The sequence below is a fragment of the Allocatenococcus thiocycli genome, from assembly GCF_921292965.1.
In the GTDB taxonomy this organism is placed as follows: domain Bacteria; phylum Pseudomonadota; class Gammaproteobacteria; order Enterobacterales; family Vibrionaceae; genus Vibrio; species Vibrio natriegens.
The window spans coordinates 1-57,671 of sequence record NZ_CAKLCK010000039.1; the positions used below are offsets into that span (position 1 = coordinate 1).

The window sequence follows — 57,671 nt, forward strand, 5'->3', positions numbered from 1 at the left end:
CTTAGGCGCACTTTTAGGTAACTCGCCTCATCACGGTTTAAACAAACACGACGACGTCTGGGACTTTCCCCAAAAGCTTGGAAGTATTGCGGGTACGGTCCCTATCGGGGCTCGTCCTCTGCTTATTCGCGGTGATAATACCATGTCAGACGGCACGGTAACGGTGGACGAAACCCGTTTGGAAGGCATGCAAGATCATATTGAGGCAAAACAAACACATACTAGCCTGATCTACAACACCTTTGTCCCTGAGCAAATTGATCACTTTATTCGCACCGACTTTTTTCGTCGATAGCACATTTTTATGTAATAAAAGCGCAATCTGCTTCCCAAAATATCGTTAAATCAGTACTATCCCTTGGTCAGTCTTAGTTAAAAAAGACTTGGCTAAATTTTAATTGTTCTCAGGGCGGGGCGAAATTCCCCACCGGCGGTATACTCTTTTGAGTGAGCCCGCGAGCGCTCGATTCGTCGAGGTCAGCAGATCTGGTGAGATGCCAGAGCCGACGGTTATAGTCCGGATGAAAGAGAATAAGAATACACCAGTACGCTTGCTAGATTCGTTGAGAGGAACTGGTGCACTTCTTTTTGATCGCATTTTACAGCGAGCTCTCATACCGCCCTGATTCTGGTCATATTTAGGAGTTAACCATGAATCAGTCATCGCTACTTGCCGAATTCGGCGACCCAATTACTCGCGTTGAAAACGCACTTACCGCACTGCAGGAAGGCCGTGGTGTGCTTCTGCTTGATGATGAAGACCGTGAAAATGAAGGCGACATCATCTACTCAGTTGAACACCTGACTAACGAACAAATGGCACTAATGATCCGTGAGTGCAGTGGTATCGTGTGTCTTTGTCTGACCGATACTCAAGCAGACAAGCTGGAACTTCCACCAATGGTTGTGGACAACAACAGCGCAAACCAAACCGCATTTACCGTTTCGATTGAAGCGAAAGTTGGCGTAACGACAGGTGTCTCTGCGGCAGACCGTGTTACCACTATCAAGACAGCGGCAAATCCACATGCGAAGCCTGAAGATCTTGCCCGTCCTGGCCACGTCTTTCCTTTGCGCGCTCGCCCAGGTGGCGTGATGACTCGCCGCGGACATACAGAAGGCACGATTGATCTGATGCAAATGGCAGGGTTACAGCCTGCGGGCGTATTGTGCGAAGTGACCAATCCAGATGGCACGATGGCGAAAACACCAGAGCTCGTTGCATTTGGGCGTCTTCATAACATGCCGGTGCTTACCATTGAAGATATGGTCGCATACCGTAATCAGTTTGATTTGAAGCTGGCATAACGCTCGTCCCCAACTTATTTGAAAGCCGTGCAATTGCGCGGCTTTTTTGATCGATCTCTAACCTGCAGAGTAACACTATACTGACTAAGGTAAACAAATAAGGATATCGGAGCATGAAAGGAAGAATAAAGAACTTGGTCTTACTCGGGCTACTCAGTCTGAGTTCTACAGCCTTTGCTGCTAGCTGCCCGGATATTCTTCAGGGCAAACAAAGGTTACTCAACTCCACTGATGAAATTGATTTATGTGAGCAATTTAAAGGGAAGACATTGCTCGTCGTCAACACCGCCAGTCAATGCGGATTTACGCCGCAGTTCGAACAGTTAGAATCGCTTTACCAAACGTACAAAGATAAAAATTTCGCGGTTATAGGCTTTCCAAGCAATGACTTTAACCAAGATAAAGGCAGCGAAGAGAATTCCGCAAAAATTTGCTACCTCGATTACGGGGTTACCTTTCCGATGATGGCTCGAAGCTCAGTGATGGGCAGCGATGCAAATCCAGTATTCAGCGAAATCAGCCAACAAGCCGGTATCACGCCAAGATGGAACTTCTATAAGTTTCTGATTAGTAAAGAAGGCAAAGTCATTGCGACATTCCCAAGTTCGACATCTCCTACAAGTACTACGCTTACTAATATGATTGAACAACAACTGTAGGACAGCAATCATGACCACCACACGCTCTACCATGTTACGGCTGGGCTATTTAGGACTCATTCCATTCTTACTTAGTTTGCTGCTCATTATTACTGACACCACTTTGTTTAATTTAAGTGGCCATCAATTCTTTATTGCCTACAGTGCGGTTATCTTAAGCTTCTTGTCTGGCGTGCTATGGGGTAACGGAATCGACCATTACTACCACCGATTGAGTCGCAATATTTTGGTGCTGAGTAACCTGTTTGTTTTACTCGCATGGGGTGCCCTGCTACAGGGACACACTCACTACGTCACAGCCATTCTTCTCCTGGCCGCAGGCTACATTGCCGTTTGGTTCTCTGAAAAATTGATTAGGAAGGTAGAACAGGAAATCGACCCAAAAGGTTATCAGGGAATGCGTGGAAAACTCACCTGCGGGGTCTTGTTGATGCATGGCATCGTGCTGTTTGCTTGACGGTTAAGAAAAATGGCGACCATTAAGTCGCCATTTTTGCGTTTTATATTTAAAGGGTCAGTAAGTAGTTAACTAGCTGGTTATACTCATCGTAAGAACTGATTTCATTGGGAATAACAATGTACTTGTTGTTCACAATCACACCCGGCACTCCTGTCAACGTGCTTGCTTTGAACTCTTGGTCGAAACGCTTTTGCATCGAGTTCACAGCAAAGCTGTTGTACGCTGCGTCAAACTTTTTACCGTCTACACCATAATCAGTGAAGACTTGTTTTAGTTCAGCTTCGTCTTTAGGAGCCGCACGCTTTTGGTGGATCTGCGCAAACATCACCGGAATCATCTTATCTTCAACTCCGAGAGATACCATCGTTGCGTAAGACTTCGCCATAGGAACCGCCATATTCCCACCCATAAATGAAACATGGATTTTCTCAAATCGCGCGTCTTCAGGTAAGGCTGGTTTCAAGTTCTCAACCAAGCTTTCAAATTTATAACAGTGCGGGCAGTAAAAAGAGAAAAACTCTGTCACTGTCGGTTTAGCTGCTTTCTCTGCCTCCAGCACTTTGTAGTGTTTTCCCTCTTCAAACTGGGCTGCATGAGCCGTAAACGCAAGTAAAAGGGTGCTGCATAGCGCAAGTAATTTCTTCATTGTTTGTTTCCTTTAGACAGCAGTCTGCCGTCTTACTTAAATCAATTAGTCGTTGTATTTAGATTAGAAGAAAATCAAACAATGGGAGGTCGATACGGCTGGTAGATCACCGATACCGCTTTTACGGCAGGAGATTTACCAATAAGCGCAAGCCGGTGAGGAAAGCGCATCAGACTATTGTGCGGCAAGGTTACAGGCACCTTCACAATACATGAAGAACTGCAACTGGTGTGTTGGTCTTTCCCTGAAGTGAGCACTCGTTCATTCTCTGAGGACTCAATACAGTCAGTATTAACCCCAAGCTGAGCCTGAAGCTCTTTCAATGGAACCTGATTACTGTGATTCTGACTTGGTATGGTCTCTGCTTGTACATTAGGCGCAAGGCTCGTTAGCAGCATGGCTACCAAGCAAGTTAATGTCATCATCAATGTACGGTTAAAGGTACGCATACCAACATCTTCAAAAGTAGGATAATTTTCATCATACAGAAACGTTCTGTTCATACAAGCGTCAACACTAACCCATTACTTATACAACTGATTATTTTTCCTTTTTTACCGTCTTGTAGCTGATAAAACTTGAATTCAGTATGAAACCTTAGTAATAGTTAGGGTAGTTTTTGTACAAACAAGGAAAAAATTAATGCTTAAAAAAAGATTTTTTAAAACCAAAGATGAAGTTGAAGTCACCTTTGAACTTGATAAAGAGCAGCGTGAATCCGTAAAAATTGCGGGAGACTTTAACAACTGGCAGCCAGAACCAATGAAACTGGTTAAAACCAGCGGCCAGTTTAAGTTTAAGACTCGCTTACCAAAGGAACAAAACATTCAATTCCGCTACCTGCTAAATGAAGCTGAATGGGAAAACGACCCACAAGCCGATGCCTACGTTCCGAATGGTTTTGGCAGTGACAACAGCGTCGTTTGCACCAGCGAGCAAACCGCTTAACGTTAACATCAATCATCATTTTTCAGGCGCACTTGTTGCGCCTTTTTTATTTGAAACTCAATTGTCACTGGTTATCGCCACAAAAGATCATACTCGCCCATCTAAATTCTGTTCTTGCTATTCACAAATGTTTCACGCCTGACCTATTAATCTCGCCACTAGCTTGGGGCACGTCGAAACCAGGCATGCATTTATCAATAAGCAGTATTGGAACTCTATTTTGAAACCAGGAAAAACAGGCATTCGCCGAGTCATGGACGCGACCGGATATTCATTACAAGGATTGAAAGCCGCTTGGATTAATGAAGCTGCGTTTAGACAAGAATTACTCCTTTCCGTCATTCTCTCGATCAGCGCATTCTTCTTGCCCGTCACAACCTTAGAACGAGTGCTGATGATCGGCAGTTTATTTTTGGTCTTAATCGTCGAATTAATTAATTCCGCCGTAGAAGCGGTTGTTGACCGTGTCAGCGACGAATGGCACGTACTAAGTGGCCGTGCCAAAGACATTGGCTCTGCCGCCGTATTTGTTGCACTACTACTCGTCCTGTTTGTCTGGGCGTCATTTTTGCTTTAGTTTTTTGTAAGGCAGTTATTTATGAAGACAGTTGATTTACAACGAGAAGGGATCTCTTACGTTACCTTTTCTTTTTTATTAGCGTTTTACTTTGCGCTTGTTGTCAATATCCCGATTTACAAAGAGCTCATTGGGATTCTATCTAGCCTCGATAACGTTAAAGTCGGGTTTGTTGTTACCATCCCAATTTTCTTTATCGCTGCACTTAACTTCCTTTTCAATTTGTTCAGTTGGCCGTGGATAGGGAAACCGTTTTTTATCCTACTGCTCATTCTATCGAGCATGGTGAGCTACGCGAGTTACAACTATGGCACACTGTTCGACTACGGCATGATCGCCAATATTGTTGAAACAGATACCAGCGAAGCCAGCTCCTACTTCAGTGCGTATTCCGCTTTGTGGGTGCTATTAATGGGTATCGTACCTGCGCTGGTAGTAGCCAACACCAAATTGCGTCCGTTGAGCGGCCAATGTTTGCACTTTTCTATCACCAAGTTGGTGTCTATGATCGCCTCTCTTGCTGTTATTGCGGGCATTGCAGCGTTGTATTATCAAGACTATGCATCGGTAGGCAGAAACAACAGTTATCTGAAAAAGATGATCATCCCGACTCAGTTCGTCTATAGCGCAGCCGGATACGTGAAAAAAACTTACCTTACCGAACCAGAGCCTTATCGCGAGATTGGTACCGAGGCCAAACAATCCGCAGCAGCTTTAACAAAAGCACAGAAAAAGCCAACGCTGTTAGTCTTTGTTGTCGGTGAAACTGCTCGCTCTCAAAATTATCAACTCAATGGATATGAGCGAAAAACGAACCCCTACACCAGTAAGCTAGACGTGATTTCCTTTCAGGATTTTGCTTCCTGCGGCACCGCAACAGCGGTATCGCTTCCGTGTATGTTTTCCCAACTGACACACCATAACTTCGACCGCAGCAAAGCAGATAACCAAGACAATGTGTTAGATATTATGCAACGAGCGGGCATAGACGTGATGTGGAAAGAAAACGATGGCGGTGATAAGCACGTTGCACATAAAGTAAAAAAGATCGCGGTAGACAGAACGAAGACAGATCAATGGTGTAATGGCACGACTTGCTATGATATGGCGCTTCTCGACAACTTTGAGCAAGAAATAGATAGTATGGAGGGTAACCGAGTCGTCACGCTGCACCTTATCGGTAGTCATGGTCCAACCTACTTCCAGCGATATCCGAAAGACAAAGCGTTCTTCCAGCCAGATTGCCCTCGCGCTGATATCGAAAACTGTAGTGTCGAACAAATAGTCAATAGCTATGACAACACCATCCGCTACACAGACTATGTACTAGAACAGACCATCGATAAACTCACGACATTGGAAGACAAATACAACACGGCTTTGGTTTACATCTCTGACCATGGAGAATCTCTGGGTGAAAGCGGTATGTTCCTGCATGGCATGCCTTACAGCCTCGCACCAGACACCCAAAAGCGTGTGCCTTTTATGATGTGGATGTCACCAAACTTTAAGCAGGCCAAACAGATTAATACCGACTGTTTGAGCCAAGAAGCGCAAAGCGTGGGTAAATACTCTCAGGATAATGTCTTCCACTCATTGTTAGGCATTATGGATGTTAAAACCAGCGCGTACGACGGTGCACTGGACATTTTCAAAACATGTCGCACGCCAAATGTCTAAGGGATAAGTCATTACAGCTGGATAATTAAACCTGAACATTAAGCCTGACCACAAATTGTGAGTCAGGCTTTTTTATAACATAGCACTGCAGCAAATTAACCTTCACCCTTGCTATACTCGGCTGCTAGTCACGACAAAGAGAAGAATCCAGATGAAAATTGGCATCATCGGCTTAGGAGATATTGCGCAAAAAGCTTATCTTCCTGTTATCACTCAGCTCCCCGATATTGACTTGGTATTTTGTACCAGAAATACCGCAACTCTGAGCGCTCTGGCTCAACAGTATAGAATCGCAGAAACCTGTCATGACTATCAGCAACTTATGAACTTCGGCGTCGATGCCGTCATGATACACGCCGCTACCAGTGTCCACTTTCAAATCGCTGAATACTTTTTAAAGCAGGGTATTCCGACCTTTGTAGATAAACCTCTGGCTGACAACGCCGCAGAGGTCGAAAAACTGTATGAGATTTCGGCTCAGACGAATCAGCCTCTTTATGTTGGCTTCAATCGCCGCCATATCCCGCTCTACAATCAACACATGCATGGCGTCCAAAAGGGCGAACTCACTGGATTGAAGTCACTTCGCTGGGAAAAGAATCGACATAACTTGCCAGGTGACGTTCGTACTTTTATTTTTGACGACTTCATTCATCCGTTAGACAGTGTGAACATTGTGGCTAAAGCCAACCTGCAGGACGTTTACGTCACGCATCAGTTTGATGGAGCTGAGTTAGCACGGCTGGATGTGCAATGGCAACATGGTGAGACACTTCTGCACGCTTCTATGAATCGCCATTTTGGCATCACAACCGAACGAGTACAGGCGTGTTACGCCAACCAAGCGGTCGAGTTCGACTCTTTTATGGAGGGCAAACTTTGGCAAGAAAACCAAGAGCAAAAATTAAGCTTGAAGGATTGGACGCCAATGCTAACCAGTAAAGGCTTCCATGCCATGCTATTAGATTGGTTTAGCGTCATAGAAAGCGGAAAACTGGGGAATACAGTTGTCGATCGCAATATCGCCAGCCACCAATTAGCGGAAGCAATATGCCAACAAATTGAGAAAGCCATTTTACGTTAAGCGCCGTCAATACGGTATCCACGTTCATTTGCTTTAGTTCAAGTGAAGAAGCATGGTGGCGTGGATATTCTTCCTGCCTTACAACTAGTTACTTCCCCTCCATAGCTCAGATTAATGTTATTCATACTCTGTTAAGATTCCTGTGACATACTTAAAATCATGTCCAGCTTGGATTCAATGACGTCACTTTACATCGGTGGCATGAACTCGATTTAAAATCGACGATTAGAAATAGGAAATAGAATGAGAACTCTTGGCAACATCATCTGGTTTGTGTTGGGTGGCGTATTTATGGGACTGCTGTGGTGGTTTTTCGGCATCCTAGCCTTTATCAGCATTATAGGTATCCCGTGGGGGCGCGCCTGTTTCGTCATGGGTAACTTTTCGTTCTTCCCGTTCGGAAAGGAAGCCATTTCACGTGATGAACTGACCAAGGAGATGGACATCGGAACCAGTCCACTTGGCGTTATTGGCAATATTGTGTGGTTTGTGTTTGCAGGTATCTGGCTGGCAATCGGTCATGTCATTTCCGCGGTTGCTTGCTTCGTTACCATCATTGGTATTCCGTTTGCACTTCAGCACCTGAAACTGGCGATGATCTCTCTTGCGCCAATTGGTAAAACTGTCGTATCGAAAGAAGAAGCTGCAATGGCACGCTTCAATATTAATCGATAGAACTCTCTGCCCTCTGGGAGATTATTCTCAGAGGGCAACGCCTGTCAAAAGTAAGCCAATGATTGCCACTGCGTACTCAATTAAGGTTGGTTGTGTGTTCATAGCGTCACCTAACAATGAAGATTAATACCTAGCTCACGAGCCTGCGTTTCTTCTCAAAGCAGAACTACAAGCATAGTAAAGATCCTCTTGATAGGAGGAGATTCAGGCGACAATAACGAGAGATATGATGTCGGCGTCGAGTATTGTCAGCAAAGATAATGACTTACAAACTCGAAATTTTGGTAGGGAGTCGATGAAAAGAACTGAGCAAAAAGCAAAAGAGTAGCAGTCGTTATTAGCAGGTTAAATAAACCATAAAACAGAGCGCAATGAGCACTCTGCTATTGAGTAAAGAGAACTATTCAAAAAGGTTAGAACTCGCGATTCATTCTTTCCAGACATGTCAGAAAAATGGATTGTTGCTCAGGCTCGATATGTCGGGTTAAGTCACGAACTAAATCCAGGTGTAGCTGGTTATGATGACGATGGATAATCTCACCTTCTGGCGTTAATTTAACCACAATCGCCCGGCGATCTTCAGGATGAGCGCAACGCTCTATCAAATTCGCATTGACCAGTTTTTCAATCTGAACGGTTAGCGTTCCCGTCGTGATGCCCAGTTTTTCTGCCAGTTCTTTCATGCGTAACGCGCCATGCCCACCAAGCACTTCAATCGTGTGGACCTGAGCCAGTGAATAACCCGTTTCTTTCACCACTGACTGTTCCCACGACGACATTTTATCGTAGAATTCGGTCAGCATCTGATTCAATTTTTCTAGTTCGCTCATCGTTTAGTCGTTTTGTACTTCGAGAGTAAGATGGTGAATCTTATCAAATTTACCCAACAGTTGCTTAAAATCACTGAGTGATTTATTACTTCGGTTCTTTATCGCGATAGCAGCGGAATAATGGTGCCCACTGACTTTCCAGACATGCAGGTCTACAACATCGGCATAAGGCGCAAGCTCTGCACGCATATCTTGTCGATACTGTTCATCAATGCTTTCATCTAATAAAACCGGGGCTGTTTGTCGCATTAAGCCAATCGTCCATTTACCAATAACTAGCGCACCGACCATACCCATGATCGCATCCAGCCAAATCCAACCATAAAACTTCCCTATGATGAGTGCCACAATCGCAAGCAATGACGTTAACGTGTCAGCCAGTACATGGAAATACGCGGCAGCTAAGTTATGATCGTGATGGTGATCACCATGATGATGATCATGGTGGTGGTGATCCTTTAGCAACAACATACTCGCCAGATTTACTACTAAACCAATGACCGCCACCGTAATGGCTTCGTTGAACTTTATCGATTCTGGGTTAAATAACCGATGCGCAGACTCGATCATCATCATCAAGGCAACAATGCCAAGTGCGATAGCGCTGGTGAACCCTCCTAAGACACTGACTTTGCCTGTCCCAAAAGAAAACCGTTCACTGTTTGCGTGCTGTTTAGCATAGCGATAAGCAAACAAGGTGATACAAAATGCAGCCGCATGGGTCCCCATATGCCAGCCATCGGCCAGTAACGCCATAGAGCCAAACAGCGTACCCGCGCTAATCTCGACTATCATAGTGAAAAGGGTAAGCACGAGTACGTAAAAAGTTCGTCTCTCACCTGTATGGTTGTGCGACACAAAATCGTGTCTATGCTGCGAAACTGCCATTGCGCTACCTTTCATCCTGAATGCTCATTTGTTTGATAGTCAAAATATTTGATACAAACTTAGTTTGATTGTCAAACATTGTCAATGTGTAATCTCATATCCTTTTTGGGGAAAGCTTTTAAGACTATCTGTTTTGTTTTCTGAAATGAAAAAAGCCACACCCTAAGGCGTGGCGAATGCAAATTCGATGGCAGTGGATTATCGTATTTGCTTTTTAATAAGCCCAATAATCAGGCTCCAATTCTCTTGTGCTCGTCGCGTGGCTCGTGGCCCAGAAGACTAATAAGTTTTAAACAGTCCCGCATTGTAGTCTTGAATTGCTTGTTCGATTTCTTCAATGCTGTTCATCACAAATGGACCATAGTGAACCACAGGCTCGTTAATCGGCTCGCCAATGAAAACTAATACTCCACTTTCGTCGTTTGCCGTCAGCTCAACCAACTCTCCTTGAGACAAGAGCGCCATTTCGCCTTGTTTTATCACGCGTTGCTGAGTTTCAACGTTACCTTGGTAGACATAAACCATCATGTTGTGGTTCGACTCGGTGACAAGCTGGAGCGTTGCGCCTGCATGTGGTCGCCAATCAGCAACCGTTGCATCAACGCCCGTTTTCGTTAGTGGTCCGCTACTTCGGTTCCCATTGATATTAAGTTCCCCAGCAATAATACGAACCAAGCCGACATTTTCGTCATTCACTTCGGTGATGGTTTCAGGCTGGAAATCATGATACTGAGCAGGGTGCATTTTATTTTTTGCTGGCTGATTAATCCAAATCTGGAAACCATGCAGTTCGCCATCTTGCATAATTGGCATTTCACTATGAATAACACCACGGCCAGCAGCCATCCATTGAGCGCCACCAGAACGAAGTTCACCGACATTATCCATGTGATCACGATGCTGAAAGTGCCCTTTCAACATATAGGTCAGGGTTTCAATGCCTCGGTGAGGGTGCGGAGGAAAACCGCCGATATAGTCAGCGCGGTTATCAGATTTCAACTCATCCACCATCAAAAATGGTGAAAAACTGGCATTATTGAATCCAGCTACTCGGCGAATTTTAACGCCATCGCCATCCGCAGTAGGCTGGGAAGGAATTATCTGACGGACTTCTCTTGTTTTACTCATAACCTTTCTCCTCAAAAGCCTTGCTCGCCGTTTTAAAATGGCTAGCAATACTCGGCTAACGGTATGTCCCTATTGTAGGTTGACGGAAAATAATCATGACCATATGCAGTTGAGCTAATTGTTCAACTTTTTCGAACTACAACAATTTTCCCTCCGCTGTTGTGTAAATAGAGGCAAATTATCTGCTCGCTCACTGTTGGAACATTGGCTAACACCAACCAAAAAATAAATGTGGCTATTTTCTAAACTCGGTGTATAGTGGGCGTTGGCTCTTAAAGAAGAGCTGTTAATGCAACATTTAGTTTAAGTTCCTTCTCAGTAAAATCTTGAATCACCCATTCAGACACCTGCGTACAACTTCCTCTTGATTGAACATTCAATAGCTTAAAAAAGATCCACACGAAAATTCGTAATTAAAATGTTTATTTCAAAGGTGTTTTTATGTCTAAAGTAACGGGTTCAGTAAAATGGTTTAACGAAACAAAAGGTTTCGGTTTCCTATCTCAAGACAACGGCGGCCAAGATGTATTCGTGCATTTCAACGCGATTGTTGCTGACGGTTTCAAAACTTTGACTGAAGGTCAGAAAGTAAGCTTTAACGTAGAGCAAGGTAAAAAAGGTCCTCAAGCGACTGAAGTTACTCCTCTATAAGACTGCTTTTCTTGGTGTAGCATATCCATGCTGCACCAAACTTCTCTCCTTTCAAAAAATCCTTCACATTTTATAGCCATTTAATGGCTTAGCTTAGTGCTGTCTAAAATAAAATTTGGCAGTACCATTTTATATTTTATTAATAAAAGGAAAGTAATATGTCCTCTAGAAGAACAGGCCGTCAAAGGCATTGGTACCAACTACTTAACAAAGAGAAAATCGTAAAGAAACAGGAGAATAAATGTTAGAAATTGAGTTTAATTTAAAACAACCACAAACCACTTGGAATGCCAGAATACATCAACTTAACAGCGATATATTAATGCGACATGTATTGCCAAAACTTCAAACCAACAGTGTTTCTATTGACTTCCAATATAATGAAAACAACGGTGAAGGTGCAATTCTGTGTGACGAAGGTTCAAAGATAGGAAGTTTTATTGTCAAATAAAACATTTTTCAGGCATTGATAGTATTCACGTTCAAGTTGGAGGCCTTTTTATGGCTAAGAAAAGTAACAAACAATTAGAAAAAGAAAAGAAAGAATCTGAGCAAAATAATGCAGCGATTAAGCAAAAAACTCGACGCCGTATTGAAGACATTATGGAACAAAGAGAGTTTGATAAATTATTTGATCTCTAAAATGTACTAATTCAGACCTGATCTGACAGTTACCCGTTTTTCGACTTGGTGCCTGTCAGATTATATCTGGGCTAGATTCTTTTTAGCCCAGATTGATTTTCCATCCTCTAATGTTTCTATCGGCGTTCTGCCACAGCACATTTTTCCTTGATGAGTACGGTGATTGTTGTAGTAGTCCATCCATTCGTCCAGATCTTTCTGCAACTCTTCGATAGAACCATACAGTTTCTTTCTGAATGTCACTTGGTAGAACTCATTCAATATGGTCTTGTGGAAGCGTTCGCAGATACCATTTGTTTGTGGTGACATCGCTTTAGTTTTCGTGTGGTCGATATCATTAATGGCTAGGTAGAGCTGGTAATCGTGCTGCTCAACACGACCACAGTATTCAGTGCCTCGGTCAGTCAAGATTCGCAACATTGGCAGCTCATGAGTCTCGAAGAACGGCAGAACCTTATCATTCAACATATCTGCTGCGGTGATTGGTGTTTTTGTCGTGTAGAGCTTAGCGAAGGCAACTTTGCTGTAGGTATCAACGAACGTCTGCTGATAGATGCGTCCAACACCTTTAAGGTTGCCAACATAAAACGTGTCTTGAGAGCCAAGATAACCTGGGTGCGCTGTTTCTATCTCACCACAAGCTTCGTCATCATGCTTTTTGCGCTCAAGGGCAGCAACTTGCTCGTCTGTTAGGATAATACCGCTCTCTGCGACCTGTTTCTCCAGTGCGATAAGACGTTTCTTGAAGTTCTCTAGGTCATTGCGAAGCCAGATTGAGCGTACGCCACTTGGAGAGATAAATACCCCCAGTTTACGTAATTCATTACTCGTTCTAACTTGTCCATGAGCTGGGAAGTCGATGGCGTATTTGATAACGGCTTGCTCAGTTTCACTATCAACACGGTTCTTTAAGTTCGGTGCTCTTCGGCTCTGGTTAATCAGAGCATCAATACCCCCCGTCTCAACCAACTCTTGATAACGGTAGAAAGTATCTCTTGATACCCCCATAACCTTACAGGCTCTAGATACATTACCGAGTTCTTCTGCAAGATTGAGAAGGCCCGCTTTGTGTTTGATGATTGGATTGCTAGTATGAAGCATGAGAGTTACCTCTTTTTGTCTTTGATTAGTGATTAAGCACCTTTAATCAAAGTGGGTAACTCTCTTCTTTTCAAATTGAAGTGTCAGATCTAGTCGGAACTAATACATCTAAAAGATTAACATCGTTTTCTTTCTTCATGTTAAGTGTAAGGTAACGCCGCCTGCCTTTCACTCACATGAACAGTGCCTTTTCTATCCAAATCCTCTTCTATACAGCCTAACTGAATATCCTCCGATTATTTCACTCGTTCAGTGACACCAATAAACCCCTAGTCAAATTGATAATTTTGCGTATAATCGCAACCGTTTGCTTCGTATAACCCCAATGATATGGTTTGGGGGTCTCTACCAGCTCCCGCAAAGTGCTGATTACGAAGAGTTGAGATCACGATGTATCTTACTCTTTGTAATAGCGTTCGACTTATTTCTATCAATACCTATTCTTAGAGTAACTGCATCCACAATACACGAAAGGTGGAATATGAACGCATTTATTCAAGGTCTTCCAAAAGTAGAGTTACACTTACATATTGAAGGTTCACTTGAGCCAGAGTTGCTGTTCAAGCTTGCTAAACGCAACAATATTGAAATCCCGTACTCGACCCCTAGTGAATTACGCGAAGCTTACCAGTTTGAAGATTTACAATCTTTTCTCGATCTTTACTACCAGGGCGCGAACGCTTTACGTACGGAGCAAGATTTTTATGACCTAACCTGGGAGTACTTAGAACATTGCAAGGCCGATAACGTCATTCATACGGAAATCTTTTTTGATCCTCAAACTCATACCGAACGCGGTATTGATTTTGATACAGTGATCAACGGAATTAGTCGCGCTTTAAAAGATGGTCAGGAACAACTTGGCATTACTTCTCAAGTCATTGCCTGCTTCCTTCGTCACCTATCTGAAGAGAGCGCAATCGAAACGCTACAATCCATTCTCAAACATCGAGACAAAATCATTGGTGTCGGCTTAGATTCATCAGAAAAAGGCCATCCACCAGCAAAATTTGAGCGCGTGTTCCAACAAGCAAAAGCGGCGGGTCTATTAACGGTTGCTCACGCAGGTGAAGAAGGCCCAGCGCAAAATATCTCTGACGCGATTGAAATGTTGGAAGTCAGCCGCGTTGACCACGGCGTTCGCTGCGTAGAAGACAAAACCTTGGTTGCCTCACTTATCGAAAGCAAAATGCCCCTTACGGTCTGTCCACTATCGAACATTAAACTGTGTGTCTTTGATGACATGAAGCAGCACAACATTGTCGATCTTCTCCGACAAGGTGTAGCGGTCACCATCAATTCAGATGACCCGGCTTATTTTGGTGGCTACATGACCGACAATTTCCTCGCCGTGAGTCAGGCACACCCAATGAGCAACGATGAGATCGCGCAGTTCACGCTTAACGCCATAGAAGCAAGTTTCATTGATGATCAACTAAAAGCTAACTATCGTTCTCAAGTAAAAAACTACGTTGAAAATCATTCTTCTTTATAGAAATTGAGACTCGCTAAATCGTTATAAATTGATGTGTATACTCAAATGACTTTCCGATTTAATTCAGAATGTTAATAATACTTGGGTATACCCCTACAAACCCTCAGTGGTTAATGTTCAACTTAAGCGCTAGACTGACTGAGACAAATAACGAATATCAAAAGGAAGACAATTATGATTCAACAAGGCCAAGCACTACCTTCTGCAACTGTCAGTGAACTAACAGCCGATGGCATGGCAAATCACGACGTAACTGAGCTGTTTGCGAATAAAAAAGTGGTGTTGTTTGCTGTCCCGGGCGCGTTCACTCCAACTTGTTCAGAAGCTCACTTGCCAGGCTATGTTGTTCTAGCAGACCAGCTAAAAGCAAAAGGCGTTGATCTTATCGCATGTATCGCAACAAATGACGCATTTGTTATGCACGCTTGGGGTGAAGCTCAAAATGCCTCTGAGATTATGATGCTGGGTGACGGTGATGCTAGCTTCACCAAAGCACTTGGTCTGGAAATGGATACCGGCAGTTTTGGTGGTATTCGTTCTCAACGTTATGCGATGATTGTTGATAATGGTGTCGTGACCAAACTTAATGTTGAAGAACCACAGAAGTTTGAAGTGAGCAACGCAGAAACAATTCTTGCAGCACTTTAATTAAAAAAAGAACGCCCCGACTTAACTCGGGGCGTTCTTTTTGTGTTTATCAGTACTAGCGATTAATAACTTTTCTTCTGCCTGCCACTAAAAGTAACATCAACGATAAGTACATGTAGCCCAACGATCCGCCACTACTGTCATCATCTTCATCGTCATCACAAAAAACAACGTATTGACCTTCAATAGAGGCCGTTCGCTAACATCAACTTAAGAGTATTCCGTTATTGGTAATTAGAAACGTGGGTGCGCCAAGTTGGCAAGGTTACAGACGATAGCGTTAACCAGAAAAATGAAGAGAGAATTGCCCGAGACTGCACTAGCAGCCATTAATACTGTAGCGAGCGAAGATAAAAAATCGTCCGCACTCAGGCGGGTTATAAGAAACACGTGTGCGGACATAACAACAACACAGTTCATGCTGGCGAACTGGAAAATAGGGGGCAATGAAAATCAACGAAACATGACTTTCAATAGCGATAGTATTGCGTCTCTTTGATTTTATATTGTTAGCTAAGGGTCAATAATATGGCTGGGGAAATAAAGTAGGATAGGCAAGAAAACCAATCAATTAATCGATTTAAAAAGCAAAATCAGAAGTATAGAAATGAAATATAAATGTCACTTATGTCAGATATTAATGACGTTTATGTATTCAAACTAGAATTAAATAGAAAAGTCTTTTCCGGTGTTGATACTAATATTACTAAACGTAACGCTTCGTTAATCCTTTTCAGTATTGACTAATAAATTCATCATTGATGGATTTAAGTATGCGAGTTGATCGTAGATCAGAATAGAAAACTGCGCACCAATTTCGTGAATGGTACGCAGGATAATAGGATTGAGCCTAAGGTTTTAGCTTTAACACGTCATCAATATCTTGTGCGCTATGTCGCTCCTCAAGATACTCGCCTTCTTCACCCCAAGTTCGGTTAACAATACGACCGCGTTTGACTGCTTCACGTTGATCGATGGCTTTTGCCCAACGGACTACGTGCTCGTAGCTATTTACGTCTAAAAATTCAGCCGCATCGTACGCTCGACCCAAAACTAGGTTGCCATACCAAGGCCAAGTGGCGATATCCGCGATACTGTATTCGTCGCCACCCAAAAACTCATTGTTCGCTAAGCGTTTGTCCAAAACATCTAATTGACGTTTCGCTTCCATGGTAAATCGGTTGATAGGATACTCAAACTTCTCTGGTGCATAGGCGTAGAAATGCCCGAAGCCACCACCAAGATATGGAGCAGACCCTTGTAGCCAGAACAACCAGTTCATTACTTCCGCTCGCTTTGCCCCTTCTTTAGGCAAGAACAGGCCAAATTTTTCCGCTAAGTAGAAAAGAATATTGCCAGATTCAAAAACATTGACCGGCTCTTCGCCAGAACGATCGACTAACGCAGGAATTTTTGAATTTGGGTTAACGGCAACAAACCCGGAACCAAACTGGTCACTATCACCGATTTTAATCAAATGTGCGTCGTATTCCGCTTCTTTCACACCAGCAGCCAACAGCTCTTCAAACATAATGGTGACTTTCTGGCCATTTGGTGTCCCCATGGAATATAGCTGGAATGGATGCTCACCAACGGGTAACTCTTGCTCATGACGTGCGCCTGAGTCCGGACGGTTGATGCTTGCCCATTGGCCGCCATTTTCACTGTCGTTTGTCCAAACTTTTGGTGGTATGTACTCGTTTGACATTGTTATTCCTTGTCGTGTTTGAATGCGCCTTTGGCTGATAGGATCAGTAGTGTGCCACTCAATCCCATGTCTTGAATTCATTTGGTCATAAACAGAATATTAGGTCGCAACCATAAATTTAAAGCCCTCAAGACGAGTTTGATTAGAACCTTTGGTTATGTTTTTTTCTTTAGCGCTATAAGATAAATCAAGCAGATATGGCTAGGGGCAGGAAAAAGCCGCCCCATGAAGGGACGGCGTGAAGAGACTACAAGACTAAGCCACCATCGATTTTTAACACTTGTCCTGTAATGAACTCACTCTTATCTGATGCTAAGAAGGCAACACCATTTGCGATATCTCGAACGGACCCCATCCGTCCTAGTGGAGTTTTACCTTCCATCATTTTGATCACTTTCTCAGGCAGGTCTTTGGTCATATCAGTAACAATGAATCCGGGAGCCACACAATTCACACGTATTTGTGCGCCTTTTCGAGCAAGCTCTTTCGCCCACCCTTTGCTCATAGAGATAACACCGCCTTTGCTGGCAGCATAATTACTCTGACCAATATTCCCATCAGTACCCACGATGGAAGAAATATTCACAATACTGCCAGTACCTTGGTTTAACATTACTGGAGCGACACTTTGCGTTAATAAAAATACCGCTTTTAGGTTTACATCAATGACACTGTCCCAATCTTTCTCCAGCATATCCTGGAGTAGAGCGTCTCGAGTAATACCTGCATTATTAACTAATACATCAATGCGATGATGTTGCTGAATGATGCTCTCTACGACTTCATTGACCCCTTTGGAGTCACATAGGTTAACTTGATAGCTGGTGAGCTGTGATGACTGGCTCCATTCGACCGGAGAGATATCTAACCCGATGACATAAAAGCCATCTTCTAATAGTTGCTCACAAATCGCTCGTCCAATACCGCGAGCGGCACCAGTGACAATGGCTACTTTGTCATGTTTCATCTTGGTGTTCCTATATTTTTGAGAATACACCCTGCGCTTCAGCACTTGTTCCTGTATCCTCTTTTGCTTCTCGTTCTAGCACGCCTTTGCGTCGCTAGTAAAACTATAGATAAATTCTAAGAGCGAGTTGTGAGCGATCCGATACAATTGGTCAGTATTTTTCCAGTACATCCGTTAGTCGGGGCTTTGGATTCGTCCTTTCCCAACAAATTTTCATACACTCTTGCTGTAGGTTTTAAGTCGGTTTAGGGTGTGATACGTATAGAATAAATACGGTCTGCTAAAAATAGGTCTCGGAATTTCAGCATGTTGAATATGAATTTCACTCAGAGAGTTGTGATTAACACAACTCAACAAGAATGGATTGCCAGCCCGGCCAAAGGCGTTTGGCGTAAACCATTAGAGCGTGAAGCGAAAGAATCAGGGCACACCACCAGTATTGTAAAATATGAAGCTGGATCACGCTTTGCGACGCACTACCACCCGTTCGGTGAGGAGATTTTAGTGCTTGAAGGCGTATTTTCTGATGAAAATGGCGATTACCCTGCTGGTACTTACATTCGCAACCCTCCAGGTAGCCATCATGCTCCGTTCAGTAACGAAGGGTGTGTCATTTTGGTAAAACTGAACCAATTTGATCCGCAAGATCTTTCGGAAGTACGCATCAATACCAATAAGGCAGAGTGGCTCCCCGGAATTGGCGGTCTGCAAGTGATGCCTTTGCATGAATTTGGTCATGAACGTGTTGCGCTGGTGAAATGGCCGAAAGGAGAACAGTTTCAAGCACACCAACACTTTGGTGGCGAAGAAATATTAGTTTTATCTGGCGAGTTTCAAGATGAGTTCGGCATCTATCCCAAGCATACCTGGATGCGAAATCCACATTTGAGTTCACACACGCCATTTGTCGGAGAAGAAACGGTGATTTGGGTCAAAACCGGGCATCTGCCAGTTCAAAAATAAAAAAGGCTCGTATGCCTAGATACGAGCCGATACTCATTAGCTGGCTATGCACCCATGATCCTGGAATGTAACCAATCTTTCAGTTCAGCACGATTATGTTTCAGTATATTCATCTCGTGATCATCAATGGGGTTACCTTGCAGTTCCAAAACACGTATTTCTTTATCCAAGGCGTTGTAGTTTCTCACGTTTTCAGCAAAGGATGCATCATTTGCTGACAGATGGGAGATGGTATCCAAATGTTCTGGAAATTCATGAGTTAATGAGTGATTTTCACCTAACATATAGACCTCTTGGTGGATGGTTGATGTATATGTTTGCTCATATTTTAAGCAGTGCATTAATAAACATAGCATTACATCGGGCAATATATCGTCGAATTGCCCACACTTTTGCTTACTCATTACCATAACGCAAACCAAAAGATTAAGCGTCGACTTTCTCTTAGTCTTCGTTGCTGGTGTCGTACGTTAAAAAGTTCCCTCGCAAGAATTTATTTTTTCTTTTAGATCAGTTTTCTACAGTAAGTCTCTGTTTTTATTCGCGCCTCAGTAATCGACGTGATTTCTCACCAGATCACACATTTGATGGTTGGAAAAGTTAGGACTATCTTTCAGACAAAGGCATCAACTTTGTAGCATTAATACTCTCTAATTCAGGCACTTTTGTCAGTATCGAATTAGAGGAATGCAAAGTGTCGAGGACATAACGAGAACGAACAAGGTAACCTGCTACTAAGAGTTGATTACAACCATTCTGAAAGCGCGAACCAATTAGGTTGACTGGGGGCAATACGTCAGCCTATCGCGCTAAGAGACAGAGGGGTTATCAGAATGAAAACTCGAATAACAAAAGTACTCGTCGTGACGGGCTTAGCGGTCCTAATTTCTTATTTTCCCGTTTACTACTCATACGCGGCAACATCGCCAAACTGCAACAACATACTTGCAACCAACCGAACGTCAGTCTCTCAAAAAATGGTAATGTTACTCGGTCAGGATATAACGAAGTCTAACCACATCACTACCGTCATTCCGACAGCAAAAAATCCGTTTGTAACGGAAGAACTGGTATCGGTTTCTAATGATGTTTCGCCCAATGGCCGCTATCCCAAACGCACCCTCAATGACATTCAAAGGATGAGATCGAATTTAAATCTGGCCGCGAAGGAAGCAGAGCGATTGAAAGGCACCTATGAGCTGGCATTGATCAGCCTTATCGATGGTTATTGCCAGTTTTCAAATAATAAACTGACCCAGCATGCGAAAATAGATTTTGACCATTTAGAAGGTCTTACCCTTTACTCCATCCCTGCACTCATCGCGATGGCAGATCAGTCTTACGCTATGTTCAAAAAGCAAAGCAATAAACAACCGAGCGAATCGAACGAACGCAATAACGACCAGCAAAACAACGAAGAAGAGGCAAGCGCAGTAGCTGCGGCAAGCTATCAAAATGATAACGTGCTAGTTAAAGTAGAAGACTTTGACGGTTCCAACGTAACTTTCTCCGTAACGAATATCGGCGCTCAGGGCGAGTTAGAGCCTCAATTCAATACGTTTAGCGCTTATCGTAATGAAAGCGGAAAACTTCTATATAGACCTGAATCTCTGCTCAGTATTGAAGATAATGATGGTAACAACATACCAACTATAGGCATTGCAGAGCTCTCTTCTCACGGGAGTAAACATCTATCTATTTCACCTGGGGAAACTCGCACCTTCGTCACGCAACTTGTGCAAAGAGCTCCCGAACATGCCCAATTAAGCATAGAGTTTCCGGCCAAGGCGTTGAACACAGAACAGCCTTTTTCATTGTCATTTACCGACTTAATCGCTATCGCAACGGCTGATATAAACTAGTCGAAGATAGAGATGAAACAAACTAAAGAGAACAAAGCAGGCTTAACCAGCCTGCTTTGACACTTCTTCTATGAGATAAGCAACCCAAACAATGAGATGCTAACTAGTATTCTTTTTGTATCTGCGATAAAACGAGTGGTGGTAATAAGTGAGGGATGATATTTGGCTGCAAAGAATAAACTGATCCGTTATGTCGCAACGGAAGTCTCTGATGTTTTTGATAAAGAAGATGAGCTAATCGCCCAGGTTCAATCTAATCAGCTTTCGCAAGTATTGCTTCTTTGGCAAGTCAAAAGCCCGACCTTAGTATTACCAGCAGGTAGGAAATGGCCAGTATCGGAAGAATTAAAAAACGCTCTGGACAACACCGGCTGGAAGTTATTCTCCCGCAAAACTGGTGGTGCTCCAGTTCCTCAAGTTCCGGGGATCATCAACCTATCTCACATCTATCATTGGCCAGAAGATCAACCCTACGACATAAAAAAAGCCTACCTCGATTTGTGCTCAATTTTAACGGTCTTTTTTAAACAACTTGGCGTTAAGGTCGACGTGCACGCGACACCATACTCGTACTGTGATGGTGAGTACAATTTGAATATTGGAGGGCAAAAAGTCGTCGGAACCGCACAACGTGTATTACTTAAAAAAGGCGGAGGAAAAGTCGTCTTGTCCCAGGCTTGCATCCTGATCGATGCCAATGTCGACAAAATTGTTGAGCCAGTGCGACTGTGTAACCAACTCTGCGGTCACAACGATAATATTCGTGGTGATGTACACACACCATTATTCGATCACATCACAGATAGGCCGACGGTTGACGCGTTATTTCAGCGACTAACCAGTGCTTTTTTAGAACAAGCCAACCGCACGTAGCTTAAAAAGGAGCAAGATGTGAATCCTGCTCCAAGCGTCTTAAATCAGTTAGTGAGAGTAATCATTTCTCTCACTATGCACATCAGAAAAATATTCAATAAATTCAAACTGCATGCCGTGATCTTCCATATAGTAGACGTTCTTTCTGAACGGGTGCTCATCACCTCTATGATCCAGTTCGTACCCTGCGAGCCTTAGACGCTCGATGAGCGCCTCTACATTAGGGACTACAATCCCAACATGTTTGACACCAGTAAATTGCGATGTCCAATGGTTCGCTTCTCCTTTCCCTCCTGAAGAGATCGCAATATAAGAATGGTCGTCGCCAACGTGAAACCATTCAATCGTTCGACCAAACCAGTTATCAATTTTTCCGCCGCCACGTACTGTCCACTCAGGAACTGCCGCAATTAAAAATTGAATGGTCTTTTGAGCATCGACTACTGAGATATTGGCGTGTTCAACGTAACTTTTCATTGGTGTTTTCCTTTTTTCTTCTCGCTTTCATGTCCTTACTACTCACTCTAGAACCTCAAGTTAAGTTGAGGTAAAGGGCGATTTTAGATGTGGCGATAAAAATGAGATGGCGATCAAATACGGAATTAGTTGAAGCTCGCGCATAAAAGCCTCAGAATGTCGCACTTTTCGCGGCGAAACTAATTTCGACGCGTTGTTATCTAACTCGACAATTGAGAATCATACATATGGGTTTTACCTCGTTAGGTCTATCTGCTCCAATCCTTAAAGCTATTCAGGAAAAAGGCTACGATACCCCTTCTCCAATTCAGGCTCAGGCAATTCCGGCAATATTGGAAGGGAAAGATGTCATGGCAGCAGCACAGACTGGTACAGGTAAAACAGCAGGCTTTACGCTGCCAATCCTGGAGCGTTTGTCCAATGGACCTCGTGTTCGTAGCAACCATATTCGCGCTTTAATCCTGACCCCTACCCGCGAGCTTGCGGCTCAGGTACAGGAAAACGTCTTCATGTACAGTCGCCACCTTCCGCTTACGAGCGCCGTGGTATTTGGTGGTGTAAAAATCAATCCGCAAATGCTGCGCCTGCGTAAAGGTGCGGATGTACTGGTTGCGACTCCAGGTCGTCTAATGGACCTTTACAGCCAGAACGCGATTAAGTTCGACCAACTGGAAGTTTTGGTGCTGGACGAAGCGGACCGTATGTTAGATATGGGCTTTATTCGCGATATTCGTAAGATTCTTGATTTACTACCTAAGCAGCGTCAGAACCTACTGTTCTCTGCGACCTTCTCAAATGAGATACGCGACCTTGCAAAAGGCTTGGTGAACAATCCTGTCGAGATTTCGGTGAACCCTGCAAACTCTACAGCACGAACCGTTGAACAAAGTATTTACCCATCAGACGTGAAGAAAAAAGCGCCGATGTTGGTGAAGCTGATTAATGATGGTGACTGGCGACAAGTACTGGTATTCATGCGTACAAAACATGGCGCAAACCGCTTGGCTAAGTTCCTGGTAGAGCAAAATCTACCAGCGGCAGCGATTCACGGTAATAAAAGCCAAGGAGCACGTACCAAAGCACTGGCTGATTTCAAATCGGGTGAGATTCGAGTACTGGTTGCGACTGACATCGCCGCTCGCGGTATTGATATTCCTCAGTTACCACAAGTCGTGAACTTTGAATTACCAAAAGTGGCTGAAGATTACGTTCACCGCATTGGTCGTACTGGTCGTGCGGGCGAAGTGGGCAAAGCGATCTCTCTGGTTTGTGCGATTGAAGCGCCAGAATTATTTGCGATTGAGCGTTTGATCCAAGAAGTGTTGCCACGTAAAGAGCTTGATGGCTTCGCGCCAACGAATGTCGTGCCAGAGTCAAAACTGGATACGCGTCCGATTAAGCCGAAAAAACCAAAGAAACCTAAAAAACCAAAAGCACCTCAAGCGGAAGGCAGCAACACGCAACCTGCCGATAAAAAAGCCTCTAACGGTGCGGGTAAACCTAAGCGCCGTTTCAATGGTAACGGCAAGGGTCATAACAGCGGCAACAAAAATGGCGCTAACCAAGCCGGAGCGGGTAAACCAAAAGGTAACCGTGAAGGCCAAGGGCGTTCAAACACCCAACCAAATGGCAACAAGCCAAATGGAAATAAAAGTGGTAATGGCGGGAAGCCAGCAGGTAATCGCAAGCCACAAGGCGCTAAACCAGCCGGCAATAAGCCATCGGGTCAGCGTCGCAAGGCTCGTCCACAACCAGCAAACTAACTCGGCCTCTGGCACGTTGACCTGATTGACAACCACAAAGCCGCTCATCACATGAGCGGCTTTGTTTTTATGCCAAGCGAGTCAATTATTTCAAAGGAGTAATACGAATATCCGCAATTTGAGCTTCATTGAGTTCACCTTCAATACCGCCCGCGTAAATGTACGTTTCATTCGATTTAAGATAACTCATATTGAAATGATCCTTCAGAGCAATCTGATAAGTCATACCTTGTTCAAGCGCGATTTCAACGGGTGTTGAGTAACGCATGCCCTGGTTTTCACCAATGTGCCCCATCTGCAAGTAACCTTGGCCAACGACGGTGCCTGACTCATTGGTCACTTCTAGCAGCTTAATGGCGTTAGTGATCCCCGTATTAAGCTGGCCCAAATTATTGCTGTACCAAGCATCAAACTGGTAAGTACCACTTGATGGTACTGAGAACGACTCCAGCCCATTCACTGTTCCACTGTCTTTGTTTACAGTGACAACGGAGACATCCTCTTTCAGAGGCTGATAATCCCCTTCCAGTTTGATACGAAGCTCCTCGCCGATACAAACAGGCTGACTTGGATTCGAACGGAAACCCTGATCATTGATGCTTTCCGCTATGTAGCAGGCAAAACCTTCTGGCACATCTGTGTATGTCTGTGCAGCCACGTTAGACTGAATTAAATCGCCATTGCGGTACAAGTTCACGTTGCATTTGCTCTCTACAGCAATGTTGACTGAATTGTCTGCGGATGTCGCGACCAAAGTAGGTTCTTGCGGCGAGTAAACACGGCTATCTTCGCTGGCGTATGGGGCAACGCCCGAGACCAGTTTTACTTCACTCTCAACATTGACCAATCCACCTAATGTCACGCGGTAGCTTCCATCTTCATCCAGAGTGACATTTTCTACCGGATAGTAGCCAGTTTCATCTTCGCTGACTTCAGGCAACGCAATCGTCACTGAGTAAGTTTTCCCTTTGAATGCAAAATTTTCCAGCGTGATTTCATCAGACTGAGCAAGTAAGTGATTGCGCACCCAACTGGTAATAAACGGTTTTATCTCAAGCTGACCCGTTTCGGTATGGATACCAAAAATGGTTTCCACCACCATATTCAGGTAACCACCCACAGACCAAAGTTGTCGCTGAGAGTTAATAACTGGCCCGTCGAGACTCGGGTCTTCACCGTGGTCACTGTGAATAATGAAAGATTTGCCTGATAGCCACTCTAGGTTTTCCATGTTCGACAAGTTGGTTGCCGTTCCACGGACCAGAGACTGAATTGCATTGTTCGCCGCTGCAACATTTTGAGTTTGATGAGCCGCGCGCAAGCTATACGCTGTCACAAATGGCCAGATTGCTCGGTTATGATAAACGGGAACATCCGGTTGTTGAGGGAAATAAACGGGTACACCAAACTCACTGTGCGGGTAATTCGCCATGATTTGCTTAGCTTGTGTGTCTGTCGCGATACCACTGATGATCGCAAGCGCCTCACCCAGCATGTCGTATTTATCGACGGCGATGTCTTTGCCGTTGTCAAACAGGTAACTTACATACATGCCGCGCTCTGCATTCCAGAATTGGGCATTAATGTCAGACTTCAATTGCTCTGCCCATTCACTGTATTTCACGGCATTAGTCGAGTCGTATTGCTCGGCCAATTTCGCGGCAAGTTTTAACGCGCGGTAGTGGACCACGTTAGTCGACAACGCTTTGCTACTGCCTATGGCATTCACGTCATCAGGCGTCCATGTGGAATAAGTTTGTTCACGCCAATCAAGGAAGGATTGTTCACCGGTATAAAGTCCTGATTTAGCGTCAAAAGCAGCAAGGCGATCGGCCTCTAACGTGTTGCTGATCGCTTTATAAGCGCGTTCAGTAAACTGGCTGTATTCTTCTCCATCCAGCGCCGAAAGTAATCGTTCAGCACCGAGTGCCCAAGTGGTTCGGTCGGTACTGATCGGCCAACTTCCGCCTGTACCAGTATCCTGTACAATTTGCTCACCATCGTACTGTTGTTCTGTCGTTTCGCGGAAAGCAGACAGTTTAAAGTTAAGACCATTTTGAACGCGAGTTGGGTTCATAAGAGCACGAGAAAGATCCGCAGCATAGGCGAGATCTCGCGTCCAGACATAGTGCCATTTTGCGCCCGTCTCAAAAACTTCGGCTTCAATTGGGTTGTTGTAGTTGTAATTACCATCTTGGATTTGTGAAACCGCAAGTTGATCCAGCTCTTTCATCGTCAATGCAAACAGCGCATCGAACGCCACGTCACCCGACAAAACTCGTGGCCCCGCTTGCTCATTAACAACCACGCCCTGATCCAGAGCATCTCTTAGCTCGGTGGTGGTTGAAATACCAAACTCACGCATCTCTGCACCAGGGTCTTTCACTGAGAAAGTAACGGTGTCGTTGGAGTCATCATAATTGGCAAACAGTTTTACCTCTGTGCTCTGATGCCCCTCATGCACCATTGCGGGATCTAAGATCGCATCAGAGTAGTATTTTTCCGCTTCTTCTTGGGTTGCTTTTGTCACTGTCATGGTCGCACGACTTTCATCGGCAAAGCTTACAGAAAACTTGTAGTAGCCTTTGTCTGCAAACGTGATCTCCGAGTTGCAATCATCGTTCATACACGCTTCATTGGTATCGGGTTTTGGCAAGTAGTCTTGAGCTTCATCAAACGCCGCGGGCTCCTCAAAATAGGTGTATTGAATCTGCCACCCCGGATCAGCAATCTTAAACTGATTACTACCTCGAGCGACGCGAAGTACGGTTTCGTACTCATTGTTACCCAGATAGTTTAGCTTGGCATGGTCAGCCGTGCCCCAATCCCCGTTTAATCCTCGCAAATATAAATCTGCTGAAATAATAGGTTTGTCGACAGATTCAGTCACCTCTGACGAATCAGAGCCGCATCCAGCCAGACCAATGCAAGACGCGACAGCAAATGCAATAAAGCTCGGTTTCATGTTCATTCCTTAGATTGTTATTTTGGGCGTTAGTCTAAGGAACGCATTCTTACGAGAAAAATAGGTATAAAACGCTTAGCTATAGATGACATCTATACCTCTACCCTCCAACGGTGATTTAGATCTATGAATCTCAGATTTTTCCTACAAATTTGAATGCCAAGTTTGTGATTCGTCCATGAAAGTGTGCAAAATACCCCGCGCTTAAAAAGGGGTAAGTAGAAATGGATAAATCTCTGCAGCAATTTTTACTGGTTGCTCGCTGTCAAAGCATCAGTGCCGCAGCAAAATTGGCGGGGCTTAGTCAACCGACCGTGACCAGTAATTTGAAGAAACTTGAAGAGAATCTTGGCGTAACACTGTTCGAACGTCGTCCCAATGGCATGGTTTTAACTGAATATGGCCGAATCCTTTATCGACACAGCAATGCGATGCAACACGAATACAACCAAATGATGCAGAGCATTGAAGAAAGAAGGCAATATCAAGTCGGCAAGATAAAGATGGGAACGGGCGATGCGTGGTGGCCGTTGTTTGTAAAACAAGCGCTTAATGATCACCTTTCTAAATTGCCATCCGCATCTACACATGTTGAGTTTGGTAATCACCTCGGGCTCATGGATTCTTTGATCAACAAACAAATTGAGTTTTTTATCGGTCATGAAATCGTCGGGTTGTCTTCTAAGTGTGATGTCACTTTTATTCCTTTATTTCAAACCGTGGATGCGTATTTCGTTTCTCCCGATCATCCTCTGTTAGGAAAAGTCGTCACAGACGAAATGCTGCATGAGTACCCTGCTCTCTCTGTCACTTATGATGCGAAAAAATTTAATCACGTTATCGATAATCCCATTCCAAAGCAGAATGAGCGCGAAAGACAACAATTGGACGACAGACCAACCTACGAGGTGGATTCGTTACTTGCTAGTATTGATATGTTGAAAGAGAGTGTCGCGGTCATGTCATATACCCGTCATTTGCAACCCTATCTCGAATCCTTTGGATTGCAATGTCTAAGAATGGCAAACGAACCGAAACCGGGAACGGTAGGAATTTATCGTCATCGGCGCGAAACATCCGAGCCACACCTTGATTTAATCTCAGGTATTACTCAGCGAGCTAAATTACTTAGATAAAAAAGCCCCAACACAAGTGTATGTTGGGGCGTGAGTAAGGTAAAAACCCTTATGCAATCAACTTAAATTAAACGACTTGTAACTCGCCATTTCGCCAAGGCTCAATGACAACTTTAATGTGGTCATTTGGTGTCATAAGTTGCTTAAATGCACCTTCAACGCCATCCATACCCACTTTCGCCGTCAGCATTTTCTGCCATGGCACTTTGCCTTCCGCGATGGCTTGAAGACATTGCTCAAACTCATGTGGCTGATAATAGTAAGAGAATCGTAGATCAAGCTCTTTAACGGTCGCGTAAGCATAGTTAATACTCGTAGGTGTGGTATGAATACCAGTCACCACAATGCGAGCGCCAGCTGGAGCACGGCGGATAAAGTCATCAATCAAGGTGTGTTTGCCCACACACTCAAAGATAACCAGACGCGAACCTGCTGCAACTTCGGCACCGACGACAACTTCATCTTCTTTGGTCGGATTTACCGTGCGCGTTGCACCAAACTCTTTTGCCAGTTCCAGCTTCTCATCTTGAATATCGACCGCCAGAATATTGGTAACACCACGCAGTTTAAGCGCCGTGATAGCCGCAAGACCAATAGGACCACAACCAACAACCAATGCCACTTCATCGTTCTGGATGTCACTGCGGTTCACCGCATGCAAACCAACCGCCAGAGGTTCTGTTAGCGCGGCAGCTTCTGAAGGTACATTCTCAGGAACAGGCAGAAGCAGTGCTTCATCAAGCAAGAAATATTCAGAGTAAGCACCATGAATACCCGGAGTCACACCAACACCCGCGCCATTTTGGCTCATGAGGATCGGCACAGAAGTCACGCGACTACCAACCGGCAGAGCTTGTTGTGTATCATCACCGTATTCGACGATTTCCGCACAAAACTCGTGCCCTAGCATGACTTGTGTATGGTCATCCATGCTTTCTGACATCACACCAAGCTTGCGGTAAACATCAAATACTTCGTCCGTATGACGTGCAATGTGTAAATCTGAACCACAAATACCACACGCTAAGCTACGAACAAGTACTTGGCCCGGTGCTGGTTTAGGCACATCCACCTGCTGCAGGTGAACACCGCCATCCTGCATTACGATACTGTTCATTGTTGTCATGGAATTACGCTCCAATCTCGTCGCTTACACCTGCGCCAGCGCCTGGTTTAATGTAGCGTGGCGTGATGCCTTGAGCTTTAGCCGTTGCGATAATAACTTGCTCAATCCAACTAGCGTCCATGATGTTCATGAAGTTGCCATCTTGATCAAAGTTGATGTTTGCACCTTGGATAACCATAAAGCCATCTGCGCCGCCTGACTCTTCTGGACAGTGGAAGGTATGGATAGAGCCGCCTGGCTCGTACAGGTAGCTACCAGCCGTTTGCTTTTGCTCTGGGTATTCTAGGTAATGCCACATACCGCTTAGCGTGTAAAAATGCACAACACCTGTGTGGTAGTGTTTCGGTAGCGTAATACCTGGTTTGAATACCGCACGAACGACCCAAGTACCATTCTCTGGATCAAGGAACAACGGGTAAACATCAACACCCGGTAGGGCATCTTTAACGACCGACTCTTCATTTGTGTTTAGAGTTAACAGAAAATCCTGATGATTAATAACTTCTGGTAATGACATAACTTGCTTCCTCGCTTTTGTTGTAATTAGACTTCCACGTCTTAGCCCAGTAGTGGGTATTTAAAATTCTCGAAACCGTCAGATGCACTGACTGTGCAACCGTTGATGCAATTCGCTTTTTCGCTGACCAAAAATGCAACCACGTTGGCGATTTCTTCTGTCTGAGTAAAGGTATCGCGCATCTGCTCTTTGCGGATGTGGTCCCAAAGGCCAATCGCTTCATATTGGCGCAACATTGGTGTATCCACGCGACCCGGTGCGATGGCGCAAACACGAACACCCAACGGTGCCAGCTCCAAAGCTGCGCATTTTGTCATCATGTCGACCGCGGCTTTGCTCACGTTGTAAGTGAACGTCATTTCCGCCGCCATTTGCGCATAAACAGAAGAAGTATTAAGGATGACTCCAGGTGTGCCTTGTGCCTGGAACTGACGTCCTGCCGCCAAAATGCCGTAGTAAACCCCATTTTGGTTGACCTTAGAAACGGGCTCAAAATCAGCAACCGGATCATGCTCTAGCAGCGGTTTGGCTAAACCAATGCCAGCGTTGTTGATCATGATATCTAGCTTGCCAAACTCCGCGACTGCGTAGTTGACCATGGCTTCAACTTGCTGATAATCCGTCACATCCGCCGAAAAGGTCTTTAATGACTTGGTATCGGCGTCTTTATAAACTTCAAGCGACTTTTGAGAAATGTCGACAGCCAGCACATTCGCTCCCTGCTCACGCAGCTTGCCTACGATCGCTTGACCAATTCCACCAGCGGCACCAGTAACGATGGCCGTTTTGTTCATCAGTTCCATTTAGCTTCCCTTCTGCCATATGTTATCAAAATGTAACTTAGATCAACTCATTGACACTCACTTGACCTTTTGCGAATAAAATTTGATATATTGCGATTCACAAACCATTAACATTTCAAAATCGAGATATGTATATCGTTAGAAGCGGTGCGGCAGACAAATTTGATAGTTTAGTTTCTGAGCACGGACAGAATCCGATAGAAATAATGAAACAGGCGGGACTTTCTGCTGCTCAGTTCCGCGATCCCGATACTTACATCGCCAATTCGAGGCTGGCTGAACTGCTGGAAGTCGCGGCGTTACGCTGTCAGGAACCGATGTTTGGCGTGTTATTGGCTCAACGGCAAAGCTTTAATGCCTTAGGTGACTTGCCTATGCTGGTTGCTCGTGCTGAAACGGTCAGAGAGGCATTAATACGCGCTAATGATTACCTCTATTTGCAATCTTCCGGTGTGAAGTTCTCGATGACACCCCAGGATGATTGGATGAAACTCGCTTTAACTATCGATACCCACAGTGAACAGGTGACAACGCAACTGATGCAGATAAGTGTCATGCAAATGGCAAGATTTGTAGCAAACTTGCTTAACATCGATATGAATAGCTTCACCCTATATTTGACCCAATTTGGCAGTTTGGAAAATAGAAGTGATACCTCAGCCAACCTGCCTAAGATTCGCTTTGGTGAAAAATTTAACGGCATCATGCTAAAAGCAAGTCTACTTGATACTCGAAACCATCAAGATGAAGACGCTCTAGATAGGCACTTTCAGGAGCATCTTAAATACCTGCAAAATCGCTATCCGGATAATCTGAGCGATCAAGCCAGAGATATGATTGGGCGGCTATTACCGACAGGAGAGTGCAGCGTTGAACAGGTCGCCAGAGCTTTAGACATGCACCCGAGAATGTTACAAATAAGATTAAAAGAGCGGGGGAAGAATTATAGCCTGCTCTTGAGACAAGTGAGGCAGAGCCTGGCGGAACGTCGCCTTAATGAAAATATCCAAAGTATTACCGATATCGCCCTACAACTTGGCTATGCCGAAACGGCGGTCTTTAGCCGTCACTTTCGTCAATGGACGGGCAAGTCACCGAGTCAGTGGCGAAAAGATCATAAATTAGAAAAAGTAAAAGAGCGCTAATATCAGCGCTCTTTTACTTTCAGTTGATTGATTTACTTGTACGACTTAAGTAAACGTTAAAGCTCTTTACCATTTGAAGCGATGACTTTCTTGTACCAGTCGAAAGAGGCTTTCTTTTTACGATCTAAGGTACCTTCACCCTTGTTGTCTTTATCGACATAAATAAAGCCGTAGCGTTTTTCCATCTCACCAGTGGATGCGCTCACCAAATCGATACAACCCCAAGGTGTGTAACCCCACAATTCAACACCGTCTTTTACTGCCTCACCCATTTGCTCAATATGCGCTTTCAGGTAATCAATACGGTAGCTATCGTTGATTGAGCCATCTTCTTCGACTTTATCGAATGCACCCAAACCGTTTTCAACCACCATCAAAGGAACCTCATAACGAGCGTAGATTTCATTCAGTGTGTAACGCAGACCAATTGGGTCTATTTGCCAACCCCAGTCTGATGCTTGCAAGTAAGGGTTCTTCACGCCGCCCATTAGGTTACCTGACGTCGTTTCCTTACTTGAATCTGCGGAAACACAGTTCGACATGTAGTAGCTTAGTGTGTAGTAGTCGACGGTTCCTTCAGAAAGAATCTCTGCATCGCCCGCTTCCATTTTCACTTCGATGTTATTTTCTTCAAAGTAACGTTTTGCGTAGTACGGATATTGACCGCGCACCTGAATATCACCGCAGAAGTAGTTGTGCATTTTCATATGTTCTTGAGCAAGTACGATATCTTCAGGATTACACGTGAACGGGTAAGTGGTCAGGAAGCAGATCATACAACCAACCTTATTCTCAGGATTGATCTCATGAGCCAGTTTTACCGCTTTTGCACTGGCGACAAACTGGTGGTGTAACGCCTGAAAACGTAGCTGCGGGTAGTCAACCTGATTAATAAAGTCTTCGGTACCTTCGTTAAGGATTCCCAAGCCTAAGTAGTTTCCGATAGGCATCGTACCAATGTTGATTTCGTTGAAAGTTAACCAGTATTTCACTTTGCCATTGAAGCGCTTAAACAGTGTTTCCGCGTAACGCGTATAGCAATCGACAACTTCTCTTCCGGCCCAGCCGTTATATTCTTGAGTTAGGCCAAATGGCAGTTCGTAATGTGAAATCGTAACTAATGGCTCAATATCGTATTTTTTTAGCTCGTCAATAACGTCTTCATAGAACTTTAAACCCGCTTCATTGGGTTCCAGCTCCATGCCGGTAGGGAAAACTCGGGTCCAGTTAATGGAAAAACGGAAAGTTTTAAAGCCCATTTCAGCGAACAAGGCAATGTCTTCTCTGAAGCGATGATAAAAGTCGATGGCTTCATGTGAAGGATAGTGAACACCTTCTTCAATAGTACGAGTGATTCGGCGAGCAACGGTATGAGTCCCACCACTAAACATATCACTTGTACTTGGTCCTTTACCGTCTACGTTCCATGCCCCTTCAAATTGGTTTGCTGCGGTTGCACCACCCCACATAAAATCTTCTGGAAAAACGTTATTGCTCATTTCTTTCACCATTATTCAATAAGTTAATATATTTAATGCTCAACTCAAACCTAAGTTCACTTCAGTTCCGAGATGTATTTCTATACAATACAACACAAAATGAAACCGGTTACAATGATACTTAAAAATATTTTTAAGGCTGATTGATGACGAAAATGAACCCAACTCCAACGTTTGGCATCATCATTTTTGGTTGTTTTTTGCCCTAAATGCCGCGCTTGAATGTGTTCTTAACGCCAGAAAAAGAGATCCGTATAGCGTTTTTAAATCGTCTGGCGACTGTTTCTGTGATCCAATTCTTTATTGCTTTTTATCCCTATTGATGTAAAAAGCGCTTTAGAACTATTCTGAAACCGGTTCCAAAGGCTTAGCTGTAAGTGAATATAATAAAGGGAAAGGTGAATATTATGGCTGCGGTACGAGATTATGCTCAGCTTGCGAAAGACATTCTTGCGCAAGTTGGCGGACAAGAAAATATCACGAGATTTTCACGCTGTGCGACCCGTCTGCGCTTGGTGTTAAAGGAAACGCCTGATGGTGCTGCTGACAAAATTAAAGAAATGCCAGGCGTTATTACGGTTGTCATGAGTGGCGGGCAGTTTCAGGTTGTTATCGGTACGCACGTACAAGATGTTTATGCTGCGATGTCATCGTTAGTTGATACGTCATTGATGTCTGAAAGTACTGAAAAAGTGCGACTCATGGACGCTATTATTGCGTCGATGTCATCCATCTTCGCTCCTTTTGTTTATATTCTTGCTGCTGCTGGTATCTTGCAGGGCGCTTTAATTTTCGTCCACTATCTGGCTCCAAGCGTTGCCGGAACTGGCGCATTTGAAGTTCTGAACTTCATGTCCTGGACACCGTTTGTCTTTCTTCCTGTTTTTATCGCCATCACCGCATCCAAACATTTTAACTGTAACCCTCTTATTGCGATTCTTTGCTCATGTGCACTCATCAATCCATCTTGGGCAGACATGGCGTCGCGAATCGCTGATGGTGAATTAATAACCTTTTTAGGTTTACCGCTGGCGAAAACCGTTTATACCGCATCGGTGCTGCCACCTATTTTCATGGTTTGGGCATTGAGCTATGTAGAAAGATACATTAAACGCGTCCTACCTGATGTCGTTCGTGAACTGTTCACGCCGCTACTTTGCATGTTAATCATGGTTCCTGCGACACTGGTACTAATTGGCCCTGCAACCAGCTTCGTCGCAAGCCTGATTGCAACTGGCTACAACACATTGTACGACGTTGCACCCGTCGTCGCCGCGGCTGTTATTGGTGGTATTTGGCAAGTATTGGTTATCTTTGGCGTACATTGGGGCACCACGCCAATCGTCTTGGCAAACTATGAAAACTTTGGCTACGACTCAATTCAGGCCTTCTGTGGTATCGCCGTTGTGGCACAAATGGCTGCCGCTTTCGCTGTCGCATTAAAGTCTCGTAATACTCGCATGAAAACGACCGCCTATTCAGCAGGCATCACAGGCTTCTTCGGCATTACCGAACCTGCAATTTACGGTGTGACGTTAAGACTTAAAAAACCATTTATATGCGGCTGTATCGGTGGCGCAATTGGTGCAGCGGTCGCGAGCCTGTTCAACACGTACTACTATGCTTATGCAGGGCTGACGGGCATTCTGACCGTAGTTAACGCGATTAACCCAGATAACCCAAGTTCATTTACTGGCGCACTGCTGGGCACAGGCATCACCATCGTTGTTACCATCGCTCTGGTTTATTTTGTTGGCTTTGAAGATCCAGTAGAAGCAGAAGACAAGCAAAAAAATGATTTAAACGTCACGCCAGAATTATCGCCTGTAATGAAAAAGACAGCGACGTTAGTTAGCCCATTAAAAGGCGAGATTATTCCTCTTGAAAACGTTAACGATGAAAGCTTTTCACAAAAGTTATTGGGTGATGGTGTCGCTATCCGACCAGCAGAAGGAATTGTGAGAGCCCCATGTGACGCTGTGATTTCATCGGTTATTGGGACTAAGCATGCCGTCGGAATGACATCCACCAATGGTGCCGAAGTACTGATTCACGTCGGACTCGATACCGTAGAACTAAGAGGTCAATTCTTTGAATGTTTGGTCGAACTTGACCAACAAGTTAAAGCGGGTGACCCACTAATCAAATTTGATCTGCAAAGCATTGCTAACGCGGGTTATGACACAACCACACCGTTTATCGTAATGAACAGTGATGAGTACGAATTTGAACTGATCGAGCAAGATCAAGAAGACAAACAAATTGAAATTGGACAGCCTGTTATTCAAATGGCTTAAGGGTAAGTAAAGATGAGTAGTATTTTTCCTGAAAACTTTTTATGGGGCGGCGCAGTTGCAGCTCACCAGGTTGAAGGCGGATGGGACCGCGATGGTAAAGGTCCGAGTATCGTAGATGTGTTGTCCGGTGGTGATGTAAGCACTCAACGTAAAATTACCGATGGTGTGTTAGAGGGTTACCACTACCCTAACCACGAGGCTACGGCATTTTACGATCACTACAAAGGTGACGTCGCACTGCTGGCCGAAATGGGCTTTAAATGTTTCCGCACCTCTATTTACTGGCCACGTATTTTCCCTAAAGGTGACGAGTTAGTACCAAACGAAGCGGGCTTACAGTACTACGATGATCTGTTTGATGAGCTATTAACACACGGTATTGAACCAGTCATTACCCTATCCCACTTTGAAATGCCGCTGCATTTATCGAAGGAGTACGGGGGCTTTAAAGATCGTCGTGTGGTCGACTTCTTTGTTCGCTACGCAGAAACGGTTATGCGTCGTTACAAGAACAAAGTGAAATACTGGATGACGTTCAACGAGATCAACAACCAACGTGATTTGCATTTACCTCTGTGGGGCTACTCAAACTCAGGCGTGGATTACACGGTTGAGGAAAATCCGGAAGAGTGTATGTACCAGGTGGTTCACCATGAAATGGTAGCCAGTGCAAAAGTGGTCAAGTTGGGTCATGAGATCAACCCGGACTTCCAAATTGGCTGTATGGTTGCATGGGTACCTATTTATCCATATTCGTGTAATCCGGATGACGTCATGCTGGCTCAAGAAGCGATGCGTAACCGCTTCTTCTTCAGCGATGTCCATATGCGCGGCGAATATCCGGCATACACACTGAAAGATTGGGAACGCAAAGGCTACAACATCAAGATGGAACCAGGCGATCTGGAGATCTTAAAAGAAGGTGTTTGTGACTATATCGGATTTAGTTACTACATGTCGGTCGCGGTAAAAGCTGATGCTGAAGAAACAACAGAAGGCTCAATGAGTGGCTTTACCGGCAGCGTTAAGAACCCATACGTTCAAGCCTCTGAATGGGGCTGGCAGATTGACCCTGTCGGCTTGCGTTACTCGCTCTGCGAACTGTATGAGCGCTACAACAAGCCACTGTTCATTGTAGAAAATGGTTTTGGTGCGATTGACAAAGTTGAAGAAAACGGAGAAATCAACGACGACTACCGAATCGACTACCTGAAAGCGCATATTGAAGAAATGCAGAAAGCCGTTAATTACGATGGCGTTGATCTGATGGGTTACACCCCTTGGGGCTGCATCGACTGCGTGTCTTACGGTACGGGTGAATACCGTAAACGTTATGGCTTTATTTATGTCGATCGCCACGACGATGGCACGGGAACCATGGGCCGTAGCCGTAAGAAGAGCTTCTACTGGTACAAAGACGTCATCAGCAGCAACGGTGAAAAACTGTAAAGCACCAGCGAGAAACTATAGAAAGAATAATGCACCCTAAGCCCCGGCGAAGGGTGCATTTTTTTGTCCTGAAGTTCGCTCATAAACCACGACCGCAGATCACAGATTTAAGTCAAAGCAGATATTTTAGGAACAACAAAGTGCTTCTCCAGATCCTAGGGGAAGCCCTTTTATTCAACCTAAATTGCAGCGAATGCCGTCAGATAATCTCTAATCCGTACAAAATCAAGCTATTGATTTACCAAAAATTTTCACCACCTCTTTGGACGTAGAAAAGTCTTCAAGAGAGGTCAGCTTGATATCTGCAATGCCAAAGCGTGGATTCATTTCCTGCCCCGGTTCAGGTACACAAATGGCGGTCATACCTGCGGCTTTCGCGGCAATCAAACCGTTAACTGAGTCTTCAATAGCCAAGCAGTTATGAGGCTCTGTGTTCAACTTCACTGCCGCATCCATGTACACCTGAGGGTGAGGTTTTCCATACGGCAGATGCTCAGCCGAAATATAGACCGAGAAATACTTACCGATTTCAAATGTTTCCAGAACCGCTTCTATTAGGCGTAAAGGTGAAGATGAAGCCAACCCAATTTTCAAACCGGTCTTGGCCAGTATATCCAAAGATTCTTTCACGCCCGGGAGAAGTTGACCGTGCGTCTTAATTTGTCCGATCACTTCCGTCAAAATAGCATCTGCAAGATCAGGGGCACATTTCGGATCTAAATTACAGTAGCGTATCCAATAATTGGCGATTTCATCGATGCGAAGACCGGTACTCTGATAAGCAAGTTGCTCGGTGATTTGCCCACCAAAACGTGCAACCGCGTTGACTTTCGCCTTGCGCCAGAACGGCTCAGAATCAACAAGCACGCCGTCCATATCAAAAATAATTGTTTCTATCAAAATAGTTTCCTGTTCCTTAATTATGAAAAGTGTTATCAAAATGACTTTAAGATGCAGGATTCGAACTAGGTTGTTTTGACAGGGAAATCCTGTAGGAGTCATTACCGTCAGATTACTGAATAGCAAAGCATAAATGTACTTATACTTATCAAGAGACTTCTGTTGCTCATAACTAGCATACACCAACAATTGAAACCGGTTACAGTTAGAGTAAGATAATTCTCAGAAAACTGTGAGGACAAGCAAAACCAGACAATTTTTTGCTCTTATGCCTCGTGATGAATCTGTGTGTATTGGACTTACGTCTAAAATAAGACAACGGTTTACCTTCGCTCAGACAAATAGTGTAAACTGTCAAACCAAAGTATTTGGGAATAAAAAAATGGCGACAATCAAAGACGTATGTAAAGCTGCAGGTGTTTCAAAGGCAACCGTATCCAGAGTTATAAATGGAAGCGAATATGTGAAAGATCAGACTCGTGAGTCTGTGTTAGCGGCTATGAAATCTTTAGGCTATCAACCTAATGCTTTTGCGCGTGCTTTGGCAACAAACAGCTACAATACGTTCGGTTTAGTTCTCCCTCATTTTGATAGTCACTATTTTGGTTCCATGCTGACAGAAGCTGCGATGGACATGCAAAAAGCTGACAAGAAATTGTTTGTGATGAACAGCAGCGACAATGTAGAGGGCGAAGAGGAAGCAGTGCGCTCCCTGAACGCTCATAACTGCGATGCTATTCTGATTTACAGCCGTCATTTGTCTGAGCAGCAACTTTCTACTCTGCAACAGGAAATGAAAACCCAACTTATCGTCATCAATCGCGCTCTGGACGATGAAAAGCTATTCAGCTTTTATTTCGATCAAGAGCAAGTGGCACGTGTCGCAACTCAATACCTTTTAGATCTTGGCCATAAACAGATTGCTTGTATCACTACTCCAATGTCTAGCAGCACAGGACAAAAGCGTCTTTCGGCTTATAAAGAAACCTTGATCAAACATGACATTGAAGTAAATGACGGACTGGTTTACGAAGGCCATAGCAATCCTGAAAGTGGATACGATGCAACAATCAAACTGATTGATAGCGGCATACCTTTTAGCGCTATTTTTTCGTGTACTGACTCCATGGCCATTGGTGCAATTCGTGCACTGCATGACAAAGGACTAAAAGTTCCTGAAGATGTTTCAGTCATTGGTATCGATGGTGACCCAACAGCGAGTTTTATGGTACCGCGAATTTCAACCGTGGAACTGCCTATTTTAGAACTCACGCGCGATGCTATCACTACCGCACTGACGCTGAATAAAGAACAGCAGACCGTTCAAAAACACTTCCAATATCAGGGCTCGCTGCAAGTAAGAGAATCTACTCAAAAATTGAATTGATCGCTCTCTGACACCTAAAAATTGACTAACCCGCGCGTTGCTTTCCTTTATCGGCGCGGGCTAGATCAGGCAAAAATACGTCCTACTCGTCCCTAATCCTATCTCCAACTCGCTCAATATCTCCCGTTTACTCAGAGGTGATTAGTTCACAGTCTTCCCTCAAAAATTTAAGAAAATACAGAATCTTATTAGTTCCAATTCTGATAACACTCCTTTGTCTCATAACCTTTGACAGTGTTTTTTACATTAAAAAATGCAGCACTGAGTACAAATCTCAACCACAATTGTCTTTATTGATAAGTATCAAGAATAACGAGGAATTTATAAATGCACCGATATTTTTAACCATCGATTCCAAGCCATGGTTAAAGATTGCGACAGATCCAAGCGATCTGAATAGGAGAACAGAGACCTCATTTCCGAGGGCCAAGAGCATCGGATTTTCAACAAGGAGAGTGTATGAGAGGCATTACTATGCATTTTACGTTGGAGGAATTCCAAGAACGTTTATCCAAAGTTCGACAATCGATGCTCGAACGAGAATTGGATGTACTCATTATCCATGACCCATCCAATATGTCTTGGCTAACTGGCTATGATGGTTGGTCTTTCTATGTACCACAATGTGTGATTGTAGGGCCTGAAGGTGAACCAATATGGTTCGGGCGTTGCCAAGACGCGAATGGCGCCTACAGAACCGCGTATATGTCGGCTGAAAACATCGCCTCCTACCCCGACCATTACGTCATGAATCCACCTCTGCACCCGATGGATTATCTGGTTGAAGCTGTATTGACGCCACGTTGCTGGGATCGCGGTCGTATCGGTGTAGAAAAAGACAACTATTACTTTAGTGCAACCGCCTATGAGTCATTGATTGATCACTTGCCGAACGCACAGTTACTCGATGCAACAGGTCTGGTTAACTGGTGCCGTGCCGTAAAGTCGGACCAAGAGTTGTCCTACATGTACCGCGCTGCGCGTATTGTCGAAAACATGCATCGTGTCGCGTTTGATATGATCGAACCAGGCTTGCCTAAACATCATCTGGTTGCAGAGATTAACCGTCAGGCGGTCCTTGGTCATGAGGATCATTTTGGTGATTACACCGCAATTGTTCCGCTATTGCCCTCTGGTGCTGATGCTTCCGCGCCTCACTTAACCTGGGACGACAGGCCGTTCAAAAAAGGAGAAGGGACCTTCTTTGAAATCGCTGGTGCACATCGGCGTTACCACTGCCCTCTATCCCGCACTATTTTCTTAGGCGAACCTGATGACAAGTTTAAACGTGCCGACGAAGCGCTCACAAGAGGTCTTGAAGCAGGTTTAGAAGTCGCTAAACCCGGCAACACGTGTGCTGATATCGCCAACGCTTTGAATAAAGTCCTCGATAAAGCAGGCTTTTCCCGTGAAGGCGCTCGTTGCGGTTATCCCATTGGACTGAGTTATCCACCCGATTGGGGCGAACGGACCATGAGTCTTCGCGACACCGACAAAACCGTTCTAAAAGAGGGCATGACGTTCCATTTTATGCCCGGCCTATGGTTTAAAGACTGGGGCCTAGAGACCACAGAAAGCATTGTTATTACCCGCCTTGGCGCAAAAACATTGTGTGATTTTCCCCGCCACTTGTTTGTTAAACACTGATTAGAAAGGGTTGAAACGAAGAACTTAGCAAAGAAAAAGGAGTTTGCATGCAAAACAGCTCGATCACAGCCACCGTAGACTTTGACCGAGAAGGTACCCAACATGGTTTTCTCTCCCTGCCTTACTCCCATGACGATTCCGCATGGGGAAGCGTAATGATCCCGATAACCGTGATAAAAAATGGCCCGGGTCCAACATCACTTTTAACCGTGGGAAATCATGGCGACGAATATGAAGGGATCACCAGCCTGTTAAAGCTGGCGAGTTCATTACAGCCTGAGCAGATACAAGGGCGCGTGATTATTGTCCCAATGATGAATTTGCCCGCGGTCCAGAATGCTTCCCGCACTTCCCCTATCGATAAAGGTAACTTAAACCGCAGCTTTCCCGGCAACCCGTCGGGAACAGTCACAGAGAAAATCGCCGACTACTTCACCCGCTATCTGGTGCCATTGTGCGATTTCGCTCTGGATATTCACTCAGGGGGAAAAACGTTAGACATCGTCCCTTTTGCCGCCGCACATCGCTTAGATAATCCAGAACAGGAAGAAGCCTGCATATTGGGAGCGAAAATGTTTGGTGCACCTTACACCATGATTATGCTCGAAATGGATGCCACCAGTCTGTATGACACCGCGGTTGAATCTCAGGATAAAGTCTTTGTCACCACGGAACTGCGCGGAGGCGGTACCAGCACACCACAAACTATTCAATATGCCGATCGCGGTATCCGTAATTTCCTGCGTTTTGCTGGCAACCTTTCTGGCAATTATGAAAAGCCCAGTCAACCAACCCAGTTGCTCGACATGCCAGATGCAGACTGTTATGTCCAAAGCCAGCACAGAGGCATAGCGGAATACCGGTTTGAACTTGGTGATGCCATCAAACAAGGTGATGTCATTGTAAGAATCTATTCAACAGAACGAACTGGCGAAGTGCCAGTAGAATATCGCGCCGAGAGAGATGGCATTTTCGCTGCACGCCGTTTTCCTGCTATGGTGAATATTGGCGACACGCTCGCCGTCATCGCGAAGGATTGCGGAGTATTAACTTAAACGGCTAGCTAAACAGCATCAGCATTTCGTCCCAACCAAGAGGAGACCAACCATGCGCCTCGATCGCTACGACGTCAAAATTCTACAGATTCTGCATGACAATGGCCGCATCACCAAATCTCATCTTGCAGAAGAAATTAACCTGTCCGTCAGCCCGTGCTGGGAACGTGTGAAAAAACTTGAAGAAGCCGGCATCATCGAAGGTTATGGTGCCAGAGTGAATACCGATGTGCTGTTTAAACGAACGTCCGTCATGGTGGAAGTCTCACTCAAAGAACACAACGCACAGGCGTTCAGACGTTTTGAGCAATTGGTAAAGCATACTCCTGAAGTGACCGATTGCTACGCCACAGGCGGTGGCGTTGATTATATCCTCAAAGTTCAATCCGAAGATATCGACCAATACCAGAGGCTGATCGACAACTGGCTGGATTCAGAAGTCGGCATTGAACGCTACTTCACCTACATCGTCACTAAAACCATCAAACGCGATTCTGGTAACTTAGAGATCAAGCAAAACGTTCTGTTCTGAAAGGAAAAGTGAAATCTGATCTCAGCAGAAAAAAACGCTACTTTCTGTCTTTATAAAGAAAAACCTCGCGGTTCTGCCTTTCGCATCAGAAATAATTTATCCCCCTCCTCGATTACAGTTTAACTATGGATAACGATGTTCGAGAGGGACTTATGACAGCACTTCACCCGTTTCATAGCAACGAAATCAAACATGGAGACGAAGTCAAAGCGTCGCATGACATGATGGCAATCATGGAAGACGTACGCTTGGTGAGAGGACTCGCCTACATTAATGGCAAGTGGACAAGTGGCGATCATTTCCATCCCGTTCATAACCCTGCCGACGGCAGCATCATCGGATATACCACCCGACTTTCCCAGCAGCAACTCTACCAAACGATTGATGATGCTGATCGTGCCTTTCGTCAGTGGCGAAAAATGCAGGCAGAGCAACGTGCTGAAGTCTTGATGCGTTGGCACGATCTAATACTGCAATCCAAACAAGATCTCGCCCGTTTAATGGTGATGGAGCAAGGCAAAACCATAGGCGATGCACTTGGTGAAATTGACTACGGCGCGTCTTTTATTCGCTGGTTTGCAGAAGAAGCACGCCGCAGCTACGGTGAAACCATTCCCAGCCATATACCTAATGCCCAGCTTTCGACAATTCGCGAGCCTATTGGGGTTGCAGCATTAATCACGCCATGGAATTTCCCTAATGCGATGGTGACGAGAAAAGCTGCGGCCGCATTAGCGATTGGTTGCCCTGTGATAATCAAGCCTGCGAGCGAAACACCATTTTCATCGTTAGCCTTGGCAGAGCTCGCCGATCGAGCCGGGTTTCCGGCGGGTGTTTTTAATGTGGTGACCGGTGACGCTGCCATGATCTCTAAGACGCTGTGTCACTCCGATAAAGTAAAAGCCCTGTCGTTCACAGGCTCAACCCGAGTAGGAAAATTGCTCCTGCGTGACGCGGCACAAACGGTAAAGAAATGCAGTATGGAATTAGGTGGTAACGCACCTTTTATCGTCCTGCCCGATATGGAAGTCGAAGCCGCAGCCAAAGCAGCCGTAGATGCAAAATTCCAAACTGCCGGACAAGACTGCTTGGCCGCAAACCGAATTTTCGTTCCGCAGGATAAATACGAGCCGTTCTTAGAAGCCTTTGCCAAACACATGAGCATGATTGTGTTGGGTAACGGCTTAGACGACAAGACCAATATGGGACCTCTGATCAATCGTGCCGCGGTGGACAAAGCTCACGATTTCGTTCGTGACGCACTTGAAAAAGGGGCGCGATTGGTTGCGGGTTACCACGACTCCGTTCCGGGTGAAAACTTCTTTGCACCAACCCTGCTCGCCGATGTGACATCTGAAATGGCCGTCTACCGCGAAGAAAACTTTTGTCCCGTCGCTGGCGTGCTGCCCTATCAAGATTTAGACACCGTGATAGACATGAGTAACGACACCGAATATGGCCTCGCCGCCTACGTTTATGGACATGACATCCACCAGATATGGCGATGTATGCGTGGTTTGGAATTTGGCATGGTGAGCGTCAATTCCGTCAAGATGACTGGCCACCCTATCCCATTTGGCGGCGTAAAACAGTCAGGATTGGGACGCGAGGGGAGTCATCATGGCTTTGAAGAATTCAGCGAAATTAAATATTGCTGCTTAGGCAACCTGCCTAGCGTGAGTGGCTGTTGAGACAAGAAAGTTGGAGATAAACAGGAGAAGGACTATGAACAATAAAACACAACAACTACTGGAGATCGATCGTCAACGTGTTTTTCATGCCTCAACCCACCTCAAGCAGTACGCGGCTGGTGAGCTTCCGGGCAGAATCATATCAAGCGGACAAGGCATTCGAATCACCGACTCAGAAGGGACTGAGCTTATCGACGGATTTGCTGGCTTGTATTGCGTAAATATTGGATATGGCAGAACAGAGATGGCGGAAGCGATATACGAGCAAGCGAAAGAGTTGGCGTACTACCATACCTATGTTGGTCACACCAATGAAGCCTTGGTTAAACTCTCAGACCGAATTATCAAAATGGCACCGGACGGCATGAGCAAAGTTTACTACGGAATGTCCGGTAGTGATGCGAATGAAACCCAGCTCAAATTAGTCTGGTACTACAATAATGTCCTTGGCCTCCCTGAGAAGAAAAAAATCATCTCCCGAGATCGCGCTTACCATGGTTCAAGTATCGCTTCAGGCTCGATGACTGGTTTACCACTGTTCCACGCCCACTTTGATCTGCCACTGGAACGCATCAAGCACACCATGGCCCCCTACTATTACCGCCGTGAAGATGATTCACTATCAGAGTTAGAATTTTCCCAATACTGTGCGGATCAGCTTGAGTCAATGATCCTCGCCGAAGGGCCTGACACCGTCGCAGCAATGATTGCCGAACCAGTGCTTGGAACTGGTGGTATCGTCCCGCCGCCACAAGGCTATTGGCAGGCGGTCCGTAAAGTTCTCGATAAATACGATGTTCTGTTGATCGCTGATGAAGTAGTGTGTGGATTTGGTCGTTTGGGCTCTGATTTTGGCTCTATCCACTATGACATGAAGCCAGACCTTATTACAGTTGCAAAAGGCTTAACATCGGCGTACCAACCGCTTTCAGGCGTGATTGTCGGCGAACGCGTTTGGAATGTTCTGGAAAACGGTACCGACCTGTGGGGCGCAATCGGCCATGGATATACCTATTCAGGGCATCCAATGGGGGCAGCGGCGGCGAACTGCAACTTAGATATCATTGAGCGCGAAGGCTTAGTTCAAAACGCAGCAGATGTGGGCGCTTATTTGCAACAACGTATGACGGAAACCTTCCAAGATCATCCTCTCGTCGGCGATTCTCGAGGTATCGGTTTACTGCATGCACTGGAGTTCTCGCCAGACAAACTGCGTCGCGCGCACTTTGATCCCAATTTAAAAGTGGGTCCGCAAGTCTCGGCCGCCTGCCTGGAAGTCGGCCTGATCGCAAGGGCTATGCCTCATGGTGACATTCTGGGCTTTGCACCAGCACTTATTACCAGCCGTAACGATGTCGACACTATCGTGGCTAAAGCGCACCGAGCGGTTAACAAAGTGATGGATAACCTCGTCACCTCTAAGCAGTGGAACGCGAAGTAACCACCTTAAACGCCAAACATACTGAGCATGACACGCCGGCTTTTACCTCAAAAGCCGGCATTTTATTAGGATATTCAGCCTACATCCCTTACCTGCCCTTTCCTTGCGGATCAGGACTGGTTAAAATAACAAAAATTGCGTATTAACTGGATTAAACATGGCAAAACTTACCCTTCAAGAACAAATGCTAAAAGCTGGCTTAGTTAACGAGAAAAAACTCAAGAAAGCGAAAAAAGGCTCTAAAAAATCCCGCGTTCAGGCACGCGAAGTCAAAGCGGCCGTTGAAGAGAGCAAACGCCAGCAGTTAGAACGAGATAAAGCGTTGAGCGAACAACAGAATGCTGAACGTTTGAGTAAAGAGATCAAAGCGCAAATCAATCAACTGATCGAAATGAACAAAGTTGATTTGAAAGATGGCGACATCAAATACAACTTTACAGACGGCACTTTGGTGAAATCACTGTACGTTGATTCTCTGATTCGTGAACAGTTGATCAAAGGTATTCTGGCGATCGCGGTTGTAGGCGAGAGCTATGTGGTTATTCCTCGTGGCGTGGCAAACAAAATTGCTCAACGTGACGAGTCTGTAATTATCGATCAAAAAGAACCTGAAGCCGACATTCCTGCAGAGGATGACCCATATGCAGAGTTCGTCGTTCCTGATGATTTGATGTGGTAATTCACCAACACCTAAAAACGAAAGGCAGCGAAGTTCGCTGCCTTTTTTGTTTCTTTCTATTGTTAGATAGCTTTCAAGTTACTTAGAAAGACAAGTTTTCGATAATGTCGTCATCAACTTGGTTTGCTAACGTCACCTTAAGCTTCGGTGTTCTTTCCATTTCACGTTGAATCGCAAAATTAGCTTCTTTGTTTCGTGCCCAGCTACGACGTGCGATACCGTTGTTAACATCGAACAAAAGCATGGACTTCAATCGGCGCTCAGCGCTGTCACTGCCGTCAAGTAACATACCAAAGCCGCCGTTGATCACTTCACCCCAGCCTACACCGCCGCCGTTGTGGATAGAAACCCAAGTCGCGCCACGGAAACCATCACCGATTACGTTGTGAATCGCCATGTCAGCAGTAAAGCGGCTGCCATCATAGATGTTAGACGTTTCACGGAACGGTGAATCAGTACCACTTACATCGTGGTGGTCACGACCAAGTACCACAGGACCGATTTCGCCGCGATTGATCGCATCATTAAATGCTTTCGCGATTTCCATACGACCTTGCGCATCCGCGTAAAGAATACGGGCTTGTGAGCCTACAACCAGTTTGTTCTGTTTCGCATCTTTGATCCAAGTGATGTTGTCTTGCATCTGCTGCTGAATTTCTTCTGGTGACTCTTCCATGATTTTGCTGAGCACTTCCGCAGCAATCGCATCGGTTCTGTCCAGATCTTCTGGTTTACCTGAAGTACAAACCCAACGGAATGGACCAAAACCGTAGTCAAAACACATAGGACCAAGAATGTCCTGCACGTATGATGGGTATTTAAAGTCGATGCCGTTTTCAGCCATCACATCGCCACCAGCGCGAGAAGCTTCAAGCAAGAAGGCATTGCCGTAGTCAAAGAAGTAAGTACCACGAGCTGTGTGTTTGTTTACTGCATCAGCATGACGCTTCAGAGTTTCTTGTACTTTTACCTTGAACACTTCAGGCTCTTCACGGATTAGACGGTTAGACTCTTCGTAGCTGATATCAACCGGGTAGTAACCGCCTGACCAAGGGTTGTGTAGTGACGTCTGGTCTGATCCCAGGTGTACGAAGATTTCCTTCTCGTAGAAAGCTTCCCATACATCAACCACGTTACCGATAAAGGCAATCGACACCACTTCTTCATTAGCCTGAGCTTGACGAACACGCTCAACCAGTGCGTCCATGTTATCAACTAGCTCATCGACCCAACCTTGTTCGTGACGCTTAATCGCCGCTTTCGGGTTCACTTCTGCACACACAGTAATACAGTTGGCGATGTTACCAGCTTTAGGCTGCGCACCGCTCATACCGCCAAGACCAGCAGTCAGGAAGATCTTACCTTGTGGGCTTTGACCTTTTTCCAAAACCTTACGGAACGCGTTCATTACCGTGATTGTGGTGCCATGTACGATACCTTGTGGACCGATGTACATGAACGAGCCAGCCGTCATCTGACCGTATTGAGTCACGCCTAATGCGTTGAATTTTTCCCAGTCATCTGGCTTCGAGTAGTTCGGGATCATCATGCCGTTAGTAACAACAACACGTGGTGCCTCTTCAGACGACGGGAACAGCCCCATAGGGTGACCAGAGTACAAGTGTAACGTCTGGTCGCTTTCCATCTCACTCAGATACTTCATGGTCAGCAGGTATTGCGCCCAGTTCTGGAATACTGCGCCGTTACCACCGTAAGTGATAAGCTCTTCTGGGTGCTGTGCTACTGCAGGATCTAAGTTGTTGTCGATCATCAGCATGATGGCCGCTGCCTGCTCACACTTGGCTGGATAATCTGAAATAGAGCGCGCTTTCATGTTGTAGTTTGGCTTGAAGCGGTACATGTAAATACGACCGAAATCTTTCAGCTCTTGAGCAAACTCCGCTGCCAATTCCTGATGCCACTCTTTCGGGAAGTAACGCAATGCATTACGAATAGCGAGCTGCTTTTCTTCTGGGCTCAGAATGTCTTTACGCTTTGGCGCGCGGTTTACGCCTTCCGGATAAGGCTTTGCTTCCGGCAGTGTACTAGGGATACCTTGCTTAATCTGGTCTTGAAAATTTAATACTGTTTCCATTTGTGAGTCTCCCTTAGTTCACGTTAAATGCTTGTGTTTTAACCAGTGTGATCATCGCATCGATATCAGGCTTAAGCAGGCGGTCTTCTTCTAGCTTGGCAACTTTCTCACGGATAATCTGGAAGTTTTCTTCAATCAGATCTGAACATTTGTGCGGACGTCTGAACTCTATCGCCTGTGCAGCGTACATCAGCTCGATGCCAAAAATCTTTTCTAAATTACCTAAGATTTGGTTCAGTTTTCGACCCGAAATACTACCCATAGAAACGTGATCTTCCTGACCCATTGAGGTCGGCACGCTGTCAGCAGAGGGTGGGAAACAGAGTGATTTGTTTTCAGTAACCAGTGCAGCTGTCGCGTATTGCGGAATCATCATGCCCGAGTTAAGACCACCAGATGAGGTCAACAGACGCGGCAGACCGTGCAAGCCCTCAAGAAGCAGGTAACAACGACGGTCTGCAATATTGCCCAGCTCCGCAGCTGCGATTGAAGCGTAATCCAATACCATCGCCAAAGGTTGACCATGGAAGCTACCACCTGAAATTGCTTCTTCAGAACTGATAACGATCGGGTTATCAGTCACAGAGTTCATTTCGATTTCAGCCAGCTCTTTTAAGTGGTTAAAAGCGTTGCGAGAAGCACCGTGTACCTGCGGAATACAACGCAGTGAATATGGGTCTTGCACGCGAACACAATCAGCATGAGAAGCCATGTTCTCAGAACCTTCGAAGAAACGGCGCATACGCGCTGCCACTTCAATGTTACCTGCGAACGCACGCGTCAGGTGAAGCTCTTCTCTGAATGGCGAGCCACTGCCTTGCATGCCCTCGATACTCATCGCGCCAGCCAAATCAGCCAGATCCAGAAGGTAACGCATTTTTGTAAGCGCGGTAATCGCATGTGACAAGATGAACTGTGTGCCGTTGATCAGTGCCAAACCTTCTTTAGCATGCAGCTCAAGAGGCTCTAGGCCGTTTTCACGAAGCGCTTCCGCTGCAGGAACAATGCGGTCTCCCTGCCAGAATTCACCTTCACCAATCAATGGTAAAAACAGGTGAGAAAGAGGCGCTAAGTCGCCTGATGCGCCAACTGAGCCTTGCTCCGGTACAACTGGGATAAGGTCTAGTTCGATAAACGCCAACATACGCTGAACCACTTCTAGGCGAATGCCCGAATAGCCCTGACTTAACGCATGCACCTTAGTAATCAGCATCAGTTTTGAGATTGGTTTAGCAATTGGCTCACCAACACCAACCGCATGAGTAATCAGGAGGTTTTTTTGTAGTAGATGCGTTTCTTCAGGTGAGATTTGCGTATCACATAGAGGACCGAAACCAGTATTGATGCCGTACACCGCCTTATCAGATGCAGCGATGATGTCTACATTACGACGACTTGCATTGATCTTATCCAGCGCTTCTTCACACAGTTCCGCTTTGATGCTGCCGTCAGCAATTCCATTTACGATATCTAGGTTTAGTCGGTCTACACCATATCTAAACGTCATTTTGTTCTCCTAACATACGATATTTTGCTATCACGTTACTTATGGACCTATGCTAGCTTGCTCTGGATGTTTTATAAAAGCATAATGTTCGTAGTTCATTCCGATTTTATCGAACTAACAGCCAACATAAAAAGAGGTCACTCCATGCAGGTTCAAGATGTCGATTTACGTATGCTGAGGATATTCGTCGCTATCGTCGAATGCGGTGGTTTATCAGCTGCAGAATCCCGCCTAAACATTGGGCGTTCAACCATTAGCTCACATTTGTCTGATTTGGAGTTACGTCTTGGACTTAAGCTGTGTAAACGTGGCCGAAGCGGTTTTGAGGTGACAGAGGCAGGGCATGTAACTTATCAGGCATCGCTGGAGTTACTTCAGCAGTGTGAAGCTTTTGCTGCGACCGTCGCAAGTTCGAAAAACGAACTCTCGGGTCGAGCAACGATTGCCATGATTGACACCTTAGTCAACGATCCGCGCTGCCGCGTGTCAGAGGTAGTGTCGTCATTAAAAAGCCGAAGCAACAACTTACAGTTCGACATTAACGTCTGTGAAGCACGCGAAGTTGAAACGTCCGTAGCCAATGGCCGCTCGCTGGTCGGGATCGGCGTCAGTCGCCACCAATTAAGGGGACTGGATTACTATCCGCTGCACAATGAAACCAACTATTTGTATTGCGGTAAAGGCCACCCGCTGTTCGACTGTAAGCCTTCTGAAATCAAGACTCTTTTACAACAAGCAGAAGTGATCACCAGTAACTATATGCGAGATAAGGAAACTCGCAACGATGCACTGAATTACCAAAATAGCGCTACCGCCTATCACGATGAGGGAATTGCTCATCTCATTTTATCCGGCGCGTTTATCGGTTACCTGCCCGAGCACTATGCCAGCAATTGGGTCGACAAGGGGTTGTTCAAGCCTATCCTGCCGGAAAAGTACACCTATCAAATTCCGGTCATGCTGATCACGTTAAAAAACAACTCGGCTTCTCCATTGGCGAAAGCGTTGATTGAAGAGATTAAAAGTTGTCACGGTGCTGACCGTTAGTCACCATTGCATACTTAGTTAGGGGCAAACTGACGACCCCTATCATGTTCGTTTCAATACCGTTACCCAGATACAGCTCTATTCAATCCTTCGTTCGTCTCGTATGAATATCACCTTCTAACATAGACGCAGAAAACAATATCAAGGTTGGCATCTCGATTGTTATGTTATAACATATTTTATGTTTTATGATTTCGACAACTTCTTAGTCTAAAACGTTTGTTCGATACCATAGCTAAATTGAGAGCATATAAATGTTGAATTCATCGCAACCGATAGCCCCGATGCCGAATGTTTTGGCAGATATTTACCAAACAGAACAAAACATTGCGATCTGGAAACGCACACTCTCAGCAGAAGTAACACATAGTATTGAAGAAATGCTCCGAGAAGAGAAGACACTGGCTTTAGTTCAGACTGTCACTCCAGATGATGCCGCAGAATGGGTTCGAAGTAAGCTATCAGGACATCCTTGTGCCAATGCCTTAGGTGAAGATATCGCCTTGATAGTGGATATGTTCTGTTGTCTGTTTGATTTGAGAGAGGCGGGCTTGCGACTCACCGCTCTGGACAAACCGATGTGTCCCAGGTTCCACGTTGATCACGTACCGTGTCGCCTTGTATCGACGTATGCCGGCTCTGCTACCCAATGGTTGAACAATGATGATATTGATCGCAGTAAATTGGGATCAGGCAATTTAGGCCAGCCAGATCATCTGTCGGGTTTGTATGACAGTGATACCGCAATACAGCAGATGGCCGTTGGTGATGTCGCGTTATTAAAAGGAAGTGGTTGGGAAGGAAACGAAGCCACAGGGCTAGTCCACCGATCACCGGAACTTATCCATCACGAACGACGATTATTACTGACACTGGATATAGTGTAATTGGGATACCCCTATGGTTGATATGGGCACGGTACTGGATGAAGCATTGAAAGAAACAGTGAAAGAGAACCTGGACTATATGCCTCAATTTCGCTGGATGTTTGACGCTTGATTAGTCATTCAATGCAAAATAGCCACTGCTAAACACAGTGGCTATTTAAGCACTCATAGACTAAAACTCAGCCCTTTACGCTCAAGCCTCTTAACACCATATCAACCACAAACTCCTGCGCTTTTTCGAATTCTTCTGTCGACAGGGGGCCACCTTTAATCAGCCTGATTTCGGTATCAAAGTCGGCGTAAAATTGGGTCGCTCCCCAAATCAAAAACAGCAAGTGCAACGGTTCGACCGGACGAATCAATCCCTGATCAATCCAGGATTGAATAATCGTTGCTTTGCCTGCCGCCCAGTTAACCATTGGGAATTGAATGGAATCCGCAATAATCGGCGCACCTTGAATGATCTCTTGTGCGAAGATTTTCGATTCTTTTGGGTGTGTGCGGCTGTATTGCATCTTACCGACGATGTAATTTCTTAGCACTACCTCTGGCGGTAGCATGGCGGCTTGTTCCGAAAAACCGTCATTCCATAGCGTGAGAATGTCTTTCAATAACGCCTTATAGATGCCAGTTTTTGACTTGAAGTAGTACAGCAGGTTCGCTTTTGGTAGGTTCACTCTGTCTGCAATAGCCTGAACAGAGGTGCCTTTGTAGCCATGCTTAACGAACTCATCTGCCGCAGCTTGTAAGATTAGCTCTTCATTACGCCGTCTGATCTCACCGACATTCGCTCGTTTCGTTTGCCCTGCTTCTACCGTCAAGTTGACTCCTTACCTTTCGACTTTTTACCTTCACCAATCGTAGTAAATCGCTTTTCAGCATAGCTGGCTAAAATACTCATTGGCCTCTTTACACTCATAAACCTATCTACAAAGTACTTTACAAAATACGCGCCAACCCAGAGAGCGCTCAGCGAACCGCTGATATCGGGGTTCCGAATTACTCAGCAAACAAGACCTGCATCAAATGAGTGCAATGTATACAAGAGTTAGCACCAAAATTGTACACAATCCAGTTACCTCATCAGTTCCCCCCAAATTATTGGGGTTTTCTGGCACGCATATTATGCTTGATATATAAGCCTTCAAGCTAAAAGTGGAAAGTTATTTTTAAAAATACGACCAATTGGTCAGGTTTTTGCTTTAGTACTCATACCAACTGGCTAATACCAACAAGTCGGCCAGTTATGCAAAGACGAAACAAATAACAGATTCATCCTTAGCTTGTGCTTTCGCCAAGACTGCGCGAGCTATTTGGGGCCTTTGAGTTGACCATATGGACAGGTTTTTAACAATAATGAATAGAGGAAGTTATGTTAGAGCTCATGATTAATAATGATGTCGTCAAAGTGGCATCAGCAAAAGCAGACACCATGCTTTTGAACTACTTGCGTGAACAAAAACACATGACAGGCTCTAAAGAAGGGTGTGCCAGTGGTGATTGTGGCGCTTGTACGGTAGTCGTCGTTGATACTGATGACGCAGATAAACTGAGTTATCGACAAATCAACGCCTGCATCACGCCGATTCATGCTCTGCACGGTAAACAGATCATTACCGTCGAGCACCTAAAACAAAACAACCAGCTTCATCCTGTGCAGCAAGCGGTTGTCGATCATCACGGTTCTCAATGTGGCTTTTGTACGCCGGGAATTGTGATGTCTCTCTATGCGCTGTCAAAGCAAGAAGTCGCGCCTCATAACCCAACCCATTATCTCTCTGGCAACCTGTGCCGATGCACGGGCTACGGTCCATTGATTGAAGCCGCAAACTCGATTGCGGCATGCCATATAGATGATCCGCTTAGCGTTCATGAAGCGAGCGTAAAAACATGGATGGCCTCAGTTGCAGACACAAATGAGCCGAACTATGCGCGCCCAAAAAACCGTCAGCAACTCGCTCAGGCAATCAAAGAGATGCCAGAGGCAAAAATGATCGCAGGCGGGACGGATTTATCATTAGAGGTGACTCAGCAACACAAACCTTTGGCGCAACTGATCGACTTATCTCACGTCGATGACTTACTGACAATCACAGAAACTTCGGCAGGTTGGCGCATTGGTGCGGCAGTTCCGATGACGCAGGTTCATGAATTTATTAAACAACATTTCCCAACCGCTGATGAAGTGATTGAGCGCTTGGGTAGTTTGACTATTCGCCACAGAGCAACGCTTGGAGGCAGTCTCGGCCACGCTTCACCAATTGGCGATATTGCCCCACTACTTATTAGCCTGCATGGCCTGATTGAATTAGATGATGGCGAAGACAAAGTGTTACTGGCACCGGAAGAGTACATTACCGGATACCGCCAGACTGCGCTTCAGCCTAACCAGTGGATCAGCGCGATTCACTTACCACAGCTGGCTAAAAACGAACGCCACGCTATCTATAAAGTGAGTAAACGCTACGAAGATGACATCGCGACAGTCACATTGGGACTGAACATGGCGTTTGCCGCTAACCAATGTGTCACCAACTGTATCATCTCGGCTGGCGGAGTAGCCGCAAAATCGGTACGCCATAGCCAGTTAGAAGCGCTATTTATTGGTAAGCCATTGTCGCTTTCTGTCGTGCAGCAAGCTCAGGAAATGGTACCTCAGGTGATTCAGCCACTGAGTGATGTGCGAGGCAGTAATACTTATCGAGTCAAGTTGGTTCAGAACCTGCTTAAACGTTTTTATTTGGAGTCTCAGAGTATTGAGACAAGGTTGGTGCAAGATGCGTAAGTTAACTCAGGTTGAATCGGGACAAACCATACTCCCTGAATCCCAACAAGTCGTAGGGAAATCTTACAAGCACGAAAGTGCCGATAAGCAGGTCGGCGGTGAAGCGCTCTATGTTGATGATTACGCTACTCCCGCTGGATGCGTACATGCGGCTGTTGTGACCAGCACCATTGCTAAAGGTCAGATTACACAGCTCGACTTATCGGAGGTTGAGTGCGCTGAAGGTGTCGTTAAAGTACTGACAGAGACCTCGATTCCCGGAGAAAAGGACATTGGTACCATTTTCAAAGGCGATCCCTTACTGGCGATAAATAACGAGATTAAGTACTTCGGACAGCCTATTGCCCTCATTCTGGCGACCACACATGAGCTAGCATGGAAAGCCGCAAGCCTGGCGAAAGTGGAGTACACCGAAACGGGCGATCTGGCGCTGACGTACCCAAAAGCCGCATCACAAGATCCCCTTTTGCCTACTCACCAGATGGGTAAAAAAGTCGAACAACAAGTTTTTGACCAAGCGCCGGTTTATATTCACGGCGATATCCATGTCGGTGGTCAGGAACACTTCTATTTGGAAGGTCAGGTAAGTCTTGCAGAATTAACCGAAGATGGTGGCATATTCTTGCGTTCTTCAACCCAAAACCCGTCTGAAGTTCAGAAGTTGGTCGCTGAAGTATTAGACATTGATTTTAACCGAGTCACGGTTGATATACGACGTATGGGCGGTGGCTTTGGTGGTAAAGAAAGTCAGGCGGCTCAATGGGCATGTCTGGCAGCGCTTGGGGCACACCATACAAAACGAGCAGTAAAAATGCGTCTTCCTCGCTCACTCGATATGACCGTCACTGGTAAGCGTCATCCTTTCTACAACCGTTACCAGCTTGCGGCAGACGCTCAAGGCCAAATCATCGCCGCAAACATCGAAGTAAACGGTTTATGTGGTCACTCGCCTGACCTCTCCGACGCAATTGTCGATCGCGCCATGTTCCATGCCGATAACGCTTACTCACTCGGCCAGGCATGTGTGGTTGGCAACAGGCTCAAAACCGATATGGTTTCCCACACCGCATTCCGTGGTTTTGGCGGACCTCAGGGCATGATCGTGATTGAAAAAGCGATGCAGGATTTAGCGCTTCAAGTCGGCCAGGATGCGCTCGACGTTCGTTACAAAAATCTATATCGCGATGGAGCACAAATCACACCGTATGGTATGGAAGTCGAACAGCATGACGCAATGCTGGATATCATGCGACAGCTTGAGAAGCAAAGTGACTACCGCGCTCGCCGCGAGGCAATTAATCAGTGGAACCAAAGTAACCCGGTGCTGAAAAAAGGTCTGGCTTTAACTCCGCTTAAATTTGGGATTGCGTTTACGGCAACACACCTTAACCAAGCGGGTGCTCTGATCCATGTTTACACCGATGGGACACTTCAGGTATCACACGGCGGGACAGAAATGGGCCAAGGCCTGCATACGAAGATTCAGCAGATTGTTGCTCAGTCTTTCGGTATTGATATTAACAAGGTGCTTGTCACCTCAACCCGCACAGATAAAGTGCCAAATACCTCGCCAACAGCAGCGTCTTCTGGTGCCGATCTTAACGGTATGGCGGCGCACAATGCAGCGATGGAAATCAAACAACGCTTACTTGATTTCGCTTGTGAACATTATCAAGTCGAAGAGGCAGACATTGTCAACGGTGAGCTTGTCGGTATTGAATCATCACCGAAATACCAACAACCCGTCAGTTGGGCAGCGTTAGTTCAGTTGGCGTATATGAACCGTATTTCGCTCTCTGCAAGCGGATTCTACCAAACACCAAAAATTGGTTATGACCGAAGTACCGCGACGGGTCGTCCGTTCTTTTATTTTGCCCTTGGAGCCTCGTGTTCAGAAGTCACGATCGACACTCTAACTGGCGAAATGCGCGTTGAAAAAGTCGACATTCTTCATGATGTGGGTAACAGCCTGAATCCGGCGATTGATAAAGGACAAATTGAAGGTGCATTCATTCAGGGCATGGGCTGGCTAACCACAGAGGAATTGGTTTGGGATGAGAATGGTCACCTGCTAAGCAACAGCCCGATGAATTACAAGATCCCGACCATCGGTGACTACCCGAAACAAATGCATGTTGATCTGTACGATCAGGCCAATCCAGAATACAGCATTTACCGTTCCAAAGCCGTTGGTGAGCCGCCATTCATGCACGCGAACAGTGTCTGGTGCGCAATTTACGATGCAGTAGCCTCAATCAGTCAACATCAATGCGCTCCAGCACTACACGCGCCTGCAACAGGTGAAGAAATCCTTAACGCTTGCGAGCATCAGCAACAGTGGATTGAAGAGCAATCAATGCAGGAGGAATCCTATGTCGTCGAACAATGATGCCTACCTGTCGAACCCGGGCATGAACTGGTTAGCCGCCTGCCAGCAACTTGAGCAACAAGGTCAGGCTTACTGTATTGCAACGGTTCTGGCTTATGTTGGATCAGTGCCGCGATCCAGTGGCGCGAAGATGGTTATCTCTGCTCAAGGCCAGTTCGACACGCTCGGCGGCGGCAACCTCGAATACCAGGTGATCGCCAAAGCGCGTGAAAATCTGGCGCTTCAACACGCTGAACCCATTATCGAACGCTTTGCCCTGTCTGCGGATCTTGGACAATGCTGTGGCGGAGCGGTGCAAGTGATGTTCGAGTTTTTCCAGACACAAACGCCACAGGTTGCAATATTTGGTGCCGGACATGTTTGTCAGGCACTCACTAGTATCCTCAGTGGTTTGCCTTGCCATGTAAAAGTCATCGACAGTCGCCCTGAATGGCTGTCGCCTTTATCGCAAAAAGGAATAGAGACATCGCTACATGCCAATCCGGTCGATGCAATCGAAACACTAAAAGACAACACATTTGTGTTGATCATGACGCAAGACCACGCGCTTGATTTTGAGCTGACTCAGCAAGCGCTAGAAAGCAAGCGCTTTGCGTATGTGGGCTTAATTGGCTCACAAGGTAAAAGCCAACGTTTCAAGTTCCGCCTTAAAGAACAAC

Annotated in this window: 52 protein-coding genes, 1 pseudogene and 2 riboswitches (1 of these 55 running past the window's edge); of the genes and pseudogenes, 34 read left to right on the top strand and 19 right to left on the bottom strand. The window is 45.4% G+C overall.

The window, feature by feature from the left end; translation table 11 throughout:
• The 4 genes and pseudogenes from L9Q40_RS15330 to L9Q40_RS15345 form a co-directional block, all read left to right on the top strand.
• Positions 1 to 295, top strand: a pseudogene (locus tag L9Q40_RS15330) (triacylglycerol lipase); the annotation flags it as partial.
• Positions 296 to 396: 101 nt separating this feature from the next.
• A riboswitch (FMN riboswitch) is annotated at positions 397 to 537 on the top strand.
• Positions 538 to 651: 114 nt separating this feature from the next.
• Positions 652 to 1,308, top strand: coding sequence for a 3,4-dihydroxy-2-butanone-4-phosphate synthase (gene ribB / locus L9Q40_RS15335; RefSeq protein WP_329354865.1), 657 nt, complete (start codon positions 652 to 654; stop codon positions 1,306 to 1,308).
• A gap of 113 nt (positions 1,309 to 1,421) precedes the next feature.
• Complete coding sequence (locus L9Q40_RS15340; protein WP_065297805.1) at positions 1,422 to 1,967, top strand: glutathione peroxidase; 546 nt, start codon at positions 1,422 to 1,424, stop codon at positions 1,965 to 1,967.
• Between the two features lie 10 nt (positions 1,968 to 1,977).
• Positions 1,978 to 2,424, top strand: a complete 447-nt coding sequence (locus tag L9Q40_RS15345) for a DUF3429 domain-containing protein (protein ID WP_014233748.1) — start codon at positions 1,978 to 1,980, stop codon at positions 2,422 to 2,424.
• Positions 2,425 to 2,473: 49 nt separating this feature from the next.
• Here L9Q40_RS15345 and L9Q40_RS15350 read toward each other — a convergent pair whose 3' ends face one another.
• Positions 2,474 to 3,073: a thiol:disulfide interchange protein DsbA/DsbL gene (locus L9Q40_RS15350; protein WP_498793818.1), complete on the bottom strand. Its 600-nt coding sequence runs from the start codon at positions 3,071 to 3,073 to the stop codon at positions 2,474 to 2,476.
• A gap of 74 nt (positions 3,074 to 3,147) precedes the next feature.
• Entirely contained in the window at positions 3,148 to 3,576 is a 429-nt protein-coding gene (locus L9Q40_RS15355; RefSeq protein WP_020334129.1) for a hypothetical protein, read from the bottom strand.
• A gap of 139 nt (positions 3,577 to 3,715) precedes the next feature.
• Between L9Q40_RS15355 and L9Q40_RS15360 the strand changes: the two genes are divergently transcribed.
• The 5 genes from L9Q40_RS15360 (at position 3,716) to L9Q40_RS15380 (ending at position 8,037) form a co-directional block, all read left to right on the top strand.
• Positions 3,716 to 4,021: an isoamylase early set domain-containing protein gene (locus tag L9Q40_RS15360; RefSeq protein WP_014233745.1), complete on the top strand. Its 306-nt coding sequence runs from the start codon at positions 3,716 to 3,718 to the stop codon at positions 4,019 to 4,021.
• Between the two features lie 220 nt (positions 4,022 to 4,241).
• The gene (locus L9Q40_RS15365) at positions 4,242 to 4,598 is read left to right on the top strand and encodes a diacylglycerol kinase (protein WP_014233744.1); all 357 of its coding nucleotides are present in this window, start codon (positions 4,242 to 4,244) and stop codon (positions 4,596 to 4,598) included.
• Between the two features lie 21 nt (positions 4,599 to 4,619).
• Positions 4,620 to 6,278 carry a phosphoethanolamine transferase gene (locus tag L9Q40_RS15370; RefSeq protein ID WP_498793819.1) on the top strand — a complete coding sequence of 553 codons (1,659 nt, stop codon included), beginning with the start codon at positions 4,620 to 4,622 and terminating at the stop codon, positions 6,276 to 6,278.
• 151 nt (positions 6,279 to 6,429) lie between these two features.
• A complete protein-coding gene (locus L9Q40_RS15375; RefSeq protein ID WP_498793820.1) occupies positions 6,430 to 7,362 on the top strand; it encodes a Gfo/Idh/MocA family protein in 933 nt (310 codons plus the stop codon).
• A 243-nt stretch (positions 7,363 to 7,605) separates the two neighbouring features.
• Positions 7,606 to 8,037, top strand: a complete 432-nt coding sequence (locus L9Q40_RS15380; protein WP_498793821.1) for a YccF domain-containing protein — start codon at positions 7,606 to 7,608, stop codon at positions 8,035 to 8,037.
• Positions 8,038 to 8,450: 413 nt separating this feature from the next.
• Here L9Q40_RS15380 and L9Q40_RS15385 read toward each other — a convergent pair whose 3' ends face one another.
• The 3 genes from L9Q40_RS15385 to L9Q40_RS15395 form a co-directional block, all read right to left on the bottom strand.
• Positions 8,451 to 8,867, bottom strand: coding sequence for a MarR family winged helix-turn-helix transcriptional regulator (locus L9Q40_RS15385; RefSeq protein ID WP_498793822.1), 417 nt, complete (start codon positions 8,865 to 8,867; stop codon positions 8,451 to 8,453).
• A gap of 3 nt (positions 8,868 to 8,870) precedes the next feature.
• Entirely contained in the window at positions 8,871 to 9,755 is an 885-nt protein-coding gene (gene dmeF, locus L9Q40_RS15390) for a CDF family Co(II)/Ni(II) efflux transporter DmeF (protein ID WP_498793823.1), read from the bottom strand.
• A gap of 279 nt (positions 9,756 to 10,034) precedes the next feature.
• Positions 10,035 to 10,883 carry a pirin family protein gene (locus L9Q40_RS15395; RefSeq protein WP_498793824.1) on the bottom strand — a complete coding sequence of 283 codons (849 nt, stop codon included), beginning with the start codon at positions 10,881 to 10,883 and terminating at the stop codon, positions 10,035 to 10,037.
• Positions 10,884 to 11,324: 441 nt separating this feature from the next.
• Here L9Q40_RS15395 and cspE point away from each other — a divergent pair, with 441 nt between their 5' ends.
• The 3 genes from cspE to L9Q40_RS15410 all read left to right on the top strand — a co-directional run bounded on the left by cspE (position 11,325) and on the right by L9Q40_RS15410 (position 12,176).
• A complete protein-coding gene (gene cspE / locus L9Q40_RS15400) occupies positions 11,325 to 11,534 on the top strand; it encodes a transcription antiterminator/RNA stability regulator CspE (protein ID WP_014233736.1) in 210 nt (69 codons plus the stop codon).
• Positions 11,535 to 11,775: 241 nt separating this feature from the next.
• Positions 11,776 to 11,985, top strand: coding sequence for a hypothetical protein (locus L9Q40_RS15405; protein WP_498793825.1), 210 nt, complete (start codon positions 11,776 to 11,778; stop codon positions 11,983 to 11,985).
• Between the two features lie 50 nt (positions 11,986 to 12,035).
• On the top strand, positions 12,036 to 12,176 hold the full coding sequence (locus L9Q40_RS15410) for a PA3496 family putative envelope integrity protein (protein ID WP_014233734.1): 141 nt from the start codon (positions 12,036 to 12,038) through the stop codon (positions 12,174 to 12,176).
• Between the two features lie 60 nt (positions 12,177 to 12,236).
• Here L9Q40_RS15410 and L9Q40_RS15415 read toward each other — a convergent pair whose 3' ends face one another.
• The gene (locus L9Q40_RS15415; RefSeq protein WP_498792724.1) at positions 12,237 to 13,277 is read right to left on the bottom strand and encodes an IS481-like element ISVvu4 family transposase; all 1,041 of its coding nucleotides are present in this window, start codon (positions 13,275 to 13,277) and stop codon (positions 12,237 to 12,239) included.
• A gap of 292 nt (positions 13,278 to 13,569) precedes the next feature.
• Positions 13,570 to 13,669, top strand: a riboswitch (purine riboswitch).
• Positions 13,670 to 13,758: 89 nt separating this feature from the next.
• Between L9Q40_RS15415 and L9Q40_RS15420 the strand changes: the two genes are divergently transcribed.
• Positions 13,759 to 14,772 carry an adenosine deaminase gene (locus L9Q40_RS15420; protein ID WP_498793826.1) on the top strand — a complete coding sequence of 338 codons (1,014 nt, stop codon included), beginning with the start codon at positions 13,759 to 13,761 and terminating at the stop codon, positions 14,770 to 14,772.
• A 174-nt stretch (positions 14,773 to 14,946) separates the two neighbouring features.
• Positions 14,947 to 15,420, top strand: a complete 474-nt coding sequence (locus L9Q40_RS15425; RefSeq protein WP_434171490.1) for a peroxiredoxin — start codon at positions 14,947 to 14,949, stop codon at positions 15,418 to 15,420.
• An 850-nt stretch (positions 15,421 to 16,270) separates the two neighbouring features.
• On the opposite strand, the gene yghU is transcribed toward L9Q40_RS15425, so the two are convergent.
• Positions 16,271 to 17,128, bottom strand: coding sequence for a glutathione-dependent disulfide-bond oxidoreductase (gene yghU, locus L9Q40_RS15430; RefSeq protein WP_491843562.1), 858 nt, complete (start codon positions 17,126 to 17,128; stop codon positions 16,271 to 16,273).
• A gap of 247 nt (positions 17,129 to 17,375) precedes the next feature.
• The gene (locus L9Q40_RS15435) at positions 17,376 to 18,095 is read right to left on the bottom strand and encodes a beta-ketoacyl-ACP reductase (protein ID WP_014233729.1); all 720 of its coding nucleotides are present in this window, start codon (positions 18,093 to 18,095) and stop codon (positions 17,376 to 17,378) included.
• Positions 18,096 to 18,401: 306 nt separating this feature from the next.
• Here L9Q40_RS15435 and L9Q40_RS15440 point away from each other — a divergent pair, with 306 nt between their 5' ends.
• Positions 18,402 to 19,058, top strand: a complete 657-nt coding sequence (locus L9Q40_RS15440) for a cupin domain-containing protein (RefSeq protein WP_498793827.1) — start codon at positions 18,402 to 18,404, stop codon at positions 19,056 to 19,058.
• Between the two features lie 44 nt (positions 19,059 to 19,102).
• Here L9Q40_RS15440 and L9Q40_RS15445 read toward each other — a convergent pair whose 3' ends face one another.
• Positions 19,103 to 19,342, bottom strand: a complete 240-nt coding sequence (locus L9Q40_RS15445) for an HP1242/YdcH family protein (RefSeq protein WP_014233727.1) — start codon at positions 19,340 to 19,342, stop codon at positions 19,103 to 19,105.
• A gap of 549 nt (positions 19,343 to 19,891) precedes the next feature.
• Between L9Q40_RS15445 and L9Q40_RS15450 the strand changes: the two genes are divergently transcribed.
• Both L9Q40_RS15450 and L9Q40_RS15455 read left to right on the top strand, forming a co-directional pair.
• Entirely contained in the window at positions 19,892 to 20,920 is a 1,029-nt protein-coding gene (locus L9Q40_RS15450) for a hypothetical protein (RefSeq protein WP_498793828.1), read from the top strand.
• A 162-nt stretch (positions 20,921 to 21,082) separates the two neighbouring features.
• The gene (locus L9Q40_RS15455; protein WP_498793829.1) at positions 21,083 to 21,793 is read left to right on the top strand and encodes a lipoate--protein ligase family protein; all 711 of its coding nucleotides are present in this window, start codon (positions 21,083 to 21,085) and stop codon (positions 21,791 to 21,793) included.
• 48 nt (positions 21,794 to 21,841) lie between these two features.
• Here the strand turns inward: L9Q40_RS15455 and L9Q40_RS15460 are convergent, their stop codons facing one another.
• Positions 21,842 to 22,270 (bottom strand): VOC family protein, encoded by a 429-nt coding sequence (locus L9Q40_RS15460; protein WP_498793831.1) that lies wholly within the window; start codon positions 22,268 to 22,270, stop codon positions 21,842 to 21,844.
• Between the two features lie 227 nt (positions 22,271 to 22,497).
• Here L9Q40_RS15460 and L9Q40_RS15465 point away from each other — a divergent pair, with 227 nt between their 5' ends.
• A complete protein-coding gene (locus L9Q40_RS15465; protein WP_498793832.1) occupies positions 22,498 to 24,033 on the top strand; it encodes a DEAD/DEAH box helicase in 1,536 nt (511 codons plus the stop codon).
• 85 nt (positions 24,034 to 24,118) lie between these two features.
• On the opposite strand, the gene L9Q40_RS15470 is transcribed toward L9Q40_RS15465, so the two are convergent.
• A complete protein-coding gene (locus L9Q40_RS15470; protein ID WP_498793833.1) occupies positions 24,119 to 26,998 on the bottom strand; it encodes an amylo-alpha-1,6-glucosidase in 2,880 nt (959 codons plus the stop codon).
• Positions 26,999 to 27,222: 224 nt separating this feature from the next.
• On the opposite strand from L9Q40_RS15470, the gene L9Q40_RS15475 reads away from it, so the two are divergent.
• A complete protein-coding gene (locus tag L9Q40_RS15475) occupies positions 27,223 to 28,134 on the top strand; it encodes a LysR family transcriptional regulator (RefSeq protein WP_498793835.1) in 912 nt (303 codons plus the stop codon).
• A 67-nt stretch (positions 28,135 to 28,201) separates the two neighbouring features.
• Here the strand turns inward: L9Q40_RS15475 and L9Q40_RS15480 are convergent, their stop codons facing one another.
• From L9Q40_RS15480 to L9Q40_RS15490, 3 genes are read right to left on the bottom strand one after another with little or no spacing between them, the layout of a single operon-like run.
• Positions 28,202 to 29,260: a zinc-binding dehydrogenase gene (locus L9Q40_RS15480; protein WP_014233719.1), complete on the bottom strand. Its 1,059-nt coding sequence runs from the start codon at positions 29,258 to 29,260 to the stop codon at positions 28,202 to 28,204.
• A gap of 4 nt (positions 29,261 to 29,264) precedes the next feature.
• Complete coding sequence (locus tag L9Q40_RS15485) at positions 29,265 to 29,777, bottom strand: 2,4'-dihydroxyacetophenone dioxygenase family protein (protein ID WP_498793836.1); 513 nt, start codon at positions 29,775 to 29,777, stop codon at positions 29,265 to 29,267.
• Between the two features lie 41 nt (positions 29,778 to 29,818).
• Positions 29,819 to 30,580 carry an SDR family NAD(P)-dependent oxidoreductase gene (locus tag L9Q40_RS15490; RefSeq protein WP_498793838.1) on the bottom strand — a complete coding sequence of 254 codons (762 nt, stop codon included), beginning with the start codon at positions 30,578 to 30,580 and terminating at the stop codon, positions 29,819 to 29,821.
• A gap of 128 nt (positions 30,581 to 30,708) precedes the next feature.
• On the opposite strand from L9Q40_RS15490, the gene L9Q40_RS15495 reads away from it, so the two are divergent.
• Entirely contained in the window at positions 30,709 to 31,725 is a 1,017-nt protein-coding gene (locus tag L9Q40_RS15495; protein ID WP_498793840.1) for an AraC family transcriptional regulator, read from the top strand.
• Positions 31,726 to 31,781: 56 nt separating this feature from the next.
• On the opposite strand, the gene L9Q40_RS15500 is transcribed toward L9Q40_RS15495, so the two are convergent.
• A complete protein-coding gene (locus tag L9Q40_RS15500) occupies positions 31,782 to 33,224 on the bottom strand; it encodes a glycoside hydrolase family 1 protein (RefSeq protein ID WP_498793842.1) in 1,443 nt (480 codons plus the stop codon).
• Between the two features lie 407 nt (positions 33,225 to 33,631).
• On the opposite strand from L9Q40_RS15500, the gene L9Q40_RS15505 reads away from it, so the two are divergent.
• Positions 33,632 to 35,521 (top strand): beta-glucoside-specific PTS transporter subunit IIABC, encoded by a 1,890-nt coding sequence (locus tag L9Q40_RS15505; RefSeq protein ID WP_498793844.1) that lies wholly within the window; start codon positions 33,632 to 33,634, stop codon positions 35,519 to 35,521.
• A gap of 12 nt (positions 35,522 to 35,533) precedes the next feature.
• A complete protein-coding gene (locus L9Q40_RS15510) occupies positions 35,534 to 36,970 on the top strand; it encodes a 6-phospho-beta-glucosidase (protein ID WP_498793846.1) in 1,437 nt (478 codons plus the stop codon).
• A 225-nt stretch (positions 36,971 to 37,195) separates the two neighbouring features.
• Here L9Q40_RS15510 and hxpB read toward each other — a convergent pair whose 3' ends face one another.
• Complete coding sequence (gene hxpB, locus L9Q40_RS15515; RefSeq protein WP_498793847.1) at positions 37,196 to 37,870, bottom strand: hexitol phosphatase HxpB; 675 nt, start codon at positions 37,868 to 37,870, stop codon at positions 37,196 to 37,198.
• 382 nt (positions 37,871 to 38,252) lie between these two features.
• Between hxpB and L9Q40_RS15520 the strand changes: the two genes are divergently transcribed.
• From L9Q40_RS15520 to L9Q40_RS15550, 7 genes are all read left to right on the top strand, one after another.
• A complete protein-coding gene (locus L9Q40_RS15520; protein ID WP_065300775.1) occupies positions 38,253 to 39,257 on the top strand; it encodes a LacI family DNA-binding transcriptional regulator in 1,005 nt (334 codons plus the stop codon).
• A 459-nt stretch (positions 39,258 to 39,716) separates the two neighbouring features.
• Positions 39,717 to 40,904, top strand: coding sequence for an ectoine hydrolase DoeA (gene doeA / locus L9Q40_RS15525; RefSeq protein WP_014233710.1), 1,188 nt, complete (start codon positions 39,717 to 39,719; stop codon positions 40,902 to 40,904).
• A 47-nt stretch (positions 40,905 to 40,951) separates the two neighbouring features.
• Entirely contained in the window at positions 40,952 to 41,959 is a 1,008-nt protein-coding gene (gene doeB / locus L9Q40_RS15530) for a N(2)-acetyl-L-2,4-diaminobutanoate deacetylase DoeB (protein ID WP_498793848.1), read from the top strand.
• A gap of 52 nt (positions 41,960 to 42,011) precedes the next feature.
• Positions 42,012 to 42,491 carry an Lrp/AsnC family transcriptional regulator gene (locus tag L9Q40_RS15535; RefSeq protein WP_014233708.1) on the top strand — a complete coding sequence of 160 codons (480 nt, stop codon included), beginning with the start codon at positions 42,012 to 42,014 and terminating at the stop codon, positions 42,489 to 42,491.
• A 152-nt stretch (positions 42,492 to 42,643) separates the two neighbouring features.
• Entirely contained in the window at positions 42,644 to 44,182 is a 1,539-nt protein-coding gene (locus L9Q40_RS15540; protein WP_498793849.1) for an NAD-dependent succinate-semialdehyde dehydrogenase, read from the top strand.
• Positions 44,183 to 44,216: 34 nt separating this feature from the next.
• Entirely contained in the window at positions 44,217 to 45,623 is a 1,407-nt protein-coding gene (locus tag L9Q40_RS15545) for an aspartate aminotransferase family protein (protein ID WP_498793850.1), read from the top strand.
• A gap of 157 nt (positions 45,624 to 45,780) precedes the next feature.
• A complete protein-coding gene (locus tag L9Q40_RS15550) occupies positions 45,781 to 46,302 on the top strand; it encodes a DUF2058 domain-containing protein (RefSeq protein ID WP_440877995.1) in 522 nt (173 codons plus the stop codon).
• Between the two features lie 82 nt (positions 46,303 to 46,384).
• On the opposite strand, the gene hutU is transcribed toward L9Q40_RS15550, so the two are convergent.
• Positions 46,385 to 48,397, bottom strand: coding sequence for a urocanate hydratase (hutU, locus tag L9Q40_RS15555; RefSeq protein ID WP_498793851.1), 2,013 nt, complete (start codon positions 48,395 to 48,397; stop codon positions 46,385 to 46,387).
• 13 nt (positions 48,398 to 48,410) lie between these two features.
• Positions 48,411 to 49,904: a histidine ammonia-lyase gene (gene hutH / locus L9Q40_RS15560; RefSeq protein WP_020334089.1), complete on the bottom strand. Its 1,494-nt coding sequence runs from the start codon at positions 49,902 to 49,904 to the stop codon at positions 48,411 to 48,413.
• A 144-nt stretch (positions 49,905 to 50,048) separates the two neighbouring features.
• On the opposite strand from hutH, the gene L9Q40_RS15565 reads away from it, so the two are divergent.
• Together L9Q40_RS15565 and L9Q40_RS15570 are read left to right on the top strand one after the other, a co-directional pair.
• Positions 50,049 to 50,951 (top strand): LysR family transcriptional regulator, encoded by a 903-nt coding sequence (locus L9Q40_RS15565; RefSeq protein ID WP_498793852.1) that lies wholly within the window; start codon positions 50,049 to 50,051, stop codon positions 50,949 to 50,951.
• 254 nt (positions 50,952 to 51,205) lie between these two features.
• Entirely contained in the window at positions 51,206 to 51,838 is a 633-nt protein-coding gene (locus L9Q40_RS15570; RefSeq protein ID WP_498793853.1) for a DUF1826 domain-containing protein, read from the top strand.
• Positions 51,839 to 52,017: 179 nt separating this feature from the next.
• Here L9Q40_RS15570 and L9Q40_RS15575 read toward each other — a convergent pair whose 3' ends face one another.
• Positions 52,018 to 52,659 carry a TetR/AcrR family transcriptional regulator gene (locus L9Q40_RS15575; protein WP_498793856.1) on the bottom strand — a complete coding sequence of 214 codons (642 nt, stop codon included), beginning with the start codon at positions 52,657 to 52,659 and terminating at the stop codon, positions 52,018 to 52,020.
• Between the two features lie 551 nt (positions 52,660 to 53,210).
• Between L9Q40_RS15575 and xdhA the strand changes: the two genes are divergently transcribed.
• The 3 genes in view from xdhA to xdhC are tightly spaced (each overlapping or abutting the next) and all read left to right on the top strand, a layout consistent with a single transcriptional unit that may run on beyond the window.
• Positions 53,211 to 54,623, top strand: a complete 1,413-nt coding sequence (xdhA, locus tag L9Q40_RS15580; protein ID WP_498793857.1) for a xanthine dehydrogenase small subunit — start codon at positions 53,211 to 53,213, stop codon at positions 54,621 to 54,623.
• Complete coding sequence (gene xdhB, locus L9Q40_RS15585) at positions 54,616 to 57,012, top strand: xanthine dehydrogenase molybdopterin binding subunit (RefSeq protein WP_498793858.1); 2,397 nt, start codon at positions 54,616 to 54,618, stop codon at positions 57,010 to 57,012. The genes xdhA and xdhB overlap by 8 nt, the downstream gene beginning before the upstream one ends.
• Positions 56,996 to 57,671, top strand: the 5' portion of a protein-coding gene (gene xdhC / locus L9Q40_RS15590) for a xanthine dehydrogenase accessory protein XdhC (RefSeq protein WP_498793859.1). The gene runs 236 nt beyond the window's last position; 676 of the gene's 912 nt are visible here — the first part of the coding sequence; its start codon is at positions 56,996 to 56,998; its stop codon lies beyond the right edge, outside the window. The genes xdhB and xdhC overlap by 17 nt, the downstream gene beginning before the upstream one ends.

What these genes read in the sequence shown, in the direction of transcription:
- xdhB (WP_498793858.1), top strand. Translation starts at nt 54,616, where the DNA reads ATGCGTAAGTTAACTCAGGTTGAATCGGGACAAACCATACTCCCTGAA.
- L9Q40_RS15535 (WP_014233708.1), top strand. Translation starts at nt 42,012, where the DNA reads ATGCGCCTCGATCGCTACGACGTCAAAATTCTACAGATTCTGCATGAC.
- hutH (WP_020334089.1), bottom strand. Translation starts at nt 49,904, where the DNA reads ATGACGTTTAGATATGGTGTAGACCGACTAAACCTAGATATCGTAAAT.
- xdhA (WP_498793857.1), top strand. Translation starts at nt 53,211, where the DNA reads ATGTTAGAGCTCATGATTAATAATGATGTCGTCAAAGTGGCATCAGCA.
- L9Q40_RS15460 (WP_498793831.1), bottom strand. Translation starts at nt 22,270, where the DNA reads ATGAAAAGTTACGTTGAACACGCCAATATCTCAGTAGTCGATGCTCAA.
- L9Q40_RS15425 (WP_434171490.1), top strand. Translation starts at nt 14,947, where the DNA reads ATGATTCAACAAGGCCAAGCACTACCTTCTGCAACTGTCAGTGAACTA.
- L9Q40_RS15395 (WP_498793824.1), bottom strand. Translation starts at nt 10,883, where the DNA reads ATGAGTAAAACAAGAGAAGTCCGTCAGATAATTCCTTCCCAGCCTACT.
- L9Q40_RS15570 (WP_498793853.1), top strand. Translation starts at nt 51,206, where the DNA reads ATGTTGAATTCATCGCAACCGATAGCCCCGATGCCGAATGTTTTGGCA.
- L9Q40_RS15500 (WP_498793842.1), bottom strand. Translation starts at nt 33,224, where the DNA reads ATGAGCAATAACGTTTTTCCAGAAGATTTTATGTGGGGTGGTGCAACC.
- dmeF (WP_498793823.1), bottom strand. Translation starts at nt 9,755, where the DNA reads ATGGCAGTTTCGCAGCATAGACACGATTTTGTGTCGCACAACCATACA.
- L9Q40_RS15550 (WP_440877995.1), top strand. Translation starts at nt 45,781, where the DNA reads ATGGCAAAACTTACCCTTCAAGAACAAATGCTAAAAGCTGGCTTAGTT.
- L9Q40_RS15345 (WP_014233748.1), top strand. Translation starts at nt 1,978, where the DNA reads ATGACCACCACACGCTCTACCATGTTACGGCTGGGCTATTTAGGACTC.
- L9Q40_RS15415 (WP_498792724.1), bottom strand. Translation starts at nt 13,277, where the DNA reads ATGCTTCATACTAGCAATCCAATCATCAAACACAAAGCGGGCCTTCTC.
- L9Q40_RS15475 (WP_498793835.1), top strand. Translation starts at nt 27,223, where the DNA reads ATGGATAAATCTCTGCAGCAATTTTTACTGGTTGCTCGCTGTCAAAGC.
- L9Q40_RS15420 (WP_498793826.1), top strand. Translation starts at nt 13,759, where the DNA reads ATGAACGCATTTATTCAAGGTCTTCCAAAAGTAGAGTTACACTTACAT.
- L9Q40_RS15485 (WP_498793836.1), bottom strand. Translation starts at nt 29,777, where the DNA reads ATGTCATTACCAGAAGTTATTAATCATCAGGATTTTCTGTTAACTCTA.
- L9Q40_RS15450 (WP_498793828.1), top strand. Translation starts at nt 19,892, where the DNA reads ATGAAAACTCGAATAACAAAAGTACTCGTCGTGACGGGCTTAGCGGTC.
- L9Q40_RS15410 (WP_014233734.1), top strand. Translation starts at nt 12,036, where the DNA reads ATGGCTAAGAAAAGTAACAAACAATTAGAAAAAGAAAAGAAAGAATCT.
- hutU (WP_498793851.1), bottom strand. Translation starts at nt 48,397, where the DNA reads ATGGAAACAGTATTAAATTTTCAAGACCAGATTAAGCAAGGTATCCCT.
- cspE (WP_014233736.1), top strand. Translation starts at nt 11,325, where the DNA reads ATGTCTAAAGTAACGGGTTCAGTAAAATGGTTTAACGAAACAAAAGGT.
- ribB (WP_329354865.1), top strand. Translation starts at nt 652, where the DNA reads ATGAATCAGTCATCGCTACTTGCCGAATTCGGCGACCCAATTACTCGC.
- L9Q40_RS15445 (WP_014233727.1), bottom strand. Translation starts at nt 19,342, where the DNA reads ATGTTAGGTGAAAATCACTCATTAACTCATGAATTTCCAGAACATTTG.
- L9Q40_RS15505 (WP_498793844.1), top strand. Translation starts at nt 33,632, where the DNA reads ATGGCTGCGGTACGAGATTATGCTCAGCTTGCGAAAGACATTCTTGCG.
- L9Q40_RS15480 (WP_014233719.1), bottom strand. Translation starts at nt 29,260, where the DNA reads ATGACAACAATGAACAGTATCGTAATGCAGGATGGCGGTGTTCACCTG.
- L9Q40_RS15510 (WP_498793846.1), top strand. Translation starts at nt 35,534, where the DNA reads ATGAGTAGTATTTTTCCTGAAAACTTTTTATGGGGCGGCGCAGTTGCA.
- doeB (WP_498793848.1), top strand. Translation starts at nt 40,952, where the DNA reads ATGCAAAACAGCTCGATCACAGCCACCGTAGACTTTGACCGAGAAGGT.
- L9Q40_RS15380 (WP_498793821.1), top strand. Translation starts at nt 7,606, where the DNA reads ATGAGAACTCTTGGCAACATCATCTGGTTTGTGTTGGGTGGCGTATTT.
- L9Q40_RS15360 (WP_014233745.1), top strand. Translation starts at nt 3,716, where the DNA reads ATGCTTAAAAAAAGATTTTTTAAAACCAAAGATGAAGTTGAAGTCACC.
- L9Q40_RS15435 (WP_014233729.1), bottom strand. Translation starts at nt 18,095, where the DNA reads ATGAAACATGACAAAGTAGCCATTGTCACTGGTGCCGCTCGCGGTATT.
- L9Q40_RS15440 (WP_498793827.1), top strand. Translation starts at nt 18,402, where the DNA reads ATGTTGAATATGAATTTCACTCAGAGAGTTGTGATTAACACAACTCAA.
- L9Q40_RS15520 (WP_065300775.1), top strand. Translation starts at nt 38,253, where the DNA reads ATGGCGACAATCAAAGACGTATGTAAAGCTGCAGGTGTTTCAAAGGCA.
- L9Q40_RS15490 (WP_498793838.1), bottom strand. Translation starts at nt 30,580, where the DNA reads ATGGAACTGATGAACAAAACGGCCATCGTTACTGGTGCCGCTGGTGGA.
- L9Q40_RS15370 (WP_498793819.1), top strand. Translation starts at nt 4,620, where the DNA reads ATGAAGACAGTTGATTTACAACGAGAAGGGATCTCTTACGTTACCTTT.
- doeA (WP_014233710.1), top strand. Translation starts at nt 39,717, where the DNA reads ATGAGAGGCATTACTATGCATTTTACGTTGGAGGAATTCCAAGAACGT.
- L9Q40_RS15375 (WP_498793820.1), top strand. Translation starts at nt 6,430, where the DNA reads ATGAAAATTGGCATCATCGGCTTAGGAGATATTGCGCAAAAAGCTTAT.
- L9Q40_RS15565 (WP_498793852.1), top strand. Translation starts at nt 50,049, where the DNA reads ATGCAGGTTCAAGATGTCGATTTACGTATGCTGAGGATATTCGTCGCT.
- L9Q40_RS15350 (WP_498793818.1), bottom strand. Translation starts at nt 3,073, where the DNA reads ATGAAGAAATTACTTGCGCTATGCAGCACCCTTTTACTTGCGTTTACG.
- L9Q40_RS15405 (WP_498793825.1), top strand. Translation starts at nt 11,776, where the DNA reads ATGTTAGAAATTGAGTTTAATTTAAAACAACCACAAACCACTTGGAAT.
- L9Q40_RS15385 (WP_498793822.1), bottom strand. Translation starts at nt 8,867, where the DNA reads ATGAGCGAACTAGAAAAATTGAATCAGATGCTGACCGAATTCTACGAT.
- L9Q40_RS15470 (WP_498793833.1), bottom strand. Translation starts at nt 26,998, where the DNA reads ATGAAACCGAGCTTTATTGCATTTGCTGTCGCGTCTTGCATTGGTCTG.
- L9Q40_RS15495 (WP_498793840.1), top strand. Translation starts at nt 30,709, where the DNA reads ATGTATATCGTTAGAAGCGGTGCGGCAGACAAATTTGATAGTTTAGTT.
- L9Q40_RS15465 (WP_498793832.1), top strand. Translation starts at nt 22,498, where the DNA reads ATGGGTTTTACCTCGTTAGGTCTATCTGCTCCAATCCTTAAAGCTATT.
- L9Q40_RS15355 (WP_020334129.1), bottom strand. Translation starts at nt 3,576, where the DNA reads ATGAACAGAACGTTTCTGTATGATGAAAATTATCCTACTTTTGAAGAT.
- L9Q40_RS15545 (WP_498793850.1), top strand. Translation starts at nt 44,217, where the DNA reads ATGAACAATAAAACACAACAACTACTGGAGATCGATCGTCAACGTGTT.
- L9Q40_RS15340 (WP_065297805.1), top strand. Translation starts at nt 1,422, where the DNA reads ATGAAAGGAAGAATAAAGAACTTGGTCTTACTCGGGCTACTCAGTCTG.
- L9Q40_RS15540 (WP_498793849.1), top strand. Translation starts at nt 42,644, where the DNA reads ATGACAGCACTTCACCCGTTTCATAGCAACGAAATCAAACATGGAGAC.
- yghU (WP_491843562.1), bottom strand. Translation starts at nt 17,128, where the DNA reads ATGTCAAACGAGTACATACCACCAAAAGTTTGGACAAACGACAGTGAA.